Genomic DNA, 57,671 nt, shown 5'->3' with positions numbered 1-57,671 from the left:
GGATGCGGCTGCTGGGCTGGGACGTCGCCGAGAACCCGGCGTGCGTCGAACTCGGCATGACCTACGTCCCCAAGGAACAGCTCCTCGCCGAGTCCGACCTGGTCACCCTGCACGTCCCGCTGCTGCCGGACACCCGGCGGCTCATCGACGCCGACGCGCTGAAGGCGATGAAGGACGACGCGATCCTGATCAACTCCAGCCGAGGCGGCCTGATCGACACCGCGGCCCTCGTCGCCGAACTGCGCGAGGGCCGCTTCACGGGCGTGGGCCTGGACGTCTACGAGGCGGAGGCGGGCCTGTTCTTCCTCGACAAGTCCCTGGAGGCCGTCGACGACGACACCCTGGCCCGCCTGGTCACCTTCCCGAACGTCCTGGTCACCTCCCACCAGGCGTACTACACCGAGGACGCCGTCGGCCAGATCAGCGACGCGACCGTCCGCAACGTCCTCGACTACACGGCCGGCCGCCGCTCCGAGAACGTGCTCGTGCCCCGCAGCTGACCCATCAACTCCCGTACGACAGCAGCCCCGTCGAGCGTCAGCACCGACTCCGGGTGGAACTGGACGCCGGCGAACCCGGGCCCCCGTAGCGCATGCACTTCACCGCTCGCGCTACGGCTGACCTCCACACCGTGGGCACCCAGTTCGGCCGCGACCTCGTCGTCGCAGTGCGCCACGAAGCTGTTGTAGAAGCCGACGGTCTCCTGCCGCCCGAACAGATCGACCGCCGTCTGCGCCCCCTGGTACGGAACCTCCTTGCGGACGATCTCCAACCCCAGCTCCGCCGCGACCAGTTCGTGCCCGAGGCACACGCCGAGGACACCGTGCCGGTTCGCCCGGAGGACCTCGGCGGTCAGCGCCCGCAGGAACCGCATCTTCAGGTCGGCGGTGTCGGAGGGGTCACCGGGGCCAGGCCCCAGCACCACCGGCCCCTCGTGCGCGAGCACCGCCTCCCGCAGCCCCTCCTCGTCGTACCGCCGCACGGTCACATCGAGCCCGCTCGACCGCAGCACATGCGCGAGCATCGCCGTGAAGGTGTCCTCCCCGTCGACGACCAGCGCGTGCCCGGTCAGCTCCTCGGACCGCTCCTGCATCCGCAGCCAGAAGGGGGCCAGGGAGGTGCGGCGACCGTCGAGGGCGGCGCGCACCCGGGGGTCGTCGGCGAGCCGGGGCCGCGTGCTCTCCTCGCGCGGCCGGGACGGTCGTACGCCGAGAGCCGCCAGGACGCCCGCCGCCTTCGCGTGGGTCTCCGCGACCTCGCCCGCCGGGTCGGAGCCGCGCACCAGGGTGGCGCCGACCGGGACCCGCAGCCGGCCGGCCGGGTCGATGTCGGCGGTGCGGATGAGGATGGGGGAGTCGAGGGTCTGGGCACCGCCGGAGTCGTGGCCGACGAGGGCGAGGGCGCCGGCGTAGTAGCCCCTTCCGCCCACCTCGTGCCGCTCGATGACCCGGCAGGCGTTCTGCACCGGCGACCCGGTGACGGTCGCCGCGAACATGGTCTCCTTCAGGACCTCCCGAACGTCCAGCGAGGACTTGCCGCGCAACTCGTACTCGGTGTGCGCGAGATGGGCCATCTCCTTCAGCCGGGGTCCGATCACGACCCCGCCCATGTCGCCGACCGTGCACATCATCTTCAGTTCCTCGTCGACGACCATCGACAGTTCCTCGATCTCCTTGCCGTCGGCGAGGAAGTCCAACAGGTGCTCGGGCGTGGGCCCTTCCGCCGGATAGCGGTACGTCCCGCTGATCGGGTTCATGACGACCGTCCCGCCGGACATCCGCACGTGCACCTCGGGGCTCGCGCCCACGAGCGTGCGCTCACCCGTGTGCACGACGAACGTCCAGTACGCGCCCCGCTCACCCACCAGCAGCCGCCGGAACAGCGCGAGAGCGTCTCTGCGCGAGAACCCCGGGATCTCGCCCTCGTACGTCCGCCGGATGACGAAGTTGGCGCCCTCGCCGCGCCCGATCTCCTCCCGCAGCACCCGTCCGACGATCTCCCCGTACGCCTCGTCGCCGACGTCGAAGCCACCGCCCTCGACCCGTACGTCGTGCGCGGGCAGCTGGTCCAGGGCGTCGGCGAGCGGGATGCCGTACGACTCCTCGGGGGTGAGGAAGGCCAGCGGGGTGCCGTCGTCGCGGACGTCGAAGCCGCGCTCGCGGATCTGGCGGAAGGGGATCAGGGCCAGGCCCTCGGCGGGGAGGTCGGCGAGGCGGTCGTGGGTGGAGACCGGGCCGAGAAAGACCTCGACCGTGTTCTCGTCGTGGCCCGGCGTGCGGCGGCGCAGCAGGGCGAACGGTCGGTCGTCGGTCAGCAGCTGTGTCAGGTCCATGGTTCCTCTGCCATCTGGCGATCTGTCGATCTGTCGGTGAGGAACGACCCCGGAAACGCCGAAGGCCGCCCTCGGGCGGCCTTCGCGAAGTACTGTTGAGTACGCGCAGTCAGTGGGCCGCCGGATGAGCGGTCCACCACCAGTTCTGAGTCGAAAGCGCGAACATGCGAGGCACCATACCCCACGCCCAGCTGAGCGTGTGGGCATCTCACCTGTCGAGCCGCGCGAAAACAGCTCGACACGACCCCGTAATGTTGAGGCCGTGACCGTGAACGCTAAGACCAGCGCCAGCGCTGGCAACACCTGGCGAGACCTGCCCGCGGCGCAGCAGCCCGAGTACCCCGACACCGAGGCTCTGCGCGCAGTGATCGCGGACCTCGCGTCGTATCCGCCGCTCGTCTTCGCGGGCGAGTGCGACCAGCTGCGTGCCCGGTTGGCGGCCGTCGCCAAGGGAGAGGCGTTCCTCCTCCAGGGCGGCGACTGTGCCGAGGCCTTCGACGCGGTGTCCGCCGACCACATCCGCAACAAGCTGAAGACCCTCCTCCAGATGGGCGCCGTACTGACGTACGCCGCCTCGGTGCCGGTGGTCAAGGTCGGGCGCATCGCCGGCCAGTACTCCAAGCCGCGCTCCAAGTCGACCGAGACCCGCGACGGGGTGACGCTCCCGACCTACCGGGGCGACTCCGTCAACGGCTTCGCCTTCACCGAAGAGGCCCGCATCCCGGACCCCGAGCGCCTGAAGCGGATGTACAACGCGTCCGCCTCCACGCTCAACCTGGTGCGCGCCTTCACCACCGGCGGCTACGCCGACCTGCGCCAGGTGCACGCCTGGAACCAGGACTTCGTGAAGTCGTCCCCCTCCGGCCAGCGCTACGAGCAGCTCGCGCGTGAGATCGACAACGCGCTGAACTTCATGCGGGCCTGCGGGACCGACCCGGAGGAGTTCAAGACCGTCGAGTTCTACTCCTCGCACGAGGCGCTGCTGCTGGACTACGAATCGGCCCTCACCCGGGTCGACTCCCGCACCGGCAGGCTCTACGACGTCTCCGGGCACATGGTGTGGATCGGCGAGCGCACCCGCCAACTGGACGGCGCGCACATCGAGTTCGCCTCCCAGATCCGCAACCCGATCGGCATCAAGCTCGGCCCGACCACCACCGCGGAGGAGGCGCTGCAGTACATCGAGCGCCTCGACCCGGACCGCGAGCCGGGCCGGCTCACCTTCATCGTGCGGATGGGCGCGGACAAGGTCCGCGACAAGCTGCCCGAGCTGGTCGAGAAGGTCACCGCGTCCGGCGCGACCGTCGCCTGGATCACCGACCCGATGCACGGCAACACGTACGAGGCGGCCTCCGGTCACAAGACCCGCCGCTTCGACGACGTGCTCGACGAGGTGAAGGGCTTCTTCGAGGTCCACAAGGGCCTCGGCACCCACCCGGGCGGCATCCACGTCGAGCTCACCGGTGACGATGTCACCGAGTGCGTGGGCGGCGGCGACGAGATCTTCGTCGACGACCTGCATCAGCGCTACGAGACGGCCTGCGACCCGCGTCTCAACCGCAGCCAGTCCCTTGACCTGGCCTTCCTCGTCGCCGAGATGTACAGGGACCAGTAACCGTTTCACCTGTTACAGCAGAGTGCCGTGGGGCGGGGATCACATACGATCCCCGCCCCACGGCACTTTTACAGGACCTGCGGGCCGGGTAAGGTTAGGTTGGCCTTATCAAGTTCCGGCGGGAGGTGAATCCGCGTGTACGTCTGCAGTTGCTTCCAGGTGACCGAGGCACAGGTCCAGGAGCACGCGGGTGGGGGTGCCTGTACGCCCCGCCAGATCGCCTCCGCCTGCAAGGCCGGTACCGACTGCGGTTCGTGTGTTCGCCGGATCCAGGCCATCCTCGGCCGCGGCAACTGCCCGCGCCGCGATCTCGTGGAAGAGGGCGCGTCGGTCTTCGCCGAACTGGACGAAGCCGCTTAGGGGTGGACCCTAGCTGGGCTGCTCGATCTGCTGCGCGATGTACAGCGCCTCGCCGAGCTGCTCGATCAGCTGCAGCTGCGTGTCGAGGTAGTCGATGTGGTGCTCCTCGTCCTCGAGGATGTCCTCGAAGATGTTCGCCGACGTGATGTCGCCCTTCGTGCGCATCACCTCGATACCGCGCTTGAGGCGGTCGATCGCCTCGACCTCGACCTGCCGGTCCGCCTGGAACATCTCGGTCACCGTCTGGCCGACCCGGACATGGAACAGCCGCTGGTAGTTCGGCAGACCGTCGAGCATCAGGATGCGCTCGGTGATCTTGTCCGCGTGCTTCATCTCGTCGATGGATTCTTCACGCGTGTACTTGGCGAGCTTGGTCCAGCCGTTGTTGTCCTGGATGCGGTAGTGCAGCCAGTACTGGTTGATCGCGGTCAGCTCACCGGTGAGCTGCTCGTTCAGGAATTCAAGGACCTCGGGGTCGCCCTGCATCGCAGAGGCTCCTTCCAAAACAAGGGAACTGGCGGGTTGCGCCGCATGATTGCACCGGCGCGAAGACGTCGTCCAGTAAGTGCATGCTTAGTAGGAGTTGCCCGAATCCGCCCAGAGCCGGTCATGTGCACCGGCCCCCGTCTGTCAGGATGGAGCCATGGGTCAGAGAGGGGTCGAACAGTCCGAGCTGCCGCCCGGCCAGCGACTTCAGCGCGGCTGGCCGGTCACCCACTACGGCCCGGTCCCCAAGTTCCGCCCCGAGCGCTGGGAGTTCAGGGTCTTCGGCGCCACCGCCGACGGCGACAAGCACTGCTGGAACCACGACGAGTTCACGGCCCTGCCCTACGACTCGGTCGTGGCCGATCTGCACTGCGTCACGAAGTTCAGCATGCTGGGCGCCGAATGGGGCGGCATCCCCGCCCGCACGATCCTGGAGACGGCCCCGCCGTCACCCGCCGTCACCCATGTCATGGTCTGGGCCGAGTACGGCTTCAGCGCCAACCTCCGGCTCGCCGACTTCGCCGCCGAGGGCACGATTTTCGCCACCCACAAGGACGGCGAACTCCTCACCGCGGAACACGGTTTCCCGCTCCGCCTGGTCGTCCCCCACCTGTACGCGTGGAAGGGCCCGAAGTGGGTCCGGGGCGTCGAGTACATGACGGCGGACCGGCGCGGCTTCTGGGAGGAACGCGGCTATCACAACGTCGGGGACCCGTGGAAGGAACAGCGGTACTCGTACCAGGAGGGGCCCGGCGAGGGTCCCGAGCTGTAAGCCCCAGGGGCGTTGCGAGCCCTTCGAGGCTATGAGTCCCTGAGCTTCTTCAGCCGCTCCACGTCCGCCGCGTGCCCCTCCTTGCCGCCGGGCGTCTCGATGATCAGCGGTACGCCCTCGGTCGCCGGGTGGGTCATCAGCGCGCGGAACGGATCCTCGCCGATATGCCCGGAGCCGATGTTCTCGTGCCGGTCCTTGTGGGCGCCGACGACGTCCTTGGAGTCGTTGGCATGGATCAGTTTCAGCCGCCCCTCGCCGACCGTGTCCACCAGCAGATCGAGCGTCTGGTGCATGCCGGACGGGCCGGTCAAGTCGTGGCCCGCGGCGAAGATGTGGCACGTGTCCAGACACACACCCAGCTTCGGATGGGCGTCCAGCGCCTCGAAGTACGGCCCGAAGTCCCAGGTCCGCGAGCACAGCGACGAACCCTGACCGGCCGTCGACTCGAGCAGCAGGAACGGATCGTCCTCGTGCGTCAACTCGTCCAGCAGCGGCAGCAGATGCTCCCGCACCTGGGCCAGCGCCACGGCCCGCTCCCGCCCGCCCGTCGCACTCCCGGTGTGCACGACCACACCGAGCGCGCCGATCTCCCGTCCCCGCCGCAGCGAGTGCCGTAGCGACTCCACGGACTTCTCCACGGTCGCCTCGGTGTGCGAGCCGAAGTTGATCAGGTACGGGGCGTGCACGTACGCCGGGATGGACTCGGCCTCGCAGACCGCGCGGAACTCCTCGTCCTGGCGCGGGTTCCCGGCCGGTGTCGCCCAGCCGCGCGGGTTCGCGACGAAGACCTGCACGGTCTCGGCGGCCAGCTCACGGGCGTAGGACAGCCCCACGGAGTGCAGGCCGCCGGCCACCGGGACATGGCCGCCGACGGGGTTGCGGGAAGGGAACTCAGGCGTACTGGAGGGGAACTCGCTGCTCACCCGACCAGGGTGTCACGCGCGCGTGCCGCCCCCGTCACCGGATGGTGATCGTGATCGTCGACCCCTTGGGGGCCTGCTCGCCCGCGTCCACGGACTGGCTCTTCACGGTGTCGCCGAACAGGCCGAGCAGCCCGCGGTCCTCCTTGACCTTGAAACCGGACTCCTCGAGGAGCTTCGTCGCCGCGTCGACACTCGCGCCGACCACGCTCGGGACCTCGACCATCTCCGGGCCCTTGGACAGCGTCAGCGTCACGGTGTCGCCCTTGGCGGCCTGGCTGTCGCCGGCCGGGGTCTGCTGGGCGACCTGGCCCGCGTCGTACTCCGAGGTGACCTCGGTGTCCGACACCTTCACCGTGAGACCGGCATCCTGGAGGTCCGACTTCGCCTCGTCCAGATCCTCACCGGTGACATCGGGCACGTCGACCGCACTGCCCTTGCTGACGGTCAGGGCTATCGCGGAGCCCGCGTGGCGCTCGGTGCCCGCCCCGGGGTCCGTGCTGATCACGAAGCCCTTGGGGACGTCGTCGCTGAACTCCCTGGTGACCATGCCGGCCGCCAGCCCGTCCGTCTTGAGGAGGGCCTGCGCCTTGTCCAGGGCGTAGCCCGTCAGATCGGGCACCTTCACGGTCTCCGGCCCGTCCGAGACGGTCAGGGCCACCGAGTCGTTGTCCCGGATACGGGCGCCGGCCACCGGGTCGGTGCTGATGACCGTGCCCCGCTTCACGGTGTCGCTGTAGGCGTGCTTGACCGACTTGACGTCGAGACCGGCCTCTTTCAGCCGCTCCTTCGCCTGCGCCTCGGTCTTCGCCAGCAGCGGCGGGACCTTGGTGAACTGGCCGGAGTTGATGTACCAGACGCCCGTCCCGACGCCGATGATCAGCAGGACGGCCGCGATGATCGCCAGCAGCCCGCGCCGGGGCCGCCGCGCGTCGCGCCGCCGGGGCGGCAGCGGCGGCCCGCTCTCGAACCGGCTGGTCCGGTTGAACGGGTCACCGGGCTCGTCGTCCTCGTTGACCGGCAGCGGACGCGGCACGGTCAGCGAGCGCGGGATCACACTCGTACGGTTCTCGGAGTCGGGATGTTCCGAGGTCAGCGCCTGCGGCGGCACCACGTCCAACTGCTCGTCGCTCAGCCCCGCCCGCGCCTCGCGGACCAGACCGAACAGCGCGACCGCGTCGTACGGCCGGATCTCCGGGGTACGCGCGGTGGCCGTGGCGACCAGCTCGTCCAGCTCGTACGCCAGCCCGGGCACGACGGCGGAGGGCGGCGGGACGTCCTCGTGCAGGTGCTTGTAGAGCACGATCGCGGGGGAGTCCCCGTCGTGCGGCTTCTGGCCGGTGAGCATCTCGTACAGGACGACACCGCACGCGTACACGTCGACCCGGGGGGACGCCGTGCCGCCCTCGATCTGCTCCGGCGCGAGATACGAGACCGTACCGAGCACGTTCTCCGTGGTGCTGGTGACCGTGTCCACGGACCGGACCAGCCCGAAGTCGGCGACCTTGACCCGGCCGTCGTCCCCTATGAGCACGTTCTCCGGCTTCATGTCCCGGTGCACGAACCCGGCCCGGTGCGCGGCACCGAGCGCGGCCAGCACCGGCTCCAGGATGTCCAGCGCGGCCCGCGGCTGGAGCGCCCCGCGCTCGCGCAGCACGTCCCGCAGGGTGCAGCCGGCGACGTACTCCATCGCCAGATAGACGTACGCCCCCTGGGCGCCCTGGTCGAAGACCTGCACCACGTTCGGATGCGCCAGCCGCGCCACCGACTTGGCCTCGCGGATGAACCGGTCGACGAAGGAGGCGTCGGCCGCCAGCGTCGGGTGCATCACCTTGAGCGCGAGAACCCGGTCCAGGCGGGTGTCCACGGCCCGGTAGACCGTGGCCATCCCGCCGACGGCGATCCGCGCGTCGACGCGATAGCGGCCGTCGAGCAACTGCCCGACGAGAGGGTCATGAAGGGTCGCATCCACGCAGGTGAGTGTACGAGCCGAGGCTGACAGCGCCCCCTTTTCGGCCAGTTTCGGGGCGGTACTGCAGCGGACCTGTGACGCATCGCACGCGCGGTCGGCCGCCGACGGCGAGGAACCTCCACAGGTGAGGTCCACTTTTCAACGGATGGCACGCACGGGCGGCCGCCGACGGCGAGGCACCCCCGCAGGAGAGGTCCACTTTTCAGCCGACCGTAAACGGGCGGTGCGCGGGTGGGAGATCAAAAGGCCGGACGCTCAGGGTCCAGCCGTGCCAGGCCCTCCGCGGGAGAAGACGCCTCGGCGAAGTGCCTACGGGGGATACGCCCCGCCCGGAACGCCAACCTCCCTGCCTCCACCGCCGCCCGCATGCCGGAGGCCATCAGCACCGGCTCCTGCGCCCGCGTCACCGCCGAGGCGAGCATCACCCCCGCGCACCCCAGTTCCATCGCGAACGCCGCGTCGGACGCCGTACCCGCCCCCGCGTCCAGAATCACCGGCACGCGCGCGTGCTCGGTGATCAGCTGGAAGTTGTGCGGGTTGCGGATGCCGAGCCCGGAGCCGATCGGCGACCCCAGGGGCATGATCGCCGCGCACCCGACGTCCTCCAGTTTCCGCGCGAGCACGGGATCGTCGTTCGTGTACGGCAGCACCGTGAACCCGTCGTCGACCAGGGTCTCGGCCGCGTCGAGCAGCTCGATGGGATCGGGGAGCAGCGTGCGCTCGTCCGCGATCACCTCGAGTTTGACCAGCGCCGTCCCGAGCGCCTCCCGCGCCAGCCGGGCCGTCAGCACCGCCTCGCCCGCCGTGAAACAGCCGGCCGTGTTGGGCAGCACCCGGATGCCGAGCCGCTCCAGGACGGACAGCACCGAGCCGTGCACGGAAGCGTTCACGCGCCGCATCGCGACCGTGGTGAGTTCCGTCCCGGAGGCCACCAGCGCGCGCTCCAGGACGTCGAGGCTGGGCGCGCCTCCGGTGCCCATGATCAGCCGGGACGTGAAGGACGTACCACCGAGGACGAAGGGGTCGTCGGCCATGGGTCAGCCTCCTTGGACGGCGGTGAGGACCTCGACGCGGTCTCCCTCGGAGAGGGAGGTCGAGGGCCACTCCGCGCGCGGGACGACGGTTTCGTTGAGGGCGGCGGCAACACCGGAGGGCGAAGGGGCCAGGGTGCGGACGAGGGTGTCGAGGGCCGTGCCGGGAGCGATCACCCGGGGCTCCCCGTTGACGGAGACGTTCATGCGGGCTGCTCCAGGAGTGCCGCGCGGGCGAACCGCTTCGGGGTGAACGGGCGTGCCTCGTCCGGGAGTTCGCCGGTGGCCAGCGCGTGCGCGAGGGCGTCGCCGGTGACCGGCGTGAGCAGTACGCCGTTGCGGTAGTGCCCGGTGGCCAGCAGCAGCCCGGGGAGTGCGGTCGGGCCGAGCAGCGGCGCGTTGTCGGGGGAGCCGGGGCGCAGTCCGGCCCGGGTCTCGGTGAGCGGCAGTTCGGTGATCCCGGGGACCAACTCGTGGGCGTCGCGCAGCAGTTCGTAGACCCCGCCGGCGGTCACCGTCGTGTCCCAGCCCAGCTCCTCGCTGGTGGCGCCGACGACCAGCTCGCCGTTCTCGCGCGGCACCAGATAGACATGGCTGCCGCGCACCACGGCCCGCACGGTCCGGCTCAGGAACGGCGCGTACCGCTCCGGCACGGTCAGCCGGAGCACCTGCCCCTTCACGGGCCGTACGGGCGGCAGAACGTCCTCGGGGACCCCCTTCAGCTGCCCGCTGAGGCTGCCGCCCGCGAGCACCACCTGGTCCGCGCCCAGCACGTCACCCTCGCGCGTGACGACCCCCGTGGCGCGGTCCTGCCCGACCGTGAGCCGCTCGGCCCACGTCCGGTGGAAGACGACCCCGGCGCGCTCGCACGCGGCCACCAGCGCCCGCGCCAGCCGCCGCGGGTCGACCTGGTGGTCCCCGTCGACCCGGAGCCCCCCGCGCACGCCCGGCGCGAGCATCGGCTCCAGGCGCCGGCACTCGCGCCCGGACAGCCACTCGGAGTCCAGGCCCGACCGGTGCTGCAGGGCGTGCAGTTCACGGAGGTGGGCGCGGTCGTCGGCGTCCAGAGCGACGGCGAGGGTGCCGCAGCGCCGGTAGCCGAGGTCCAGGCCGGTGAGGTCGGTCAGCTCGGCCGCGAAGTCCGGGTAGCGGTGCGCCGAGGCCAGGTTGAGGGCGAGCAGGGTCTGTTCGCCGTAGTGCAGTTCCGTGACGGCGGCCAGCATCCCGGCGGCCACCTGCGCGGCCCCGCCGCCCGGCTCGGGGTCCACCACGGCGGTCGCGAACCCGCGTTGGGCCGCCCGCCAGGCCGTGACCAGGCCGATGATCCCGCCCCCGACGACGAGGACGTCTGACGTACGTGTAGGCATGGGCGTCCAGCCCCTCCCTTCGCCGGCATGACCCGGATCAGGTTCGTACGGTCGGAGGCCGCCAGCCTCCCTCTCAGCCCGGTGCGTCCGGACTCCCGCGAGTGCTTGTACGTTGGCCACCCTAGCCCGTACCCCATGTCCCAGTAAGGGAGCCTCCGTCCATGGCCCGCTCGCTCGACGGTCTCGTCCTCGCCCCGGTCGCGGACCAGGCACCGGGGCAGGTCGGCACTCGCACCCGGTTCGCCTACCACGAGAAGGACGGCGAGATCTGGGCCGAGTACGCGGGCGGCGACGTCGTCCGCGGGCATCTCGTCGGCACGCGCGCAGGGGACCGGCTCGACTTCCGGTACGTACAGCTGAAGGCGGACGGGACGACGTCCTCTGGGCACTGTGTGTCCGAAGTGGTCGAGTTGTCCGACGGTCGCATCCGGCTCGACGAGACCTGGGAGTGGGAGTCGCAGCAGGGCAGCGGGACGAGTGTTGTGGAACAGGTCACTGAACGCGCCCCCTGACTGACGATTTGTCAGGTGTCTATGGTGATCGGATGAGCGAGCAGACACCGGGACAGGGCGCGGGCGCGGAACGGCGCGTGGTCGTCGTCGGCGCGGGCATGGCCGGGGTGCAGACCGCGGTCGCCCTGCGCGAACAGGGCTTCACCGGCACCGTCACCCTTCTCGGCGCCGAACCCCATCAGCCCTACGACCGGCCCCCGCTGTCGAAGGCGGTCCTGCTCGGCAAGGCCGAGGGCTCCGCCTTCGACGTCGACTTCGAGGCGCTCGGCATCGAACTCCGGCTCGGGCGCGAGGTGGTGGGCCTGCGCCCCGGAGACCACGAACTGGACACCGCCGAGGGCCCGGTGCCGTACGACGTCCTCGTCCTGGCCACCGGCGCCGAACCGATCCGACTCCCGGGTGCCGACGGCATCCCCGGGGTGCATCTGCTGCGCACCCTGGACGACGCCGAGCGGCTGCGGCCGGTGCTCGCGCGGCAGCACGACATCGTGGTCGTCGGCGCGGGCTGGATCGGCGCGGAGTTCGCCACGGCCGCGCGCGAGGCGGGCTGCGCGGTGACCGTCGTGGAAGCCGCCGACCGGCCGCTCGCGGGCGCGCTGCCCGCCGAGGTGGCCGCGCCGATGGCCGCCTGGTACGCGGACGCCGGAGCCGTGCTGCGCACGCACACGCGCGTGGAGCGCGTCGAGCCCGGCGCGGTGGTCCTCGACGACGGGACCCGGCTGCCCGCGGGAGCCGTCGTGGTCGGCATCGGCGCCCGCCCCGCCACCGGCTGGCTCGCGGACTCCGGCATCGAGCTTGGCGCCCACCGCGAGGTTGTGGCCGACGACCGGCTGCGCACCTCGGTGCCGGACGTGTACGCGGTCGGCGACTGCGCCTCCTTCCCTTCGGGGAGGTACGGCGAGCGACTTCTCGTCCACCACTGGGACAACGCCCTCCAGGGCCCGCGCACGGTCGCCGCGAACATCGTCGGCCAGAGCCCGGCGGTCTACGACCCGGTGCCGTACTTCTGGTCCGAGCAGTTCGGCCGCTTCGTCCAGTACGTCGGCCACCACGCGTCCGCCGACACGACCCTGTGGCGCGGCGACCCGGCCACCCCGGCCTGGACCGTCTGCTGGCTGCGCGGGGACCGCCTGGTGGCCCTTCTCGCGGTCGGCCGCCCCCGCGACCTGGCCCAGGGCCGCCGCCTGATCGAGTCGGGCACCCCGATGAATCCCGGACCGCTGGCCGACCCTTCTCTCCCGATGAAGGCCGCTATCGCCTAGTTCGTGACCCCGGGTCGGACCGGCCCGGCTTCCGACTGTCAGTCCGGGATGGCACGCTGTTTACGTGACCGAGATTGACGCAAAGATCGATGCTCTCGTCCCCGCCTGGCTCACGCTGCCCGACATCGCAGAGATGCTCGATGTCGAGGTGACACGCGTGCGGCAGCTGGTCAAGGACGGCCAAGTCATCGCCGTACGGCGTGGCGAGAACCGCGCACTGCACGTCCCCGCCGCCTTCATCGACGGGGCCGAGCAGAAGGTCGTCAAGGGCCTCACGGGGACCCTGACGCTCCTGCGGGACGACGGCTTCTCCGACGAAGAGATGCTGGAATGGCTCTTCACCCCCGACCCCAGCCTGCCCGGCACCCCCGCGCAGGCCCTGAGCGAGAATCGCGGCACGGAGGTGAAGCGCCGCGCCCAGGCGCTCGCCGTCTGATCCGGACGGCCGACCGGTGTACGGGCCGCGGCGCGCCCGCCCGTGGCCCGTACACGGCACCACCGCGCAACGACGACGAAAGACAGACGAAGGACAACGGGGGACCCAGCCATGCCCGACACCGCAGCCGCCGTCCGCGCGGAACTCGCCGACGCCCGGGTCTACCTCTGCACGGACGCCCGCAGACGGCAGGGCGACCTCGCGGAGTTCCTGGACGCGGTCCTGGCCGGCGGGGTCGACATCGTGCAGCTGCGCGACAAGGGCATGGAGGCCGCCGAGGAGCTGGAACACCTCCAGGTGTTCGCCGACGCCTGCGCCCGGCACGGCAGACTCCTCGCGGTCAACGACCGCGCGGACGTCGCCCACGCCGCCGGCGCCGACGTACTGCACCTGGGACAGGGCGACCTCCCGGTCCCCGCGGCCCGCGCGATCCTGGGCGACGACATCCTGATCGGCCGCTCCACGCACGCGGAGGCGGAGGCCGCCGCGGCCGCCGTCCAGGAGGGCGTGGACTACTTCTGCACGGGCCCGTGCTGGCCGACCCCCACCAAGCCCGGCCGCCACGCCCCCGGCCTCGACCTGGTCCGGTACACGGCCGCGCTGGGCACCGACCGCCCCTGGTTCGCCATCGGCGGCATCGACCTCGGCAACCTGGACGAGGTGCTCGAAGCGGGCGCCCGCCGGGTCGTCGTCGTACGGGCCATCACGGAGGCCGACGACCCGGGCGCGGCGGCGGCCGAGTTCGCGAAGCGGCTGCGGCAGCTCTGAGCGCCGTCCGGGTGTCGCGCTGTTGTCCGGTGGGTGGACAACGGGGCGACAAATCAGGCAAATTTCCGGTTCCGGTTGGGTCACCGCCGTCCCCTGACTAACCTGCGGGTATGGCCTTCGGAATCGCATCGACCAGGACGGATCGCGCACGGACGGTGCGCGACATGCTCGCGACCGGCAAGAACACGTACTCGTTCGAGTTCTCCGCGCCGAAGACCCCCAAGGGCGAGCGAAGCCTGTGGAGTGCGCTGCGGAGGGTCGAGGCGGTCGCCCCCGACTTCGTCTCCGTGACCTACGGCGCCGGCGGTTCGACCCGCGCGGGCACCGTCAAGGAGACCGAGCAGATCGTCGCCGACACCACGCTCACCCCGGTCGCCCACCTCACCGCGGTCGACCACTCCGTCGCCGAACTGCGCAACATCATCGGCCAGTACGCCGACGCCGGGATCCGCAACATCCTCGCGGTGCGCGGCGACCCGCCCGGCGACCCCATGGCCGACTGGGTGGCGCACCCGCAGGGCCTGACGTACGCGGCCGAACTGGTCCGGCTCATCAAGGAGTCGGGCGATTTCTGCGTCGGTGTCGCCGCCTTCCCGGAGCTGCACCCGCGCTCCCCGGACTGGGACACGGACGTGCGGCACTTCGTCGACAAGTGCCGGGCAGGCGCCGACTACGCCATCACCCAGATGTTCTTCCGCCCGGAGTCCTATCTTCGCCTGCGCGACCGGGTCGAGGCGGCAGGCTGTGCCACGCCGGTCATCCCCGAGGTCATGCCGGTGACCAGCGTGCGGATGCTGGAGCGGTTGCCGCAGCTCAGCAACGCCGTCATCCCGGACGCTCTGAAAGAGCGAATCCTCACAGCCAAAGACGATCCGGCGGCTGTACGCTCGATCGGAATCGACTTCGCCACGGAGTTCTGCGCCCGGCTGCTGGCCGAGGGAGTGCCCGGACTGCACTTCATCACGCTCAACAACTCCACGGCGACGCTGGAAATCTACGAGAACCTGGGCCTGCACCACCCACCGCGGGCCTAGACCGGCCGCCCGGACATACGACACACTGCGTAGCGGCCACTGGGAGAGGGGCGTACATGGGCTGGACGGTCCTCTACATCGCGTTCGGCATCGTCGCACTGTGGTTGCTCGGTGAGGTGCTGCTGCAGTACAAGGCGCGGCTGCGCTGGCGACTGCTGGCCTTCGTCGGCTTCCTGGGCGTCGTGCTCGGCGTACTGATGCCCTCTGTCGTCGTGATCGGACTGGGCGCGGTGGCCTTCGCCATCGGCCAGACCTACGTCACGCTGTCGTTCCGCCGCGGCTTCGAAGCGGGCTGGGCGGTCTCCGGCCGGCCGGGCGTCGGCGGCTTCAAGCGCCGCGGCGAACCGGACGAGCAGGACCCGGGCGCGGACGCCTCCGGCCTCGACTCGACGGGCTCGCAGCCCGCCTTCCAGGACTACGGCCGCAACGCCGACTTCGGCCAGGACGACGACTTCGACCGCGACGACGTCTTTACCCCGAACCGCCCGCTCGACCCCACGGCCGCCGAGACCACCTCGGTCTACGAGCCGCAGCCCCTGCCGGACGACACCGGCTCCTACGGCGTCTACAGCGCCACCGCCTACGCGAACGCCGCCGACCCGAACTACGCGGGCACGGACCAGGCCTACGCGGCAGCGGCGGCCGGCCAGACCCAGGACCAGGCCTACGCGGCGGCCGACCAGCAGCAGTACGGCTACGACACCTACGCGGGCTACGACCAGCAGCAGTACGGCTACGACACGACCGGCCAGCAGCAGTACGCGGCCTACTCCGACCCGTACATCGGCACCCAGACCTACGGCGGCGCCACGTACGACACGGGCTACGACGGCCAGCAGCAGTATCCCCAACAGGGCTACACGCAGGACCAGTACGGCAACGGCGGCTATGTCGGCGAGACCCCGGCCGGCGGGGTCTGGGTCCCGCAGCAGCGCAACGACGAGACCTACGGCGGCGAGGTCCCGGGGGACCAGCAGTACTACCAGGGCGACGGCCAGCAACAGCAGCAGCCGCAGTCGGGCCCCGGCTACGACGAGCAGTACCGTTTCTGAAGCCTACTGAGACCCTCTGAACTGCGGTCCCTCCACGATCAGTCCGGCCACCAGCGCCCCCGACATTCCGGCGTGCGGGAGCCCGCCGCCGGGGTGCGACCAGCCGCCGACCCGGTAGAGCCCGGGCAGGCGCGTGGTGTTCGCGGGGTGCAGGAAACGGCCCCCGCCGGCGGCGAGCGACGGGGCGGGCACACCACCGAAGCGGGCACCCGTCTCGTCCTCCGTGTGCTCGGGGGTGCGCACCTCGTGCCAGAGCAGGCGCTCCCGCAGATCCGGTACGGCGGACTCGGCGGCCTTGAGGAGGAAGTCGGTGCAACGCGCGACCGTGCCCTCCTCTCCCCAGCCGGCCTCGCTCGACAGCACGCCGGACACCACCGCCGACTCGTGCTCGCCGTCCGGCCGCAGCGCGGGGTCGTCCGGGCGCAGCACCGTCACCGTGGGGCAGCGGGGCTCGTCGCCGCCCGGGGCGGCCAGGAAGTCCAACTCGGCCTCCCGGTCCGGCGCGTGGACCACCGTCCGGTGGACGGCTCCGGCCTCGCGCGGGCCGCGCAGGGCCAGCAGCAGCGTCAGGCGGGCCGGCCTGGGCGAGACCCGGTCGGCGCGCACGTCACCGTCCTCGTCCAGTGGATGTTCCGTCAGGGCCCACAGGCGCACCGGGTCCACGTCCGCCACGACATGATCCGCCTCGACCACGGTCCCGTCGCCCAGCTCAACCCCCGCCGCCCGTCCGTCCTTCTCCAGGACCCGGGTGACCTCGGCCCCGAAGACGAACTCGACCTTCCGCGCCATACACCGCTCGTACACCGTGCGCGCCAACTCCCGTATGCCACCCCGCACATACCAGGTACCGAAGGCGTGCTCCATGTACGGCAGCACGGCCGCGCTCGCCGGAGCGGACCGGGGGTGGAGGCCGTACGCGAGGGCGTGGCTCTCCAGGAGGGCCGTCAGACGGTCGTCGCGCAGTTCCCAGGCGCCGATCTCGGCGAGGGTGCTCGCCCGGCGGGTGCGCAGCAGCTTCTTGTGCGGGACCGCCGGATAGGGCTCCTGGTCCGCCAGTACCGACCAGTTGGGCCACAACGGCTCCTCCAGGAGGGGCCTGCGGGTGCGGTCCCAGGCCTCGCGGGCCCGGATCAGGAAGTCGCCCCAGCGCTGCCCCGCGCCGCCGCCCAGCGCCTCGTCCAGGGCCGTGACGACGCCCGCGCGGGAGGCGTTCGGCAACGACACCTCCGTGCCGTCCGCGAAGACGTGCCGCGAGGACGGGTCGACCTGGACCAGCTCGACCAGGTCCTCCAGCGGCTCCTTGCCGGTCTTGATGAACAGATCGCGGTAGACCGCGGGCACGGTCAGCAGCCCGGGGCCGGTGTCGAAGGAGAAACCGTCCCGCTCGAAGCGGCGCACCGCGCCGCCGTACGTCTCCGTACGCTCGTACACCGCCACCCGGTGGCCCGCGACGGCCAGCCGGGCAGCGGCCGCCATCGCGCCCATGCCGGCGCCGATCACCGCAATCCGTGCCATGCCTGCGACTTTATCGGCCGCCACTGACAGTCCGGTCACGGGCCGTCACCAGGGCGGCCGGTCCGGTGGCCCTCCCACCTGCGAGGCCAGCCGTTTCTCCTCGCGGAGCTGGGCCCGGCGGCGCAGGAACCTACGGATCCGCGAGACCAGGAAGAACAGGACCGTCAGCCCGGCCGCCAGCAGCACGGCCGCGATGATCGCCGCCGCCTGCGGATGGAACATCGCGAACGAGACGATCCCGCCGACCCCGAGATCCTCCGCGAGGCTCACCACGATGTTGCTGAACGGCTCCGGCGAGGTGTTGATCGCCATCCGTGTCCCGGCCTTGACCGTGTGGCTGGCCAGCGCGGTCGAACCGCCGATCAGCCCCGCCGCCACATCGTTCAACGATCCGCTGTGTCCGGCGAGCACCGCGCCGACCCACGCCCCGGCGGCCGGCCGGATCAGGGTGTGCACGGAGTCCCACGCGGAGTCGACGTAGGGGATCTTGTCGGCGACCGCCTCGCACAGGAACAGCACGGCCGCTGTGACGAGGACCTCAGGGCGTTGCAGCGACTCGGGGACGGCGTCGCTCACCCCGGTCGCGCCGAAGACACCGAGCAGCAGCACCACCGCGTAGGCGTTGATGCCGCTGGCCCAGCCGCTGGTGAAGACCAGGGGGAGTACGGACACGGAGGTGATGGTAACCACTCGGCAACAGCGCGTCCTGGGCCTGAGTGCGTACGGCTGAGTATGCGTACCTAGGGAGTGAGATGAGTACGCGCGCGGATGGGGCGCGACCTGCGCGAACGAGAGAGTGGAGACACGGAAAGGGGCGCGGCTCCGGTACCGCCGACACGGGGCGGCGGAACGGGGCGCGCGCCCTTGGCCGCTCCTTCCGCCGGAACGTCGGCGGAAGCGAGGCACGGGGGAGCCCAGGGGGACTGACCAACGGGGGTTCCAACGGGGGAAACGTACGGGGGAGCACAAGGGAGCGCCGGTTCGGGGCGGCCCGCGGGGGACGCGGCCACAACGGACCGGCGCTTCTGTGCGTGCGCTCAGTGCCCCCCGCTGACCCGGCCCTGGAGCAGCCGGGACAGCGCCGAGTGGACGTCGTCCAGGGAGCGCTCCGGCTGGAACGACTGCCAGTCCAGGGCGGCCACCAGGACCATCCCGACCAGTGCGGCGGCCGTCAGCCGGACATCGATCTCGGGGCTGAACTCGCCGTTGGCCACGCCCGCGTGCAGCACGTCCTCGATGGCCGCGTTCACCTGCTGGCGCACCACCATGAGCGTGGACTGCCAGGCGCGGTTGGTGCGGTAGAGCTCGGCCACGTAGAGCTGGGTGAAGGACGGGTAGTGGGCGATGAAGCCGAGGCCCGCGCGGATCATCGCGTCCAGGGCGTCCACTTTGCTGCCGCCGTCCCGCGCGGTCTGCTCGGCGGCCTCTCTCAGAGAGGCGGTGAGGAGGCCCACGCCGTGTCGCAACAGCTCCTCGAAGAGGACGGACTTGCTCGCGAAGTTGTAGTAGACGGTGCCCTTCGCGACCCCGGCACGCTCGGCGATCTCGTCCACCGTGGTGGCCGAGAAGCCCTGTTCGGCGATGAGCGTGACGGCCGCCTCGTAGAGCTTCTGCCGGGTGGCCTCGCGGCGCGTGCTGCCGCCCGACGGGGTGCTGCTGCTTTCCATGGGCCTGATTGTCACAGGCCCGGCCGCGGCGCCGGGCACGGGTGCCGAGCTCCTGGGCGGGGTCGTCACAGGCTCAGCTCCGGATGCAGCCGGTCCAGGGTCCACACCTGGCGGCGGCGCGCGGACAGCGCGGTCAGCGCGAGCGCGCCCGCGGTGAAGGCGACGAGCACCACGCACGCGTGCCACACGGGTTCCAGACCGCCGCCCGTGATGAGCCTCCGTAGGGCCTCGACGACGTAACTCATCGGCAGGAAGGGGTGGATCGCGTTGAAGAAGCCGGGGCTGGTCTGCACCGGATAGGTGCCGCCCGCCGACGTCAACTGGAGCATCAGCAGGGCGAGTACGAGGATCCGGCCCGCCGCCCCGAAGCGCGCGTTCAGCCACTGCACGATCGCCGCGAAGCACGCCGTCACCAGGAACAGGAAGCCGACCGTGCCGGCCGCGTGCGTCATCTGCAGACCGATCGCCCAGTGCAGTACGGCCATCAGGGCCACCGTCTGGAGCACCCCGACCGCGACCACCGGCAGCCAGCCCGCGAGTGCGATCCGTAGGGCCGGGGCACCTGCGGCGAGCGCGCGCCGGTTCATGGGCGTGATCAGCATGTAGGCCACCATCGCGCCCACCCACAGGGACAGCGGGATGAAGTACGGGGCGAATCCGGTGCCGTAGTTGGGCGCCTTGTGCAGGTCCTGGGAGGCCAGTTGGACCGGGTCGGCCATGACGCCGGTGCGCTGGTCGCGGTCCTGCTTGTCGTAGTCGGGGATCTGGGCGGCGCCGTCGTGCAGTCCGCCGGCGAGCTTCCCGGAGCCGTCCACGAGCTTGTACAGGCCGCCGCTGAGGTCCACAGCGCCGGTCTTCAGCCTGCCGACCCCGGTGTCCAGGGCGGTCGCGCCGGTCTTGGCCGTACCGAGCCCGGTGTGCAGGGTCCTGGCGCCCGCGGCGACCTTCCCGGCGCCGTCGTTCAGCTTGTTGATCCTGGCCACCGCGTCGTCGAGATCCTCGGAGAGGTGCGGTGCGCGGTCGGCGAGTGCCTGGGCCTGTGTCTGGAGGGTGCGCAGGTTCGTGTCGAGCTGCTTCAGGTCGCCGTTCTGGTCGGCCACCAGGCTGTCGACGTCGTCGGCGACCTTCGCCACGTCGGAGGCGGCCTGGGCGGCCTTCTTGAGGTCGGGGCAGGCGGCGTCGTCGAGGACGGCGGTTTCGCAGCGCGCCCTGTAGACGTCGTCCAGGGTGTCCGAGGCCGCGTGCGCGCCCTTGGCGGCGACCGGGGCCGTCTTCACGAGGACGCCGAGATTGGCGCGGATCGTCCTCGCCGAGTCGGCGACCAGCTGGGCCGTGTCCCCGATGGTCTTCTCGTTGTCCTTCAGGAAGGGCCCCACCTTGTCGGCGACCCCGTTGACCGTGTCGGCGAGGGTCTGCGTCCCGGCCGCGACCTGCTTCGAACCGTCCTCCAGGCCGCCCGCGCCCGTGTCGAGCTTCTTCAGGCCCTTGGAGAGCTTCCCACTGCCCTTCTTGGCGTCCTTCAGGCCGTCGGCGAGATCCTTGGAGCCCGCCTCGGCCGTGCCGATCCCGCCCTTGAGCTGGTCGGCGCCGTCGGCCGCCTTCACGGTCTGCCCGTGGATGTCGGAGAACGACACGAAGATCCGGTCCAGGAAGGTCCGCGAGGCCTTGGTGGACGCGGCCGAGCGCACCTCGCTGAACACCGTCCGGGAGATCTGCCCGACGATGTAGTTGTTCGCGTCGTTCGTGCGCACCTGGAGCGCGCCCGTCTCGGGAGAGTCGCCCGCACTGGAGGCGATGCGCGAGCTGAAGTCGGCCGGCATGGTCAACGACAAGTAGTACGTGCCGTCCTCGACGCCCTTCCGCGCGGTGGCCGCACTCACCTCGTGCCACTCGAAGGTCTTGCTGTCGAGCAGCCCTTCGGTGATGGAGTCGCCGGCGGCGAGCTTCTTCCCGTCGGCGGTGACGCCCTTGTCGTCGTTGACGAGCGCCACGGGGATGCGGTCCAAGCGGCCGTACGGGTCCCAGAAGGACCACAGGTACAGGGCGCCGTACAGCAGCGGCAGCAGCAGGAGGGCGACGAGCGCGGCGCGCGGCAGCTTGCCCCTGCCGAAGCGCCTGAGCTCAAGCGCGGCCAGTCGTGGCGCGTGCATCGGCCTTCTCCGTTCCTTCGGTTCCTTCGGCGGACACCGCCACGACAGTCGTTCCGGAATCCGCGAGGGACCTCAACAGGTCCCAGATCTCCGCCCGTTCGGCGTCCGAGAGCTTGAGATCGACGTCGTCCACGCCGAGCAGGGCGGGCCGCCCGATCAGCGCCAGCGCGATGGACAGCCGCAACTCCTGCGGCCGTTCCAGATCCCGTACGGCGGTCCGGGCGCCCTTGGGCAGGGCGTCGAGGTCGAGACCGGCCGCGGTCAGCGCCCCCTCGATCCGCAGCCGCGCCTAGGCCGCCCGCTCGGACCGCGGCCGCAGCAGCGCGCGCACGGAGTCCCCGAACCGCCGTTGCAGCGCGGCCCGTTCGCGCAGATGCTCGCCGACGGTCAGTGCCGGGTCGAGGTCGGTGACCCCGGCGACATTGGCCAGCGCGCCGACCCGCCGTACGGCCGCCGACTGCTTCGGCAGCGCCAACTCGCCCACGCGGGCGGTCCCTTCGGACGCCTTCATCCGCCCGGTGAGCGCGAGCAGCAGGCTCGTACGCCCGGACCCCGACGGCCCTTCGACGGCGATCAGCGAGCCCGGCCCGGCGTCCAGGGAGATCCCCCGGAACGCCCAGCCGCGCGGCCCCTTGACCCCGAAGTCCTCGGCCGTGACACCGACCCCACCCACGGTTCCCCATCCCCTGATGCCGAACTCTTTTGAACTGACTGGTCAGTGCAAAAACTAACGCGAACCTTCGATCGAAGCAAAAGCGCAGGTCAGAACGGATTGTCAGTGCCATACCTCACGATGGGCACATACGGCACTACCTGACAGGGCGTGCCGTCACACGACGACAGGAGGTTCGTCATGGCCAACTCGTCCGCAGCCGCCGCCCGTCGGCGCCGCGCCTCCGGCCCTGCCCCCTCACTGACCGGCCCGGCGAGCGACGTACACCCCGTGCTCCGCCGGGCCACGGCCCCGCCCGCCGCCCTCGACCTGCTCGCCCAGGCCCGCGCCGGACTGGACGAGGCAGCCGTCCTCGAAACGCCGAACGAGCGTTACGCGACGGCCCACCTCGCCGCCCTGCGCACCGCCGCCGCGGTCCTCGCCGCACGAGCCCAGCCGGAGACCGGCGCCCGGCGCCGGGCCCGCATCCGCAGCGCCTGGGAAGTACTCCCCGAGATAGTCCCCGAACTCACCGAGTGGAGCGCCCTGTTCGCCTCCGGTGCCCGGCGCCGCGCCCGGGCCGAGGCGGGCATCCAGGGCGCGGCGACCCGCCGGGACGCCGACGACCTCATACGCGACGTGGCGATGTTCCTGCGCCTGGTGGAGCGGATGCTCGTCCTCCAGCCGGTCCTGCCCCAGCCACGCCAGGACCCGGAGCGGCCGGGGGACCGAGCGGGATGAACTTCGGTGAGGTGGAGCGCCCAAAGGGGCGCGGGGAACGGCGCGACCAGCCCCCACTGGCCCCTGGTTCATCACTGCTCCTACCAGCGGAGCGCTTCCGCGCGAGACACATGACCAGGTACGGCACCGGAGGCAATAGGGTGGAGGGCGCCTGAAGCCTTCCCTCCACCCCTGCCGGTGCGGAGGAGGCAGCCCGTTCGCTCCGCCGTGCTCAGGCGGTGCCGCGCCGAGGAGTCAACTGCCGTGTCGGACCCGAGCCGCCCCCGCGCCTCCCTCCGTACCGCCGTGGTCTGGGACGTCCTTCAGGACGCCCTCGACCGCCGGGTCAAGGCCACGGGTCGGGACGCGCTGGACGTCCTCGACACCGGAGGCGGCAGCGGCAACTTCGCGGTGCCCGTCGCCCGCCTCGGCCACCGCGTCACCGTCGTCGACCCCAGCCCAAACGCGCTGTTCGCGCTGGAGCGCCGCGCTGCCGAGGCCGGTGTCGCCGACCGCGTGCGGGGCGTCCAGGGCGACGCGCACGGCCTCTTCGACGTGGTCGAGCGCGGCGGCTACGACGCGGTGCTGTGCCACGGCGTCCTGGAGTACGTCGACGACCCCGCCGAGGGCGTCCGTACCGTGGTGGCCGCGCTGCGCCCCGAGGGCGTCCTCAGCCTGCTCGCCGCCGGACTCGGCGGTGCCGTCCTCGCGCGCGCCCTCGCCGGCCACTTCACGGAGGCCCGCCAGGCCCTCACCGACCCGAACGGCCGCTGGGGCGCCGCCGACCCCGTCCCGCACCGCTTCACCGCCGAGCAGCTCACCGCGTTCGTCCAGGGCGCGGGCCTCGACGTCGGCGCCGTGCACGGGGTGCGGGTCTTCGCCGACCTGGTCCCCGGAGTGCTCGTGGACACCGAGCCCGGCGCCCTGGACGCGCTGCTGAAGCTGGAGGCCGCGGCGGCCGAGCTCCCGGCGTACCACTCCGTGGCCACGCAGCTTCATGTGCTCGGCGAGACGCGGGGTGCCGGCGAGGCCTGAGTGGCCTCCCGTGGCGGAGCCCTGATCAGGGGCTCGGCCGCACATGGAGTACGCCACAGGCCCCCCGATCGCGGGCCCGGCGCCGTATGATCGAGGGAGACCGCCCGGCATGACAGGACGGCCGCTGGGGAATGGAAGCTTCAGCGAGTCGGAACAGCCATGACGGGTTCCGGTTGGCCAATTGGCGTAGAGGGGCGGGTTTCACGGGGGCGATTCCCTGCCTATCCTGAAGGGACCCCCCGGGTCGCCCCGGCGACTGCACGATGAGGAGGACTCCGTGCCGCTCTCGGAGCACGAGCAGCGAATGCTTGAGCAGATGGAGCGAGCGCTGTACGCCGAAGACCCCAAGTTCGCGACAGCGCTCGAAGGAAGCGGCCTGCGCACGTACACCCGGCGACGGGTCTACCAGGCGGTGGCCGGCTTTCTCGTAGGTATCGCGCTCCTCATCGCCGGCATGGTCACGCTGCAGATTTGGGTCAGCGTGGTGGGATTCCTCGTCATGCTGGGCTGCGCGGTACTCGCCGTGACCGGCTGGCGCAAGGCTCCGAAGCCCGGCGAACAGCCCGCAGCGGGCGCCGCGCCCGCCGGCCGTCAGGCACGGCAGCGGCGCTCGGTCATGGACCGTATCGAGCAGCGCTGGCAGCGGCGCCGCGACGAGCAGCAGGGCCAGTAACGACGGCCCGGCTCCGCACGAAGCGAGACGCCCCGGAACACGAGTGAGGGGGTGACCACCGAACCGGTGGTCACCCCCTCCCGTATGCCCGGCCCCTCGGCCCCTCGGTCCTCGACCCCTCAGCCGCTTCCGCGGAGGAGGGGCCGGGGCCTCAGCCCTGCTGTCCCGACGGCTTGCGCAGGGTCGGCCGGATCGCCGCCACCCGCGTCGTCACGGATGCCCACCAGGCCGACAGCGCCCACACCACCCGGACGGTCGAGCGCGGGGCGACCAGTGCGCGCAGCCGCGTGGAGCGGCCCGCCGTGTCCTGGAAACCGACGATCACCCGGCGCACGTCCTGGGTGAGCCCCGCCGCCAGTTGCGGCCTGGGGGCGTAGAGGACCTGCTCCACGGCGTCCGCCACCCGGTGCACCGAGGCGGCGGTCGGCGGATCGAGATGCCCGAGCCGCACGATCCGGGCGGCGGCCTTGCGCGGGGTCAGCGAATCGTCCGGCGAGATCCCGAAGTCCCAGGCCGTATCGGTCAGTTCCTCCCAGACCGCCAGGGTGTGGAGGGCCGCGTCCGTCGCCGTACGACCGTGTGCGCCCAGCCGTACCGAGCGCGCACGGGCCCGCCACAGCATCGGCGAGAACGGGATCGTCAGCAGCAGCAGTGCTCCCAGGCCCAGCAGCGACATCTTCAGGTACCACCACGGGCCCCTGCCGTCGTCGCCCGCCGCGAGCGCCGGGGCCTGGCTCGTGCAGCCGTCCAGCTTCCGCAGCTGGGCCGTGCAGCTCTCGCTCGCCGAGGGGGCGGCCGAGGGGGCCGTGCTCGTCGAGGCCGAGGGCTTGGCCGGGTCCGGGATGTCACTGCCGGGGGTGGTCGACTGGGTGTACGACGGCACCGAGCCCCGATTGGGGGTCGGCTCGAAGCGGGTCCAGCCGATGCCCTCGAAGTACAGCTCGGGCCAGGCGTGCGCGTCCTTCAGGCCCACCGACACCGACTGGTCGGCCTCCGGGGTGCCGGGTGCGAAGCCCACCGCGACCCGGGCCGGGATGCCCAGGGTGCGGGCCATCGCCGCCATCGCGAAGGAGAAGTGGACGCAGAAACCCTGCTTGTCCTTGAGGAACTTCGCTATCGCGTTGCGGCCGGTACCGACGTCCACCTGGGTGTCGTACTGGAAGCCGCCGGTCACCGCGAAGTAGTCCTGGAGCTTGACCGCCTGCTCGTAGGCGTTCGCCGAGCCCGCGGTGACCCGGCGGGCGGTCTGGGCCACCACCGCGGGCAGCGAGTTCGGCACCTTGGTGTACTGGTCCTTCAGGGCCTTCGACGGCGCCGGCGCGGTGGCCAGCTGCTCCGCGGTCGGCTCCACGTCCAGGCTGGTGACCGTGTAGGTCACCCCCCGCGTGTTCTGGCCGTGGTCCCCCACGACCGTCATGCCCACGGGCTCGTAGCGCCAGCTGCCGTCGATGCTCACATGGCTGGGCGGGTACGGCATCGGCAGCCAGTCCTGGGCGTACCAGTCCGCGGCCGAGATCCGGGTCTTGATCTCCGCGCGCTTGACGTCGGCGCCGAGACCGGTCGGGGTGGGGAACGTGTTGGGCACGCTTTCGATGTGCCGCTGCGACGGCTTCCAGGTGATGCCGTCGAAGTCGTCCAGGGACACGATCCGCAGATACATGTCCGAGATGTCGTTCGTGGTGGTGCGCAGGGACAGGACCTGGCGGTTCTCGTCCACGTTCAGGCTGTCGCGCAGCGAGACCAGCGGGTTGACCGCGGAGATCGTGCCGCCGCTCCCGGTGCCTGCGCCCACACCGGTCCCGGCGGCGTCCAGCAGACCGCCCGAGATCGTGGGCAGCGGCAGCAGGGCGATGGCCAGCGCGACCGCGCCGATCCGTCGCCCGGTGCGGACCGGGGCGAGTGGTCCGGAGGAGTCCGAACCAGGGGTGGTGCGTGGCGCCCCGCCGAAGACCCGGCCCCACTGGGCGAGCCGGTCCCGGCCCTCGGACAGGAGCAGCATCAGATAGCCCGCCGCCGCGAGCAGGAACCACAGCCAGTCGGCACTGCTGTCGGAGAGTCCGGCGGCGACCGAGTAGAGGGCGAGCAGTGGCAGCCCGGCCGGAGCCGCGCTGCGGAAGGTGACCGCGAGCGTGTCCACCGCGAGGCCGATCACCAGCACACCGCCGATGATCATCAGCCGGATGCCGTCGTGCAGCGGGGCCGGGATCGCGTACCGGGAGACGTCGTCGGAACCCTGCTGCAGCAGGTCGGCGAAGTGCTGGAAGGCCTGGGGGCCCGGGACGATCCCGGCGAAGGCCTGCTCACGGGCGAAGACCAGGGTCAGCATCAGCAGCGTGACCAGGGCCTGCACGGCGACGGTCAGCGGCCGGGCCAGCGGGACCCGCCGGGTTGCCGCGCCCACCCCGGCCTGGATCGCCAGCATGAAGCCGGCCTGGAAGATCCAGATCGCCGGGGAGACCAAGGGGGTCAGTGCGGTGGACGCCAGCATGGTCGCCACCCAGGCGCAGAACGCCAGTCGTGCCCGCCCGCTCATCCCCATCCCTCCCCGAGACCGGCCGCGGTGATGCCGTTGCGCTCCTGGTCGGCGCGCTGCCACAGCTCGGTCAGGGACGCGCCGCGCGGCACGCCCACGGCGGTCCAGCCCGCGTCGCGCAGCATCCGCAGCCGCTCCTCCTGCTCGTTCTCCGCGTCGGGTACGTCGGTCGACTCGCGCACCCAGCCGCTGCTGTCGAGCACGAAGGCGAGGGCGCCACCGCTGCGCTGCCGCATCCGGGCGACGATCGCCGCCTGTTCCTCGTCGAGGTCGCCGAAGAAGGCCACCAGCAACCCTTCGTTTCCGCCGCGCAGCAGGTCGTAGGCACGGGACAGGCCCTCGCCGTCCGAGTGGTCGATCACCGCGAGGGTGTCCATCATCAGCCCGGCCGCGTCCGCCGACTCCTGGCTCGCGCCCGCGAACCCGTCGGCGCCCTCGCCGGGCACCGAGTTGCCGGTGTCGGTCGACAGCCGTACGGAGAAGCCCCGTTCCAGCATGTGCACCAGGACGGAGGCGGCGCCCGACACGGCCCACTCGAAGGCCGAGTCCGGGCCCTGGCCCGCGAAGGCGATGCCACGGGTGTCGAGGAGCACCGTGCAGCGGGCGCGCTGTGGCTGCTCCTCGCGGCGCACCATCAGCTCGCCGTAGCGGGCGGTGGAGCGCCAGTGCACGCGGCGCAGGTCGTCGCCGTAGCGGTAGCCGCGCGGGATCACGTCGTCCTCGCCGGCCAGGGCCAGCGAGCGGTTGCGTCCGTCGCCGTAGCCCTTGGCCTCGCCGCTGAGGCGGACCGGGGGCAGGGCCTCCACGCGCGGGATCACGGTCAGGGTGTCGAACGTCGAGAAGGAGCGGGTCAGTTCGCACATCCCGAACGGGTCCGTCAGGCGCAGCTGCAGCGGGCCCAGGGGGTAGCGTCCGCGCAGGTCGGAGCGGACCCGGTAGGACACCTCGCGCCGGCCGCCCGCCTCGACCCGGTCCAGGACGAACCGGGGGCGCGGGCCGAGCACGTAGGGCACCCGGTCCTGGAGCATCAGCAGGCCCGTGGGCAGCCGCGAGACGTTGTCCATCCGCAGATGGACGCGGGCCTCGCTGCCGGCGGGCACGCGCGCGGGGGTGAGCCGGCGGCTGCCGGCGACCCGGTACCGGGTGCGGTAGAGCACGGTCGCGCAGACCAGGGGGAGCACGGCCAGCAGCAGCCCGACCCGGAGCAGGTCGCCCTGTCCCAGGACGTACGCGCAGACGGCCGCCGCGATACCGGCGGCCAGGAACGAGCGACCGCGGGTGGTCAGCCCCGCCAGGGCCGTACGGACACCACCCTTCTCGTCCCGCTCGGGCTCCGGGACCCCCGGCCCCCCGGCGGCCATCACAGCCTCCGGGGCGGCTGCTCGCCGTAGGACGCCGGGCCGCGGCCCATGCCGAAGCTGCTCTGCTGCGGCGGCGCCGCGGGCACGGGGGTGCGCTGCAGGATCTCCTGGACGACCTGCTCCGCCGTACGGCGGTTCAGCTGGGCCTGGGCGGTGGGCAGCAGGCGGTGGGCCAGGACCGCGACCGCGAGCGCCTGGATGTCGTCCGGCAGCGCGTACTCACGGCCGCTCAGGGCGGCGGACGCCTTCGCCGCGCGCAGCAGATGCAGCGTCGCGCGCGGTGAGGCGCCGAGTCTGAGGTCGGGGTGGGTGCGGGTGGCGGAGACCAGGTCCACCGCGTATCTGCGCACCGGCTCGGCGACATGGACGCCGCGGACCGCCTCGACCAGCTTGACGATGTCGTGCGCGTGGGCCACGGGCTGGAGGTCGTCCAGCGGGCTCACCCCGCCGTGGATGTCCAGCATCTGCAGCTCGGCCTCCGCGCTGGGATAGCCGATGGAGACCCGGGCCATGAAACGGTCGCGCTGCGCCTCGGGCAGCGGATAGGTGCCCTCCATCTCGACCGGGTTCTGCGTGGCCACCACCATGAAGGGGCTGGGCAGCTCGTAGGTCTGGCCGTCGCTGGTGACCTGCCGCTCCTCCATCGACTCCAGGAGCGCGGACTGCGTCTTCGGCGAGGCGCGGTTGATCTCGTCGCCGATCACGATCTGGGCGAAGATGGCGCCCGGTTTGAACTCGAAGTCCTGCCGCTGCTGGTCCCAGATGGACACACCGGTGATGTCCGAGGGCAGCAGGTCCGGCGTGAACTGGATTCGCCGCACCGAACAGTCGATCGACCGTGCCAGCGCCTTGGCCAGCATTGTCTTGCCCACGCCCGGAACGTCCTCGATCAGAAGATGTCCCTCGGCGAGCAGCACGGTCAGCGAAAGCCGTACGACCTCGGGCTTGCCCTCGATCACTCCTTCCACCGAACTGCGGACTCGCTCCACAGTGGCGGTCAGATCTGTAAGGCTCGCTCGATCGTCATAGGTCGTCACCCGGCCCTCCTCGGCCCGTTCTTTCCATGGGCCGACGCGCGCGCTGCGGATCGGCCCACCCCGAAACACGGACGGCACGCGGGAAAAGTTCCGCGTGACGCCACACCCGCATTCTTGTTGCCGTTACCGGTTCGTGTCACTCGCCTGTGGACAACTGCCTTCGCTTTGTCGGGTCTTACGACCTTTTGGGCGGTCCCAGTGCTGAGCTTTTCGAAATTTTCGGGGCGGGCGGGCGCGTCAGGCGGGGTCGATCTCGCGCAGCAGACCCGACTTCACGTCGAACACGAAGCCGCGCACATCATCAGTGTGCAGCAGGAACGGCGAGGTGCGCACACGCTGCATGGACTGCCGTACGTCCTGTTCCACGTCCCGGAAGGCCTCCACCGCCCAGGCGGGGCGCTGGCCGACCTCCATCTCCAGGTCGTGCCGGAACTCCTCGGTGAGGGACTCCAGGCCGCAGCCGGTGTGGTGGATGAGCACGACACTGCGGGTGCCGAGCGCCCGCTGGCTGATGGTGAGGGAGCGGATGACGTCGTCGGTGACGACACCCCCCGCGTTGCGAATGGTGTGGCAGTCGCCGAGCTGGAGGCCGAGCGCCTTGTGCAGGTCGAGACGGGCGTCCATGCAGGCCACGACCGCCACCTGGAGGACGGGGTGGGCGTCCATTCCGGGATCGGTGAATTCGGCAGCGTACTGGGCGTTGGCGTCGACAAGGCGGTCCGTCACGGTCCCGCCGTGGGCTATGGCGCCTTCGGACTCTGTGGGTACGGATGCGGAGGTCGTCATACCTATGACGGTACTGGTCACCGGCGGTGCGGTCTTGGTGTGAGATGGGAAAAAGGGCGTCATCGTGTCCTCTTGTGAGGTAACCCACACGGGTGGCGGGGGTGCGCCCGCGTGGGTGATTCTTCCCGGTTTGAGGCTTCGCACGCACCCCGGCCCGCGACGCGCAGGCCGGTTGATTGACCGTGAGACAGCGTGGACTAAAGTTGCGCGAAGCGGGAGGCGAGGCCTCCCTGCTGGACTTTTCCCGGAGGCTCCGGCGACTTTCCGGATTCTCCCCACGTGCGCGGCGCGTACGTACGGCTCGGCCTCCTCCCGCTCCCGGTCGGCTGACGCTTCCGGCGCCGGCAGGCCTCCCCTTCGTGAGCGGGCGGGGACCCGGCGGTGCGTACGGGCCCGCCGGACCTGAGAGGGCCCCTTGAGCAACAGTCGACACGTCCCGGTGATGCTCCAGCGGTGCCTGGACCTGTTGGCACCCGCCCTGGAGCGGCCGGGAGCGGTGGTCGTCGACTGCACGCTCGGCCTCGGCGGCCACAGCGAGGCACTGCTCACCCGCTTCCCGGAGGCCCGCCTGGTCGCCCTGGACCGCGACAAGGAGGCCCTGCGCCTCTCCGGCGAGCGCCTCGCCCCCTTCGGGGAGCGCGCCACCCTCGTGCACGCCGTCTACGACGAACTGCCCGACGTACTGGAGCGACTCGGCCTCGCGCGCGTGGAGGGCGTCCTGTTCGACCTCGGCGTCTCCTCCATGCAGCTGGACGAGGCCGACCGCGGCTTCGCCTACGCCCAGGACGCGCCCCTCGACATGCGCATGGACCAGACGACCGGCATCAGCGCCGCCGAGGTCCTCAACACCTATGCGCCCGGTGAACTCGTCCGCATCCTGCGGGCGTACGGCGAGGAGAAGCAGGCCAAGCGGATCGTGTCCGCGGTCGTACGGGAACGCGACAAGGAGCCGTTCAGCAACAGCGCGCGGCTCGTCGAGCTGATCCGCGACTCGCTGCCCCAGGCCGCCAAGCGCACCGGCGGCAACCCGGCCAAGCGCACCTTCCAGGCGCTGCGCATCGAGGTCAACGGCGAACTGTCCGTCCTGGAGCGGGCGATCCCCGCCGCCGTGAAGTCCCTTGCCGTGGGCGGCCGGATCGCCGTCCTGTCGTACCACTCGCTCGAAGACCGCCTGGTGAAGCAGGTGTTCGCGGCCGGCGCCGCCAATACCGCGCCTCCTGGGCTGCCTGTTGTGCCCGAGCAGTACCAGCCCCGGCTCAAGCTCCTGACGCGCGGTGCCGAACTTCCCACCGAGGAAGAGGTCGCCGAGAACCGGCGGGCGGCACCCGCGCGGCTGCGGGGGGCCGAGCGCATCAGGGAGGACATCGGGTGAGTACGTACCAAGTCGGTGCGGGGTGTTGGGGTGCGGGGTGCGTGAGTGAGTAGGAAACCCGAACTGAGGGGCAGGGCCGCCCGGCTGGCGCGGCTCTTCCCGACCGGGCCCGCGCAGTCGGGCGGGATCCAGGCGGCCCGGACCCCGTTCGTCCTCCTTGTCGTGCTTCTCCTCGGCGGCGGTCTGATCGCGCTGCTCGTGCTGAACTCCGCGCTCAGCGAAGGGCAGTTCAAGCTGGACGACCTCCAGAAGCAGACGAAGAGCCTCACCGACGAGGAGCAGGCTCTCCAGCGGGACGTGGACGCCTACTCCGCCCCCGACGCCCTCCAGCGCCGCGCACATGAACTGGGCATGGTGCCCGGGGGAGACCCCGCCTTCCTCGACCCGAACGGCACCGTGAAGGGTGTCCCGGAGCAGGCCACCGCCGAGAAGACCGTGAGCACCCCCGCGGTGCTCGCCCCCGAGGCGCTCATCAGCAGGCCGAGCCCGAGCCCCACCCCCGCGGCCGGCGCGGCGGCACCCGTGATCACCCCCACGCCCACTCCGGCCCGGTCCGTGCCGCCCGTAAAGCCCGCGCAGTCCACGACAGTTCAGTCCTCCACCCCGACTACACCCGGCAGGTGACGGAAGTGTCCGACAGGGAACCGCCGCGCCGCCGAGTGCCCGGACCGGCCAGGCCCGAACGGCCCGATGCCCGGCGCCGCCCCGGGCCCGGCGCCCGCCCGGCCCGCCGCCCGGCACCGGCCGCTCCTGCCGCCCGCCCGGGAGGCCCGCGCTCCCTCCGGCTCGGCAGCCCCCGCCCCCGGCTGCGCATGATCAGCCTCGCGCTGACCCTCGTCCTGATCGCGTTCGTCGTACGACTGCTCCAGGTGCAGGCCGTCGACGCGAGCGCGTACGCCGCCAAGGCCGCGCAGAACCGGTACGTCGACTACGTGCTGGCCGCCGAGCGCGGTGAGATCACCGACCGTTCCGGAGTGGCCCTCGCGACCAGCGTGGACGCGTACACGATCACCGCCGACCCGACGCTCTTCACCCGCAAGCAGCTCAAGATCGACGACGGGCCCGAACAGGCGGCCGCGCTCCTCGCCCCGATCCTCGGCGTGGACCAGGCCTCGATCGTCAAGAAGCTCAGGCCCGCGAACAAGAACCTGCGCTACGTGGTGCTCGCCAACCGGCAGACCCCGCAGGTGTGGAAGCAGATCAAGGATCTGAAGAGCGCGCTCACCACCAAGTCCGGAACCGATCCGACCACCGTCAACGTCCTTGCCGGTGTCCTCGCCGTCCCCACCACCAAGCGCGTGTACCCGAACGGCGATCTCGCCGCCGGGATACTGGGCTGGGTCAACGCCGACGGCAAGGGCGGCGGCGGGGTCGAGCAGCAGCTGAACAAGGATCTGACCGGCAAGGACGGCAAGGTCCGCTACGCCCAGTCCGGCGGCCTCCAGGTGCCCACGGCGGGCTCCACGGAGACGCCCGCGGTGCCTGGTTCCGACGTCGAGCTGACCATCGACCGCGACATCCAGTGGGCCGCGCAGAACGCCATCACGGAGCAGGTGAAGAAGTCCAAGGCGGACCGCGGGTACGTGATAGTGCAGGACACCCGCACCGGAGAGATCCTCGCCATGGCCAACGCGCCCGGCTTCGACCCGAACGACCTCGCCCAGGCCAACGCGGCCTCCCTGGGCAACGCGGCCCTCCAGGACGCCTACGAGCCCGGTTCCACCGCCAAGGTCATGACGATGGCCGCCGTGCTCCAGGAGAACGTGGCCACCCCGCTGACGCATGTCGTCGTGCCGAACCGGCTGCACCGCGGCGACCGCCTCTTCCAGGACGACGTCGACCACGCGACCTGGAACCTCACGCTGAACGGCGTCCTCGCCAAGTCCAGCAACATCGGAACCATCGAGGCGGCCGGCCAGCTCGGCAAGACCCAGCCCGAGGCCAACGAGGTCCTGTACTCGTATCTGCGCAAGTTCGGCATCGGCAGCTACAGCGGGCTCGACTTCCCCGGCGAGACCAAGGGCATCCTCGCGCCCGCCTCCAAGTGGTCGACCTCGCAGCAGTACACGATTCCTTTCGGCCAGGGCATGTCCCTCAACGCGCTCCAGGCGGCCTCCGTCTACTCGACGGTCGCCAACGGCGGAGTCCGCGTCGAACCCACCCTGGTGCGCGGCACGAAGGGGCCCGACGGCCGTTTCACACCGGCCGCCACGCCCAAGAAGACCCGGGTCATCAGTGCGAAGACGGCGAAGACCCTCGCCCAGATGCTGGAGTCCGTGGTGGACGACGAGCAGGGCACCGGCGGTAAGGCCGCGATTCCGGGGTACCGGGTCGCGGGGAAGACCGGCACCGCCAACCGCGTGGATCCGGCCACCGGCAAGTACAAGGGCTACACCTCGTCGTTCGCCGGGTTCGCGCCCGCCGACAACCCCCGCATCACCGTCTACTGCGCGATCCAGAACGCCACCAGCGGAAGCTACTTCGGCGGTCAGATCTGCGGTCCGATCTACAAGCAGGTGATGGAGTTCGCCCTCAAGACCCTCCAGGTCCCGCCCACCGGGGCGAAGGCCGCGAACCTGCCCGTGACCTTCACTCCCTGATCAGCGCAACAGCCAGGAACCGATCCGTGACCATGATCACTTCCCATTCCGGGAACCAGGGCGAGCCCCGCCCCTCGCTTCGCCCCTCGGCCGGTGCGCCCGGTACGCTCACCGCCGTGCCAACCGCCGATCAGTCCCAACCACCCCAGAAGGGCGCATCCGTGACATACCCGGGGCCGCCCAGGCCGGCGCAGCTCTCCGCCACACCCCTCGCGGAACTCGCCGACCAACTGGCCGCCGCCGAGCCGCCGACCACGACAGCGGAGATCACGGGCATCACCCATGACTCGCGCGCGGTCCGCCCCGGCGACCTGTACGCCGCGCTGCCCGGCGCCCGTCTGCACGGCGCCGACTTCGTCACCCAGGCGGCCGGCCTCGGCGCCGTCGCCGTCCTCACGGACCCGGCCGGCGCCGACCGCGCGGCGGCAACGGGCCTGCCGGTGCTGGTCGTTGCCGATCCGCGCGGGCAGATGGGCGAGCTGGCGGCCACGATCTACGGCCACCCCGGCCGTGATCTGCTCCAGATCGGCATCACCGGCACCTCCGGGAAGACGACCACCGCCTACCTCGTGGAGGGCGGGCTGAAAACGGTCCGGTCCACCGGTCTGATCGGCACGGTCGAGACGCGCATCGGCGACGAACGCATCAAGTCGGAGCGCACGACCCCCGAAGCCACCGATCTCCAGGCCCTGTTCGCGGTCATGCGCGAGCGCGGGGTCGACGCGGTGGCCATGGAGGTCTCCAGCCACGCGCTGGTCCTCGGCCGGGTCGACGCCTGCGTCTTCGACATCGCGGTCTTCACCAACCTCAGCCCGGAGCACATGGAGTTCCACTCCGGCATGGAGGACTACTTCCAGGCCAAGGCGCAGCTGTTCACACCGCTGCGCAGTCGGCAGGCAGTGGTCAACCTCGACGACGAGTACGGCCGCAGGCTCGCGCGCGAGGCCACGGTTCCCGTGACCACCTACTCCGCCGAGGGCGACCCGGACGCCGACTGGCGCGCCGAGGACGTCGAAGTCGGCCCAATGGACTCGACGTTCACCGCGGTCGGCCCCAAGGGCGAGCTGATCACCGCGAGATCGCCGCTGGCCGGCTCCTTCAACGTGGCCAACACCCTCGCCGCGATCGCCGCCCTGGCCACCGCGGGCCTCGACCCGCAGCTCGCCGCCGACGGCATCGCCGCCGTGCCGGGCGTGCCGGGGCGGCTGGAGCGCGTGGACGCCGGGCAGCCGTATCTCGCGGTCGTCGACTACGCCCACAAGACGGACGCCGTCGAATCGGTTCTGCGCGCGCTGCGCAAGGTCACCGAGGGCAAGGTGCACGTCGTGCTCGGCTGCGGCGGGGACCGGGACAAGACCAAGCGCGAGCCCATGGGTGCCGCCGTGGCGCGGCTCGCCGACACCGCCGTACTGACATCGGACAACCCCCGCTCCGAGGACCCCCTCGCGATCCTCGCGGCCATGCTCCGGGGGGCGGCGTCCGTGCCCGCGCACGAGCGCGGCGAGGTCCAGGTCTTCGAGGACCGGGCCGCCGCCATCGCCGCCGCCGTCGCCCGCGCACGGCCGGGGGACACCGTGCTGGTCGCGGGCAAGGGCCATGAGCAGGGCCAGGACATCGCCGGAGTGGTCCGTCCCTTCGACGACCGCCAGGTGCTTCGCGAAGCTATCCAGAAGACCCAGGGATGAACTTGTGATCGCCCTCTCCCTCGCCGAGATCGCAGCAGTCGTCGGCGGGCAGACGCACGACATACCGGATCCGTCCGTCCAGGTCACCGGCCCGGTGGTCCGCGACTCCAGGGAAGTGGAACCCGGCAGCCTCTTTGTCGCCTTCGTCGGCGAGCACGTCGACGGCCACGACTTCGCGGACGCGGTCGTCGAGGCGGGCGCGGTGGCCCTCCTGGCGTCCCGCCCGGTCGGCGTGCCCGCGATCGTCGTGGACGACGTCCAGAGCGCCCTGGGCGCCCTCGCCCGTCATGTCGTACGACGGCTCGGCGCGACCCTCGTGGCCCTCACCGGCTCGGCGGGCAAGACCAGCACCAAGGACCTCATCGCCCAGGTGCTCGCCCGCAAGGCGCCCACAGTGTTCACGCCGGGATCGTTGAACAATGAGATCGGGCTGCCGCTGACCGCGCTGAGCGCCACCGCCGAGACGCGGTTCCTCGTCCTGGAGATGGGCGCCCGCGGAATCGGTCACATCCGCTATCTCACGGATCTGACGCCCCCGCAGATCGGCCTCGTCCTCAACGTCGGCACCGCCCACATCGGGGAGTTCGGCGGCCGGGAGCAGATCGCGCAGGCAAAGGGTGAACTCGTAGAGGCGCTCCCTTCAGTAGAAGAAGGCGGCGTCGCGGTCCTCAACGCGGACGATCCGCTCGTACGGGCCATGGCGTCCCGTACGAAGGCGAAGGTGATCCTTTTCGGAGAGTCCGGCGAAGCGGACGTACGGGCCGAGAACGTCAGACTCACGGACAGCGGACAGCCCGCCTTCAGCCTTCACACACCCTCCGGGTGCAGCGAAGTGACCATGCGCCTGTACGGTGAGCACCACGTGTCGAACGCGCTCGCCGCGGCCGCCGTCGCCCATGAGCTGGGCATGTCCGCAGACGAGATCGCCACCGCGCTCTCCGAAGCGGGCTCCCTCTCCCGCTGGCGGATGGAGGTCACCGAGCGTTCGGACGGCGTGACCATCGTCAACGACGCCTACAACGCGAACCCCGAGTCCATGCGAGCCGCCTTGCGCGCGCTCGCGGCCATGGGCAGGGGGCGGCGGACCTGGGCGGTGCTCGGCAAGATGGCCGAGCTCGGGGACGAGGCGCTCGCCGAGCACGACGCGGTCGGACGGCTGGCCGTCCGGCTCAATGTCGGCAAGCTCGTCGCGGTCGGGGGCAGGGAAGCGTCCTGGCTGCAACTGGGCGCATATAACGAGGGTTCGTGGGGTGAGGAGTCGGTGCACGTGTCCGACGCACAGGCGGCGGTCGACCTGTTGCGCAGCGAGTTGCGCCCGGGAGACGTCGTTCTCGTGAAGGCGTCCCGGTCGGTCGGTCTGGAGAGCGTGGCGCAGGCGCTCGTCGAGGCCGGTACCGAGGGTGGGGTTGCCGTCCGATGATGAAGCAGATCCTGTTCTCAGGAGTCATCGGTCTGTTCCTGACCCTGGTGGGTACCCCGCTGCTGATCAAGCTGCTGGCCCGCAAGGGCTACGGCCAGTACATCCGGGACGACGGCCCGCGCACGCACGGCAGCAAGCGCGGTACGCCGACGATGGGCGGTATCGCCTTCATCTTCGCGACGGTCGCCGCGTACTTCCTGTCCAAGGTCATCACCGGTTACACGCCGACCTATTCGGGTCTGCTGGTGCTCGGTCTGATGGTCGGCATGGGCCTGGTCGGCTTCCTCGACGACTACATCAAGATCGTCAAGCGGCGTTCGCTGGGTCTGCGGGCCAAGGCGAAGATGGCCGGTCAGCTGATCGTGGGCATCAGCTTCGCGGTGCTGTCGTTGCAGTTCGCGGACGCCCGCGGCAACACCCCGGCCTCCACGAAACTGTCGTTCATCACGGACTTCGGCTGGAAGATCGGCCCGATCCTGTTCGTGATCTGGGCGCTGTTCATGATCCTCGCGATGTCGAACGGCGTGAACCTGACGGACGGTCTGGACGGCCTGGCCACCGGTGCCTCGGTGCTGGTCTTCGGCGCCTACACCTTCATCGGTGTCTGGCAGTTCCAGGAGTCCTGCGCCAACGCGACGACCCTGACCAACCCGAACGCCTGCTACGAAGTGCGCGATCCGCTCGACCTCGCGGTCATCGCCTCCGCGCTGATGGGGGCCTGCCTGGGCTTCCTGTGGTGGAACACCTCGCCGGCCAAGATCTTCATGGGGGACACCGGTTCGCTGGCCCTCGGCGGTGTCCTCACCGGTCTGGCGATCCTCTCCCGCACCGAGCTGCTGGTCGCCATCATGGGTGGCCTCTTCGTCCTCATCACCATGTCGGTGGTCATCCAGGTCGGCTCCTTCAAGCTCACCGGCAAGCGGGTCTTCCGTATGGCCCCGCTCCAGCACCACTTCGAACTCAAGGGCTGGTCCGAAGTGCTCGTGGTGGTCCGTTTCTGGATCATCCAGGGCATCTGCGTGATCGTCGGCCTGGGCCTCTTCTACGCGGGATGGGCAGCGGAAAAGTGACCGACGGTCAGGGGCTCTCCTGGGAGGGCAAGCACGTCACCGTCGCCGGACTCGGTGTCTCCGGGATCCCGGCGGCCAAGGTCCTGCACGGTCTCGGCGCGCTCGTCACGGTCGTCAACGACGGCGACGACGAGCGCTCCCGGGCCCAGGCCGCCGACCTGGAGGCGCTCGGCATCACCGTGCGCCTCGGCGACGGTGCGACCCTGCCCGAAGGCACCGAACTGATCGTCACCGCCCCCGGCTGGCAGCCCGACAAGCCGCTGTTCACGGCGGCCCGTGAGGCGGGCGTCGAGGTGTGGGGGGACGTGGAGCTGGCCTGGCGCCTGCGCGGCCCCGAGGCGGCTCCTTGGCTCGCCGTCACCGGCACCAACGGCAAGACCACCACCGTCCAGATGCTCGCCTCGATCCTGAAGGCGGGCGGCCTGCGCACGGCGGCCGTCGGCAACATCGGCGTCTCGGTCCTGGACGCCGTACTCGGGGACGAGCAGTACGACGTCCTCGCCGTCGAACTGTCGAGCTATCAGCTCCACTGGGCGCCTTCGGTGCGCGCCCACTCCGCCGCCGTGCTCAACCTGGCGCCCGATCACCTCGACTGGCACGGCTCGATGGAGGCGTACGCCGCCGACAAGGGCCGTATCTACGAAGGCAATCGGGTCGCCTGCGTCTACAACGTCGCCGACAAGGCCACCGAGGACCTGGTCCGCGAGGCCGACGTCGAGGAGGGCTGCCGGGCGATCGGGTTCACGCTGGGCAGTCCCGGGCCGTCCCAACTCGGCGTCGTGGACGGCATCCTGGTCGACCGTGCCTTCGTCGAGGACCGGCAGCGCAACGCGCAGGAACTCGCCGAGGTCTCGGACGTCGACCCGCCCGCCCCGCACAACATCGCCAACGCCCTTGCCGCCGCTGCCCTCGCGCGCGCCTTCGGGGTGCCCGCCAAGGCCGTACGGGACGGGCTGCGGGCCTTCACGCCCGACGCGCACCGCATCGCGCACGTGGCCGATGTGGACGGGGTCGCGTACATCGACGACTCCAAGGCCACCAACACCCATGCGGCGGAAGCCTCGTTGGCGGCCTACGAGTCGATCGTGTGGATCGCCGGCGGACTCGCCAAGGGCGCCACCTTCGACGAACTCGTCGCCAAGTCGGCAAAGCGACTTCGGGGCGTGGTGCTGATCGGCGCCGATCGTGCGCTCATCCGGGAAGCCCTCGCGCGACACGCCCCGGAAGTACCCGTCGTCGACCTCGACCGGACCGACACTGGGGCGATGCTCGCGGCTGTCCAGGAGGCACAGCGGCTCGCCGCCGCCGGCGACACGGTGCTGCTCGCCCCGGCCTGCGCCTCCATGGACATGTTCGCCAACTACAACAAGCGCGGTGACGCGTTCGCCCAGGCGGTTCGCGAACTCGGCGCCTGACCGACGTGAGCGGAGGCGCTGATGCCCAGTAGCCGTACCGGCCGGCCGCCCGTGCAGCAGCGGCCCCCCAGACGTCCCGCCGCCGCACGGACCGTACGGGACAACCCCGTACGACGGCTGTACGCCAACGCGCGCAAGGCCTGGGACCGGCCGCTGACCGCCTACTACCTGATCGCCGGCGGCAGCGTGCTGATCACCGTGCTGGGTCTGGTGATGGTCTACTCGGCCTCCCAGATCACCGCGCTCCAACTCTCGCTGCCCGGCTCGTATTTCTTCCGCAAACAGTTTCTCGCCGCCTGTATCGGCGGGGTGCTGGCGCTGGCCGCCTCGCGGATGCCGGTCAAGTTGCACCGGGCGCTGGCCTATCCGATCCTCGCGGGCGCCGTCTTCATGATGGCGCTGGTGCAGTTGCCGGGGATAGGGATGTCGGTCAACGGCAACCGCAACTGGATCTCGCTCGGCGGCTCCTTCCAGATCCAGCCCAGCGAGTTCGGCAAGCTGGCGCTCGTCCTGTGGGGCGCCGACCTGCTCGCCCGCAAGCAGGACAAGGCGATGCTGTCCCAGTGGAAGCACATGCTGGTGCCGCTGGTGCCCGTCGCGTTCATGCTGCTCGGACTGATCATGCTCGGCGGCGACATGGGTACGGCGATCATCCTCACCGCGATCCTGTTCGGCCTGCTCTGGCTGGCCGGAGCACCGACCCGGCTCTTCGCCGGCGTGCTGTCGATCGCGGGCGTGATCGGTGTGATCCTCATCAAGACCAGCCCCAACCGGATGGCCCGGCTCGCCTGCATCGGCGCCACCGAGCCCAAGACCGGGGTCGCCGACTGCTGGCAGGCCGTGCACGGGATCTACGCGCTCGCATCGGGCGGGATCTTCGGCTCCGGGCTCGGGGCGAGTGTGGAGAAATGGGGTCAACTCCCCGAGGCCCACACGGACTTCATCTTCGCCGTCACCGGTGAGGAACTGGGCCTGGCGGGCACGCTGTCGGTCCTCGCCCTCTTCGCGGCTCTAGGCTATGCGGGTATCCGCGTGGCCGGACGCACGGAGGACCCCTTCGTGAGGTATGCCGCGGGAGGCGTGACCACCTGGATCACCGCTCAGGCGGTGATCAACATCGGTGCGGTGCTCGGCCTGCTGCCGATCGCCGGCGTCCCGCTCCCGCTGTTCTCCTACGGGGGTTCCGCCCTGCTGCCGACCATGTTCGCCATCGGGTTGCTGATCGCCTTCGCGCGCGACGACCCCGCTGCGCGGGCGGCGCTTGCGATGCGGCAACCCCGCTTTGGTAGAAAGCGGGGGGCCAGGGGACCCGGTTCCGGCCGGAGTCCCCGCAGATGGAACACGATGAGACGGCGTGCCTCGGCGGCGCGTTCGTCCGGAGAGCGGTGAATTTCGGTGCATGTCGTACTCGCCGGTGGGGGGACCGCCGGCCACATCGAGCCCGCGCTCGCCCTCGCGGACGCCCTGCGCAGGCAGGACCCCACCGTGGGGATCACGGCGCTGGGCACGGAACGCGGCCTTGAGACCCGCCTCGTACCCGAGCGGGGCTACGAACTCGCGCTGATCCCCGCCGTACCGCTGCCCCGCAAGCCCACCCCGGAACTGATCACCGTGCCGGGCCGGTTGCGCGGCACGATCAAGGCCGCCGAGCAGATCCTGGAGCGCACCAAGGCGGACGCGGTCGTCGGCTTCGGCGGCTATGTGGCGCTGCCCGGCTATCTCGCGGCCAAGCGCCTCGGGGTGCCGATCGTGATCCATGAGGCCAACGCCAGGCCCGGGTTGGCCAACAAGATCGGCTCGCGCTACGCGGCCCAGGTCGCCGTCTCCACCCCGGACAGCAAGCTGCGGGGCGCCCGTTACATCGGCATCCCGCTGCGCCGCTCCATCGCCCTCCTGGACCGCGCGGCCGTACGCCCGCAGGCCCGGGCCGCGTTCGGGCTCGACCCGAACCTGCCGACGCTGCTGGTCTCCGGCGGCTCGCAGGGCGCCCGGCACCTCAACGAGGTGGTCGAGCGGGTCGCGCCGTACCTCCAACAGGCCGGGATCCAGATCCTGCACGCGGTCGGCCCGAAGAACGAACTGCCGCAGGTGCACCAGATGCCGGGGATGCCCCCCTACATCCCGGTACCGTACGTGGACCGGATGGACCTCGCGTACGCCGCGGCCGACATGATGCTCTGCCGCGCGGGCGCGATGACCGTCGCCGAACTCTCCGCCGTCGGACTCCCGGCCGCCTACGTCCCGCTGCCCATCGGCAACGGCGAACAGCGGCTGAACGCCCAGCCGGTGGTGAAGGCCGGCGGCGGACTCCTGGTCGACGACGCGGAACTGACGCCCGAGTGGGTCCAGGGCAACGTCCTGCCCGTGCTCGCCGATCCGCACCGGCTGTACGAGATGTCGCGCGCGGCAAGCGAGTTCGGCCGCCGGGACGCCGACGACCTGCTCGTCGGCATGGTGTACGAGGCGATCGCCTCGCGGCACCGCTAGCCATATGTGAGAGAGGCAGGGGATCGTGGCCGGACCGACGACCGCCGAACGCGGTGAACGCCAACAGGAGTCGTCCGGCCCGCCCCTTGTCCGGCGCCTGGGGCGTCGGCGTCTTCGTCTGATTGTCGTACTCGCCCTAGCCGCAGCCCTGTTGGGCACCGCGGCGGTCTGGCTGCTCTACGGCTCGCAGTGGCTGCGGGTGGAGAAGGTGTCGGTCTCCGGGACCAGGGTCCTGACGCCGGAGCAGGTGCGCGAAGCCGCCGGCGTACCGGTCGGCGGACCGCTCATTTCCGTCGACACCGATGCCATCGAAGCCCGACTCCGCAGGAAATTGCCCCGAATTGACACCGTTGACGTAGTCCGTTCCTGGCCTCATGGAATCGGGCTGAAAGTGACCGAACGCAGCCCGGTCCTGGTGGTGAAAAAGGGCGGAAACTTTGTCGAAGTGGACGACGAGGGCGTGCGATTCGCCACCGTTTCCACGCCACCGGAGTCCGTCCCCACCCTCGAATTGACGCTCTCTCCCACGGCTTCGTCCGCCGCCGGCCTGCGCCGCTTCGGCGAGGACCGACTCGTCCGCGAGGCGGTGCGCGTCGCAGGTGACATTCCGGCCGCCGTCGCGCGCGACACACAGGTCGTCAAGGTCCGTTCATACGACGACATCTCACTGGAGTTGAGCGGCGGCCGGACCGTCTCATGGGGAAGCGGCGACAAGGGCGCGGCGAAGGCGCGTACGCTCACCGCTCTCATGAAAGCAGCTTCCGGAGCCCGGCACTTCGACGTAAGTGTTCCCACCGCCCCTGCGTCAGCCGGGAGTTGACGCACATTCGCGCAGGCCAGCACCCTGGTTGGGCAGCGCTACGGCTGATCACATAGGGTGAAAAGAAAAACGGGAGGTTCGGCGTGTTCGTTGAACGTGCGCCACTTGTCGACTTAGTGTCCTGTTCAGAAGACTTCAAGGAACAGACACACTGGTAACCCTAAACTTCAACGTTAGGGTTCGGGTCGGCGCTACGGACCGTCCCATTCGGCATCTGCCGTCCCGCGCGGGAACCGCACGGAGACGGCGACGTAATTCGAGGCGAGAGGCCTTCGACGTGGCAGCACCGCAGAACTACCTCGCAGTCATCAAGGTCATCGGTGTCGGCGGCGGTGGTGTCAATGCCATCAACCGGATGATCGAGGTCGGCCTCAAGGGCGTCGAGTTCATCGCCATCAACACCGACGCGCAGGCGCTGTTGATGAGCGACGCCGACGTCAAACTCGACGTCGGACGCGAACTCACCCGCGGACTCGGCGCCGGCGCCAACCCGGCCGTCGGCCGCAAGGCCGCCGAGGATCACCGCGAGGAGATCGAGGAGGTCCTCAAGGGGGCCGACATGGTCTTCGTGACGGCCGGCGAAGGCGGCGGCACCGGCACCGGCGGCGCCCCCGTCGTGGCCAACATCGCCCGCTCCCTGGGCGCCCTCACCATCGGCGTGGTCACCCGCCCCTTCACCTTCGAAGGACGGCGCCGGGCCAACCAGGCGGAGGACGGCATCGCCGAACTCCGCGAAGAGGTCGACACCCTCATCGTCATCCCGAACGACCGGCTGCTGTCCATCTCGGACCGCCAGGTCTCCGTCCTCGACGCCTTCAAGTCGGCGGACCAGGTCCTGCTCTCCGGCGTCCAGGGCATCACCGACCTCATCACCACGCCCGGCCTGATCAACCTCGACTTCGCCGACGTCAAGTCCGTGATGTCCGAGGCCGGTTCGGCCCTCATGGGCATCGGCTCGGCCCGCGGCGACGACCGCGCGGTGGCGGCGGCCGAGATGGCGATCTCCTCGCCGCTCCTCGAAGCCTCCATCGACGGCGCCCGCGGCGTCCTGCTCTCCATCTCCGGCGGCTCCGACCTCGGCCTGTTCGAGATCAACGAAGCGGCCCAACTGGTCAGCGAGGCCGCGCACCCCGAGGCCAACATCATCTTCGGCGCGGTCATCGACGACGCGCTCGGCGACGAGGTCCGGGTCACGGTCATCGCGGCCGGCTTCGACGGCGGCCAGCCGCCGACCCGCCGCGAGAGCACCATGGGCTCGTCCTCGGCCCGCCGCGACGAGCCGACCCCGGTACGGCAGACCGAGAGCCGGCCGTCCTTCGGCTCGCTCGGCAGCGTCAAGCCGAAGGAGGAGCCGGAGCCCGCGTCGGCACCGGCCGCCGACCTCCCGGTCGCCCCGCCGGTCCCGCCGTCGCGGACCTACTCGGACAGCGCCGCCGAGGAGCTGGACGTACCGGACTTCCTGAAGTGATAGGACAGTTCGACACCGTGAGCGGCGCGCATTTCGCCTTCACCGACAGGTGGGGCGGGGTGAGCGCCGTTCCGTACGAGGAGCTCAACCTCGGCGGCGCGGTCGGCGACGACCCCGACGCGGTCCGTACCAATCGCGAACTGGCCGCCAAATCACTGGGCTTGGACCCGGCGCTGGTGGTCTGGATGAACCAGGTGCACGGCGCGGACGTGGCGGTCGTCGACGGGCCCTGGGGCGCCGCCGACATCCCCTCCGTGGACGCGCTCGTCACCGCCCGGCGCGGACTCGCCCTCGCGGTCCTGACCGCCGACTGCACCCCGGTCCTGCTCGCCGACCCGGTCGCCGGGATCGCGGGCGCGGCCCACGCCGGACGCCCGGGCATGGTGGCAGGGGTCGTACCCGCCGTCGTACGGGCCATGACGGAACTCGGCGCCGATCCCGCCCGGATCGTCGCCCGCACCGGACCCGCCGTCTGCGGCCGGTGCTACGAAGTGCCCGCGGAGATGCGCGCCGATGTCGCCGCCGTGGAACCCGCGGCGTACGCCGAGACGAGTTGGGGCACTCCCGCGGTCGACGTGACCGCCGGAGCGCACGCGCAGCTCGACCGGCTCGGGGTGCGCGACCGGGAGCGGTCGCCGGTGTGCACCCGTGAATCGGACGATCACTTCTCGTACCGCCGCGACCGCACCACCGGGCGGCTCGCGAGCTATGTGTGGCTGGACTGATGGTGCATGACGGACCGTAGGGACGAACTCGCCGCGAATCTGGCGAAAGTCGAGGAGCGCATCGCCGCCGCCTGTACGGCGGTCGGGCGGAAGCGCGAAGAAGTGACCCTGATCGTGGTCACCAAGACCTATCCGGCGAGCGACGTGAGAACGTTGGCCGAACTCGGTGTGCGTCATGTCGCCGAGAACCGGGACCAGGACGCGGCCCCGAAGGCGGCCGAATGCGCGGATCTGCCGCTGAGTTGGCACTTCGTCGGCCAGTTGCAGACCAACAAGGTGCGATCCGTGGCCGGTTACGCCGATGTCGTGCAGTCGGTCGACCGGGCCCGGCTCGTGACCGCGCTGTCGAAGGAGACCGAGCGCTCCGGGCGCGAACTGGGCTGTCTCATCCAGGTCGCGCTGGACGCGGGGGTGAGCGGGCGGGGCGAGCGCGGTGGCGTCGGACCGGGCGGCATCGCGGAGTTGGCCGACCTGGTGGCCGACTCCCCGGGGCTGCGGCTCGACGGTCTGATGACCGTCGCTCCGCTCACCGGGGAGTACGCGGGACGCCAACAGGAGGCGTTCGGGCGGTTGATGGATTTGTCGACTGACCTGCGCCGAGCCCATCCGGCTGCGAACATGGTGTCGGCAGGGATGAGTGCGGACCTCGAACAGGCCGTGGCAGCCGGAGCGACACATGTACGCGTCGGCACTGCGGTACTCGGCGTCCGCCCCAGGCTCGGGTAACGTCGCCAGGAAGTCGGACCACAGCAGAAAATATGGTCATTGCCGCCGCAGGCGGGCGTAACGACCTCGTGGATCGCGGGCACTTGGCAGTCGTCAGCCGATCCACCACAGAGCGGAGGACTCAGAGAATGGCCGGCGCGATGCGCAAGATGGCGGTCTACCTCGGCCTCGTGGAGGACGATGGGTACGACGGCCGGGGTTTCGACCCCGACGACGACTTCGAACCCGAACTGGACCCGGAGCCCGAGCGGGACCGTCGACGGCACGAGCCGTCGCACCAGGCGCACAGTTCACATCAGTCCCAAAGGGACGAACCGGTACGAGTGGTGCAGCCTCCGGCCCCTCGCGACCCGGTGTCCCATTCCGCTTCACTGGGTGCGGAATCAGGGCGTCCGGCGCGCATCGCGCCCGTGGCATCCATCACACAAGAACGCCAGTCCCTGGAGAAGAACGCACCGGTGATCATGCCCAAGGTCGTGTCGGAACGAGAGCCTTACCGGATCACCACACTTCACCCCCGGACCTACAACGAGGCCCGTACCATCGGGGAACACTTCCGTGAAGGCACCCCGGTGATCATGAATCTGACTGAGATGGATGACACAGACGCCAAGCGACTTGTCGACTTTGCGGCCGGTTTGGTGTTTGGTCTTCACGGCAGCATCGAGCGGGTGACGCAGAAGGTGTTCCTGTTGTCGCCTGCTAACGTCGATGTCACGGCGGAGGACAAGGCCCGCATCGCAGAGGGCGGGTTCTTCAATCAGAGCTGAGACAGACAGCCGCTAGGAAGCACGGAACAGGGGAGAGGGAAACACAGACCATGAGCGTGTTCGCGCAGGTGATCTACATCGCGCTGATGGTGTTCCTCATCGTGCTCATCTTCCGGTTGGTCATGGACTACGTCTTCCAGTTCGCCCGCTCATGGCAACCCGGCAAGGCGATGGTGGTCGTTCTGGAGGCCGCCTACACTGTCACCGATCCACCGTTGAAGCTTCTACGGCGGTTCATTCCGCCGTTGCGTCTCGGGGGCGTGGCGCTCGACCTGTCCTTCTTCGTCCTGATGATCATCGTCTACATCTTGATCTCTATCGTGGGCAAGCTCGCGGGGTGACAGTGGACGATACGGTCTTGCCGACTGCCGATGACTACGTTGAGGTGAAGAGATGCCGTTGACCCCCGAGGACGTGCGGAACAAGCAGTTCACGACCGTCCGCCTCCGAGAAGGCTATGACGAGGACGAGGTTGATGCCTTCCTCGACGAGGTCGAAGCCGAACTGACGCGCCTGCTCCGCGAGAACGAGGACCTGCGCGCCAAACTGGCCGCGGCCACGCGGGCCGCTGCCCAGAATCAGCAGAACATGCGCAAGCCCCCGGATCAGGACCAGCAGCAGGGCGGCATGCAGCAACAGGGGATGCCCCAGCAGGGCATGCCCCCGCAAGGCATGCCGCAGCAGGGCATGCGCGGTCCGGGCGCCCCGGTGCCCGCCGGCATATCGGGCCCGCCGCAGCAGCAGATGGGCGGCCCCATGGGCGGCCCGCCCCAGCTGCCGAGCGGTGCCCCGCAGCTGCCGCCCGGCCCCGGCCAGGGTGGCCCGCAGGGCCAGGGTCCGATGGGACAGGGCCCCATGGGCCAGGGTCCGATGCAGGGCCAGATGGGCCAGGGTCAGATGGGCCAGGGCCCGATGCAGGGCCAGATGCAGCAGATGGGCCAGGGCCCGATGCAGGGTCAGATGGGCCAGCCCCCCATGCAGCAGCAGATGGGCATGGGCGGACCGATGGGCGGCGGCATGCCGCAGCAGGGCCCCGGTGGCGACAGCGCCGCCCGTGTCCTCTCGCTGGCCCAGCAGACCGCCGACCAGGCGATCGCCGAGGCCCGTTCCGAGGCCAACAAGATCGTCGGCGAGGCCCGTTCGCGCGCCGAGGGTCTCGAGCGTGACGCCCGTGCCAAGGCCGACGCCCTGGAGCGGGACGCGCAGGAGAAGCACCGCGTCGCGATGGGCTCCCTGGAGTCCGCCCGCGCCACGCTGGAGCGCAAGGTCGAGGATCTGCGCGGCTTCGAGCGCGAGTACCGGACGCGTCTGAAGTCCTACCTGGAGTCCCAGCTGCGTCAGTTGGAGACCCAGGCCGACGACTCGCTCGCTCCGCCGCGTGCTCCGGCCGCCGCGTCGCTTCCGCCGTCCCCGGCGCCCTCGATGGCCCCGGCCGGCGCGAGCGCCCCGTCGTACGGCGGCCCGCAGGGTATGGGTGGCATGGGCGGCATGGGAGGTGGCCCGGCTCCGGCCGGTCCGTCCTACGGCGGCCAGCAGCAGATGTCCCCGGCGATGACCCAGCCGATGGCTCCGGTACGGCCGCAGGGCCCCTCCCCGATGGGCCAGGCTCCCTCGCCGATGCGCGGCTTCCTGATCGACGAGGACGACAACTGACCGGCCTCTAGTACGCCTTGGGCGTCGGCAGCGTTCAAAGGGCGGGGCCCCCGGAATTTTCCGGGGGCCCCGCCCTTTTGTGTGCGGGTTCTTCAGGGGCGCGGGGCTGTGTCGATCTGCGGCTCCGCCGCGTGGGCGCACGTCTCCGGGTCCCCCCCCCGAGCCAATGAGAAAGGGCCCAGCCTCCTCCACGGAGACCGGGCCCTTTCTCACACCAGCGGTGCCTACGCCTTACGCAGGCGGAACACCAGCGACAGCCCCTCGTCCGTGAACGGGTCGCCGTACGCGTCGTCCGCCTCGCCCTGGGCGAAGTCCGTCGCCAACACCTCGTCGGCGATCAGCGCAGCGTGCTCGGCCAGCGCCGAGATGACCTCAGGGTCCGTCGACGTCCAGCGCAGCGCGATCCGGTCGGCCACGTCCAGGCCGCTGTTCTTGCGGGCCTCCTGGATCAGCCGGATCGCGTCACGGGCCAGGCCCGCCTGCCGCAGCTCCTCCGTGATCTCCAGGTCGAGCGCGACCGTCGCCCCCGAGTCGGAGGCCACGGACCAGCCCTCGCGCGGGGTCTCTGTGATGATCACCTCATCCGGAGCCAGCGTGATGGTCTCGCCGTCCACCTCGACGGTCGCCGTGCCCTCGCGCAGGGCGAGGGACAGGGCAGCCGCGTCGGCGTTCGCGACGGCCTTCGCGACGTCCTGGACGCGCTTGCCGAACCGCTTGCCCAGGGCGCGGAAGTTGGCCTTGGCCGTGGTGTCGACCAGCGAGCCGCCGACCTCGCTCAGCGAGGCGAGCCCCTCGACGTTCAGCTCCTCCGTGATCTGCGCGTGCAGTTCGCGGTCCAGGGCGGCGAAGCCCGTCGCCGCGATCAGCGCGCGGGACAGCGGCTGGCGCGTCTTGACGCCCGACTCCGCGCGCGTGGCCCGGCCCAGCTCCACCAGGCGCCGTACGAGCACCATCTGCTTCGACAGCTCCGGGTCGATGACGGACAGGTCCGCCTCCGGCCACGCGGACAGGTGGACCGACTCGGGGGCGCCCGGGGTCACCGGGACGACCAGGTCCTGCCAGACCCGCTCGGTGATGAACGGGGTCAGCGGGGCCATCAGCTTGGTGACCGTCTCGACGACCTCGTGCAGGGTGCGCAGCGCGGCCTTGTCGCCCTGCCAGAAGCGGCGACGGGAGCGGCGGACGTACCAGTTGGAGAGGTCGTCGACGAACGCCGACAGGAGCTTGCCGGCGCGCTGGGTGTCGTACGCCTCCAGAGCCTGTGTCACCTGGTCGGTGAGCGCGTGGAGTTCGGACAGCAGCCAGCGGTCCAGGACCGGGCGGTCGGCCGGGGCCGGGTCCGCCGCGCTCGGCGCCCAGTCGGACGTGCGGGCGTACAGGGCCTGGAAGGCGACCGTGTTCCAGTACGTCAGGAGCGTCTTGCGGACGACCTCCTGGATCGTGCCGTGGCCCACGCGGCGGGCCGCCCACGGGGAACCGCCGGCCGCCATGAACCACCGCACCGCGTCGGCCCCGTGCTGGTCCATCAGCGGGATCGGCTGCAGGATGTTCCCCAGGTGCTTGGACATCTTGCGGCCGTCCTCGGCGAGGATGTGGCCGAGGCACACCACGTTCTCGTACGACGACTTGTCGAAGACCAGGGTGCCGATCGCCATCAGCGTGTAGAACCAGCCGCGGGTCTGGTCGATCGCCTCGGAGATGAACTGCGCCGGGTAGCGGGACTCGAACATCTCCTTGTTCTTGTACGGGTAGCCCCACTGCGCGAACGGCATCGAACCCGAGTCGTACCAGGCGTCGATGACCTCGGGCACGCGCGTGGCGCTCTCGCCGCACTGGGGGCAGGCGAAGGTGACCGCGTCGATGAACGGGCGGTGCGGGTCCAGGTTCGACTGGTCGGTGCCGGTCAGCTCGGTCAGCTCCGCGCGGGAGCCGACGACCGTGAGGTGGTCGTCCGCGCAGCGCCAGATCGGCAGAGGGGTGCCCCAGTAGCGGCTGCGGGACAGTGCCCAGTCGATGTTGTTGTTCAGCCAGTCGCCGTACCGGCCGTGCTTGACGGTGTCCGGGAACCAGTTGGTGTTCTCGTTCTCCTGGAGCAGACGGTCCTTGACCGCGGTGGTGCGGATGTACCAGGAGGGCTGCGCGTAGTACAGCAGCGCGGTGTGGCAGCGCCAGCAGTGCGGGTAACTGTGCTCGTACGGCACGTGCTTGAAGAGCAGACCGCGGTCCTTCAGGTCCTCGGTGAGCTTTTCGTCGGCCTTCTTGAAGAAGATGCCGCCTACGAGCGGGACGTCCTCGGCGAAGGTGCCGTTGGGGCGGACCGGGTTCACGACCGGCAGGCCGTACGCGCGGCAGACCTTGAGGTCCTCCTCGCCGAAGGCGGGGGACTGGTGGACCAGACCCGTGCCGTCCTCGGTCGTCACGTACTCCGCGTTGACGACGTAATGCGCCGGCTCCGGGAACTCGACGAGCTCGAACGGACGTTGATAGGTCCAGCGCTCCATCTCGGTGCCGGTGAAGGTCTCACCGGTGGTCTCCCAGCCCTCGCCGAGGGCCTTGGCGAGCAGCGGCTCGGCGACGACGAGCTGCTCCTCGCCGTTCGTCGCGACGACGTAGGTGACCTCGGGGTGGGCGGCGACGGCGGTGTTGGACACCAGCGTCCAGGGCGTCGTCGTCCACACCAGGAGCGCGGCACGGCCGGCCAGCGGACCGGAGGTGAGCGGGAAACGGACGTACACGGAGGGGTCGACGACCGTCTCGTAGCCCTGCGCCAGCTCGTGGTCCGAGAGACCCGTCTGGTCGCGCGGGCACCAGGGGGCGACGCGGTAGTCCTGGACCAGCAGGCCCTTGTTGAAGATCTCCTTGAGCGACCACCAGACCGACTCGATGTACTCCGGGTCCATGGTCCGGTAGGCGTCGTCGAGGTCGACCCAGTACCCCATGCGGGTCGTCAGCTCGGTGAAGGCGTCGGTGTGCCGGGTCACGGACTCACGGCACTTGGCGTTGAACTCGGCGATGCCGAACGCCTCGATGTCCTGCTTGTCGGTGAAGCCCAGCTCCTTCTCGACCGCCAGCTCCACCGGGAGTCCGTGGCAGTCCCAGCCGGCCTTGCGGCCCACGTGGTAGCCGCGCATGGTCCGGAAGCGGGGGAAGACGTCCTTGAAGACGCGCGCCTCGATGTGGTGGGCGCCCGGCATGCCGTTGGCCGTGGGCGGGCCCTCGTAGAACACCCACTCGGGGCGCCCCTCGGACTGGTCCAGGGTCTTGGCGAAGATCTTCTGCTCGCGCCAGAAGTCGAGCACGGCGTGCTCCAGCGCGGGCAGGTCGACCTGGGCGGGCACCTGGCGGTACGTCGGCGTTGTCATCAGCGAGCTTCCTCCGGCGGACTTTCTGCCTTCCGTCCGGAGGGACGAGAGCTACGACTTTCCGTACGCCGTGTGCGGCGCGCTCCCGCGGTACCACCCTCCTTGGCTCCCCGGTGCACCCTGCGCACCAGTGAGCCCCCTCATTGGGGTCGCGATACCGGGTCTACTCGCCACGGCCGGTCGGCTGCGGCTTTCTTCCGGCGGCTCCGGGGTGATCTTCACGTCGCGCTCGCCCCCGGGCTTCCACCGTCCCCGGGTCGCTCTGGGCTGCGTACGCCGCTACTCGTCCCCATCCACGCTTCTCGCTCCGCCCAGTGTACGGGCCCGCGCCGACAGCGGCCGACCGGTTTTGCGGGGGCATCGGCGGGTGCTTCGCGCGGAGCCTTCCCGGCCTGCCGTATGACTCGAATGGCGCTGAACGCGCGTTCGAGGTCCAGGGTGCCGAGCGCGGCGGATTACCCGGCGGGGAGCTGGGCACAACGCTTGAAGGCTCGCCGCGCGGGGCCGGAAGGGTGGACGAATCGGGCGGCGTGCCCCGTTGCCGCGGGACTCAAGTCGATTTATCGTCCCAGCACGATTCGCGTGCGTGATCACAAAATGTGAAGGGGCCGCGGCCATGGTGGCGAAGAAGACCGCAACGAAGAAGACCGCGGCGAAGAAGGCGGTCGCTACGAAGGCGGCTTCTTCGGAGAAGACGACCGGTTCGAAGAAGACGACCGCCTCGGAGAAAGCGACCGCTTCGGAGAAGGCGACCGGTTCCGAGAAGACGACCAACTCGAAGAAGACGACGGTGAAGAGAACGGCCGCGAAGGCGACGGCTGTGGATGCGAAGAAGACGGCACCGAAGAAGACGGCACCGAAGAAGACGGCACCGAAGAAGACGGCTCCGAAGAAGGCGGCTGTGAAGAAGACGGCAGCTCCGAAGGCGGCCGTCGCCCTGAACGAGTCCCCGAAGGGCACCGCGACCAGGACGACAACGAAGTCGGCCGCGAGGACGACAACGAAGTCGGCCGCGAAGTCGACGGCCAAGTCGGCGGCGACCGCCAGGACGACGACGAACAGCGCGAAGCGCACGAAGAGTGCGGCCAAGAAGGCAACGGCGGGCGCGGCACGGGCCGCGGAGCAGACGGGAGCCACGACGGTGGTTGCGAAGAAGACTCCTGGTACGGCCACGGCGGCGAAGACACCCGTTCCCAAGGCGCGGCTCGCCGCGGCGGCCGGGCCGGGCGAGCTGGCGGTCCGCCCGGGCGAGGACCCCTGGACGCCTCAGGAGGTCGAGGAGGCCCGCACCGAGCTGCTGGCCGACGCCGAGCGGCTGAGCGAGGAGATCACGTCCACCGAGCGGGCGCTGGCCGGGCTGATGCGGGACTCCGGGGACGGTGCCGGCGACGACCAGGCCGACACCGGCACCAAGAACATCACGCGGGAGAGCGAGATGGCGCTGGCCGCCAACGCGCGCGAGATGCTGATCCAGACCGAGCGCGCCCTCGGGAAGCTGGACGCGGGCACCTACGGCCTGTGCGAGAACTGCGGCAACCCCATCGGCAAGGCGCGCATGCAGGCCTTCCCGCGAGCCACCCTGTGCGTCGAGTGCAAGCAGAAGCAGGAACGCCGGTACTGAGCGCCGCTGTCGATCGCCGGTACTGAACGCCGGTACAGAGGGTGCCGAGAGGTGTGCCGTACCCTCTTCCTCAGTCAGGTACCTAGGTTCGAGGGACTCACGTGGCAGAGGCGGAGCGCATCATCGGTACGCCGGATACCCCAGAGGCGGCGGGGGCGGAGCCGGAGCGGGGCGAGACCGTGCGCCCCAGGGGCAAACGACGGATCGCGGTGCTGTTCGCGGTGGCCGCGTTCGCGTACACCCTCGACCTGGTCAGCAAGCTGCTCGTGGTGGCCAAGCTGGAGCACCACGCGCCGATCGAGGTCTTCGGGGACTGGCTGGAGTTCCACGCGATCCGCAACCCCGGCGCGGCCTTCGGGTTCGGCGCGGCCTTCACGGTCATCTTCACGATGATCGCCGCCGCCGTGATCGTGGTGATCGCGCGGCTGGCCCGCAAGCTCTACAGCCTCCCCTGGGCGATCGCGCTGGGGCTGCTGCTGGGCGGCGCGCTCGGCAACCTCACCGACCGGATCTTCCGTTCGCCCGGCATCTTCCAGGGCGAGGTCGTCGACTTCATCGCGCCCAAGGGCTTCGCCGTCTTCAACCTCGCCGACTCGGCGATCGTCTGCGGCGGCATCCTGATCGTGCTGCTCTCCTTCCGCGGCCTCGACCCGGACGGCACGGTCCACAAGGACTGAACGCGGGTCCACGAGGGCTGAGCGCAGGTCTACGGGGGCTGCGCGCAAGGGCTCAGGTAAGGCGGTGTCGGACCCGTCCGGCATACTCGACCGAGTGAGCACAGTTCCCGAGATCCGAAACCTGCCCGTGCCCGACGGCCTGGAGGGCGAGCGTGTCGACGCCGCCATCTCCCGGATGTTCGGTTTCTCCCGTACGAAGGCCGCCGAGCTGGCCTCGGCGGGGAAGGTCACGGTCGACGGCTCGGTGGTCGGGAAGTCCGAGCGGGTGCACGGCGGGGCCTGGCTCGAGGTCGAGATGCCGCAGGCGCCCGCGCCCGTGCAGATCGTCGCCGAGCCGGTCGAGGGCATGGAGATCGTCTACGACGACGATGACGTGATCGTGATCGTGAAGCCGGTCGGCGTCGCCGCCCACCCCAGCCCCGGCTGGACCGGTACGACGGTCATCGGCGGTCTGGCCGCCGCCGGGTACCGCATCTCCACCTCGGGTGCCGCCGAGCGCCAGGGCATCGTGCACCGCCTCGACGTCGGCACGTCCGGCCTGATGGTGGTCGCGAAGTCGGAGCGCGCGTACACGTCGCTGAAGCGCCAGTTCAAGGAGCGCACGGTCGACAAGCGCTACCACACGCTGGTCCAGGGCCACCCCGATCCGACCAGCGGCACCATCGACGCCCCCATCGGCCGCCACCCGAACCACGACTACAAGTGGGCGGTCACCGCCGAGGGCAAGCCGTCGGTCACGCACTACGACCTCATCGAGGCGTTCCGCGCGGCCTCCCTGCTCGACGTGAAGCTGGAGACCGGCCGCACCCACCAGATCCGCGTGCACATGGCGGCCCACCGGCACCCGTGCGTGGGCGACCTGACGTACGGCGCCGACCCGACGCTCGCCAAGCGGCTGCGCCTGACCCGCCAGTGGCTGCACGCCGTCCGGCTCGGCTTCGAGCACCCCGCCGACGGCCAGTGGGTCGAGTTCGAGAGCGGCTACCCGGACGACCTCCAGCAGGCCCTGGACCTGGTGCGCGAGGAGACGTACGCATGAGTCCCACGCCATACGCGGTGCGCGTCGCCGAGGACCCGGCCGACCGTGAGGCCTGCTTCGCGGTGCGCAAGGAGGTCTTCGTCGTCGAGCAGGGCGTGCCCCAGGAGATCGAGTACGACGAGTACGACGCCGTAGCGACGCATGTGCTCGCGGTGCGGGAGGACGGGCTGCCGTTGGGCACCGGGCGGTTGCTGTACGGCGAGGTGGCCGCGGCGAAGACCGACGGTGATCTCACCGTGGGTTCCCTGGGGCGGTTGGCCGTCGCCAAGGAGGCGCGGGGGCTCGGGGTCGGGGTCGCGCTGGTGCGGGCCATCGAGGACGCGGCACGCGCGCGTGGGCTGGCCGCGGTCGACCTGCACGCCCAGACGCACGCGATGGGGTTCTACGAACGGCTCGGTTACGAGGCGTACGGCCCGGAGTTCGCCGACGCGGGCATCCCGCACCGGGCGATGCGGCGCGCACTTCACCAGCCGTAGGGCGTCGAAAAGGCTGATCCGGCGGGCGGCGTGGCAGGCTGGGGCGTCCGCTGTGTGAACGTCGAGATCCCGCCGGAGCCCTGACCGTGGATCAATTGGCCCTGCTTTTCGTCCTGTTGCTCGGGGCCGTGGTGAGCGTCCCGCTGGGGGACCGGTTCGGTCTGCCGTCGCCTGTGCTCATGACGCTCCTGGGGATAGTCCTCGCGGTGGCCGACTTCGTGCCGAACGTGAACGTCCCGCCCGAGCTGATCCTGCCCCTGCTGCTGCCTCCGCTGCTGTACGCGGCCGTACGGCGCACCTCCTGGCGGCAGTTCACGGCCAACATCCGGCCGATCTTCCTGCTCGCCGTCGCGCTGGTCTTCGTCACGACCCTCGCCGTGGCGTTCGTCGCGAGCGCGATCGTGCCGGGGCTGCCGATCGCCGCCGCCGTGGCGCTCGGCGCGCTGGTGGCGCCGCCCGACCCGGTCGCGGCGACCGCCGTCGCCGGACAACTCGGGCTGCCGCGGCGGCTGGTGTCGATCCTGGAGGGCGAGGGCCTCTTCAACGACGTCACGGCCATCGTGCTCTACCACGTGGCGATCGCCGCGGCCGTCAGCGGTTCCTTCCACTTCTGGCGCGCCGGACTCGACTTCGTGCTGTCCGCCGTCGTCGCCGTGGCGGTCGGGCTTGCCCTGGGCTGGGCCGCGAACAAGCTGATGTCGTTGCTCGACGACGCCACCCTGCAGATCGGGCTGACCCTCCTGGTGCCGTACGCCTCGTACGTCCTGGCCGACGAACTGCACGGCTCCGGTGTGCTCGCCGTGCTCACCACCGCGCTGTTCCTCGCCGAGTACTCGCTCGGTGCCGACGACGTGCTGACCCGGCTCGCCGGGGCGACCGTGTGGGACGTGGTGGACACGCTGGTCACCGGGGTCGCGTTCGGGCTCATCGGGCTGGAACTGCACAACGCGATCCGTACGGCGTCCGGGCGTTGGGGCGAGATGCTCGGCTGGGCCGCCGCGATCGTCGGTGTCGTCGTGGTCGTACGACTGGCGTGGCTGCTGCCGGCGACCTGGCTGACCAAACGGCTGCATGCCAAGCGGGACTACGACGAGGAGATCCCGACGTCCTGGCGGGAGACCGTGATCATGTGGTGGGCCGGGATGCGGGGCGTGGCGTCGGTCGCGTTGGCGCTGGCGATTCCGCTGACCATGGACGACGGATCGGCGTTCCCCGACCGGGACGAGATCGTGTTCATCGCGTTCGGGGTGATCATGGCGACGCTGGTGCTGCAGGGGCTCACGCTGCCGTGGCTGGTGAAGCGGCTCGGGGTGCGGGCCGACACCGACAGCGAGAAGGCGTTCGAGAAGGAGCTCGCGGTGCGGGCGGCGAAGGCCGCGAAGCGGCGGCTGCGGGAGATCGAGGACGTGGAGGAACTGCCCGAGGAGGTGTCCGAGCAGTTGCTGCGGCGGGCGTTCGACATCGGGGTGCGGATCTCTCCCGAGGTGGGGGACGGGGAGCGGCGGGAGGCGTACGAGAAGAGGGTGCAGCGGGTGAAGCGGATGCGGCGGATCCAGTCGGAGATGATGAGCGCGGCGCGGCACGAGGTGCTGGCGGCGCGGAGCGAACCCGGGGCGGATCCGGAGATCGTGGACCGGGTGCTTCGGCATCTCGATGTGCGCAGCCTGCGCTGACCCTCGTGTACACACATGGCAGTCGTGTAAACGCGGGAGAGGACTTCCCGGTTTCCTTTGTACGCTCGCACCATGGCTCGCAATGTCGTAATCAGTGGTGGTGGTACGGGAATTGGGCTCGCCGCGGCGCATGCCTTCGTGGCCGACGGGGATCAGGTGCTGCTGCTGGGGCGGCGGCGTGAGGTGCTGGAGAAGGCCGGGGTGCCGGGGGCGCTGACGTACGCCGGCGATCTCGGTGACCCCGAAGTGGTGCGCGGTGTCGCGCGGTTCGTCGCCGAGGAGTTCGGCACGGTGGACGTGCTGGTGCACAGCGCGGGTGGCAACGGGACCCTGGAACCGCGGAGCGCGGGCGGCGACGCGCTGGACGCCGTCGCGCACGACTGGACCGTCAACTTCCGCATCAACACCCTCAGCGCCGCGCTCCTCACCGAGGCCCTGAAGTCGAGGCTCGCGGAGCCGGGCGGGCGGGTGCTGTTCGTCAGTTCCCTCGCCGCGTACCGGGGGTCGGGGACCGGGGCGTACGGCGCTGCCAAGGCCGCGTTGCATCCGTACGCCCATGACCTG

At 70.6% G+C, this 57,671-nt stretch carries 51 protein-coding genes, 2 pseudogenes and 1 riboswitch (1 of these 54 running past the window's edge); of the genes and pseudogenes, 35 read left to right on the top strand and 18 right to left on the bottom strand.

The genetic code is table 11. The features are described 5' to 3' along the window. Positions 1-500, top strand: a pseudogene (locus JHN45_RS12105) (NAD(P)-dependent oxidoreductase) (its annotated part extends 214 nt beyond the left edge of the window); the annotation flags it as partial. Here the strand turns inward: JHN45_RS12105 and JHN45_RS12100 are convergent. Further along, entirely contained in the window at positions 452-2,332 is a 1,881-nt protein-coding gene (locus JHN45_RS12100; RefSeq protein ID WP_201049029.1) for an anthranilate synthase family protein, read from the bottom strand. The pseudogene JHN45_RS12105 and the gene JHN45_RS12100 overlap by 49 nt on opposite strands. 109 nt (positions 2,333-2,441) lie before the next feature. Further along, entirely contained in the window at positions 2,442-2,498 is a 57-nt protein-coding gene (locus tag JHN45_RS54690; protein WP_078912442.1) for a trp operon leader peptide, read from the bottom strand. 96 nt (positions 2,499-2,594) lie between these two features. Here JHN45_RS54690 and JHN45_RS12090 point away from each other — a divergent pair, with 96 nt between their 5' ends. Continuing rightward, complete coding sequence (locus JHN45_RS12090; RefSeq protein WP_200711583.1) at positions 2,595-3,947, top strand: class II 3-deoxy-7-phosphoheptulonate synthase; 1,353 nt, start codon at positions 2,595-2,597, stop codon at positions 3,945-3,947. Between the two features lie 135 nt (positions 3,948-4,082). Then, positions 4,083-4,307 carry a bacterioferritin-associated ferredoxin gene (locus JHN45_RS12085; protein ID WP_200711582.1) on the top strand — a complete coding sequence of 75 codons (225 nt, stop codon included), beginning with the start codon at positions 4,083-4,085 and terminating at the stop codon, positions 4,305-4,307. Between the two features lie 9 nt (positions 4,308-4,316). Here the strand turns inward: JHN45_RS12085 and bfr are convergent, their stop codons facing one another. Then, positions 4,317-4,793 carry a bacterioferritin gene (gene bfr, locus JHN45_RS12080; RefSeq protein WP_019062355.1) on the bottom strand — a complete coding sequence of 159 codons (477 nt, stop codon included), beginning with the start codon at positions 4,791-4,793 and terminating at the stop codon, positions 4,317-4,319. A 157-nt stretch (positions 4,794-4,950) separates the two neighbouring features. Between bfr and JHN45_RS12075 the strand changes: the two genes are divergently transcribed. Continuing rightward, entirely contained in the window at positions 4,951-5,565 is a 615-nt protein-coding gene (locus JHN45_RS12075; RefSeq protein WP_201049028.1) for a sulfite oxidase-like oxidoreductase, read from the top strand. A gap of 29 nt (positions 5,566-5,594) precedes the next feature. On the opposite strand, the gene JHN45_RS12070 is transcribed toward JHN45_RS12075, so the two are convergent. From JHN45_RS12070 to thiO, 5 genes are all read right to left on the bottom strand, one after another. Further along, positions 5,595-6,488 carry a deoxyribonuclease IV gene (locus JHN45_RS12070; protein WP_200711580.1) on the bottom strand — a complete coding sequence of 298 codons (894 nt, stop codon included), beginning with the start codon at positions 6,486-6,488 and terminating at the stop codon, positions 5,595-5,597. Positions 6,489-6,522: 34 nt separating this feature from the next. Then, positions 6,523-8,457 carry a Stk1 family PASTA domain-containing Ser/Thr kinase gene (pknB, locus tag JHN45_RS12065; protein ID WP_307783086.1) on the bottom strand — a complete coding sequence of 645 codons (1,935 nt, stop codon included), beginning with the start codon at positions 8,455-8,457 and terminating at the stop codon, positions 6,523-6,525. Positions 8,458-8,696: 239 nt separating this feature from the next. Further along, the gene (locus tag JHN45_RS12060; protein WP_201049027.1) at positions 8,697-9,491 is read right to left on the bottom strand and encodes a thiazole synthase; all 795 of its coding nucleotides are present in this window, start codon (positions 9,489-9,491) and stop codon (positions 8,697-8,699) included. Between the two features lie 3 nt (positions 9,492-9,494). Next, positions 9,495-9,695, bottom strand: a complete 201-nt coding sequence (gene thiS, locus JHN45_RS12055) for a sulfur carrier protein ThiS (RefSeq protein ID WP_201049026.1) — start codon at positions 9,693-9,695, stop codon at positions 9,495-9,497. Further along, positions 9,692-10,855, bottom strand: coding sequence for a glycine oxidase ThiO (gene thiO / locus JHN45_RS12050; RefSeq protein WP_201049025.1), 1,164 nt, complete (start codon positions 10,853-10,855; stop codon positions 9,692-9,694). Before thiO ends, thiS begins: the two co-directional genes overlap by 4 nt. Beyond that, positions 10,853-10,964, bottom strand: a riboswitch (TPP riboswitch). (Overlaps the previous gene by 3 nt.) A 52-nt stretch (positions 10,965-11,016) precedes the next feature. Between thiO and JHN45_RS12045 the strand changes: the two genes are divergently transcribed. From JHN45_RS12045 to JHN45_RS12020, 6 genes are all read left to right on the top strand, one after another. Beyond that, positions 11,017-11,367, top strand: coding sequence for a hypothetical protein (locus tag JHN45_RS12045; RefSeq protein ID WP_200711576.1), 351 nt, complete (start codon positions 11,017-11,019; stop codon positions 11,365-11,367). Positions 11,368-11,399: 32 nt separating this feature from the next. Beyond that, positions 11,400-12,629, top strand: a complete 1,230-nt coding sequence (locus JHN45_RS12040; protein ID WP_201049024.1) for an NAD(P)/FAD-dependent oxidoreductase — start codon at positions 11,400-11,402, stop codon at positions 12,627-12,629. 64 nt (positions 12,630-12,693) lie between these two features. Then, positions 12,694-13,065 carry an Rv2175c family DNA-binding protein gene (locus tag JHN45_RS12035; protein WP_043675439.1) on the top strand — a complete coding sequence of 124 codons (372 nt, stop codon included), beginning with the start codon at positions 12,694-12,696 and terminating at the stop codon, positions 13,063-13,065. A gap of 111 nt (positions 13,066-13,176) precedes the next feature. Next, positions 13,177-13,833, top strand: coding sequence for a thiamine phosphate synthase (gene thiE / locus JHN45_RS12030; protein ID WP_200711574.1), 657 nt, complete (start codon positions 13,177-13,179; stop codon positions 13,831-13,833). Between the two features lie 110 nt (positions 13,834-13,943). Further along, positions 13,944-14,867, top strand: a complete 924-nt coding sequence (gene metF, locus JHN45_RS12025) for a methylenetetrahydrofolate reductase [NAD(P)H] (RefSeq protein WP_200711573.1) — start codon at positions 13,944-13,946, stop codon at positions 14,865-14,867. Positions 14,868-14,923: 56 nt separating this feature from the next. After that, positions 14,924-15,919: a hypothetical protein gene (locus JHN45_RS12020; RefSeq protein WP_201049023.1), complete on the top strand. Its 996-nt coding sequence runs from the start codon at positions 14,924-14,926 to the stop codon at positions 15,917-15,919. 3 nt (positions 15,920-15,922) lie between these two features. Here JHN45_RS12020 and JHN45_RS12015 read toward each other — a convergent pair whose 3' ends face one another. The 5 genes and pseudogenes from JHN45_RS12015 to JHN45_RS11995 all read right to left on the bottom strand — a co-directional run bounded on the left by JHN45_RS12015 (position 15,923) and on the right by JHN45_RS11995 (position 21,924). Then, complete coding sequence (locus tag JHN45_RS12015) at positions 15,923-17,434, bottom strand: NAD(P)/FAD-dependent oxidoreductase (protein ID WP_201049022.1); 1,512 nt, start codon at positions 17,432-17,434, stop codon at positions 15,923-15,925. A 45-nt stretch (positions 17,435-17,479) separates the two neighbouring features. Beyond that, positions 17,480-18,106 carry a DUF4126 domain-containing protein gene (locus tag JHN45_RS12010; protein WP_200711569.1) on the bottom strand — a complete coding sequence of 209 codons (627 nt, stop codon included), beginning with the start codon at positions 18,104-18,106 and terminating at the stop codon, positions 17,480-17,482. A gap of 365 nt (positions 18,107-18,471) precedes the next feature. Continuing rightward, a complete protein-coding gene (locus tag JHN45_RS12005; RefSeq protein ID WP_200711568.1) occupies positions 18,472-19,101 on the bottom strand; it encodes a TetR/AcrR family transcriptional regulator in 630 nt (209 codons plus the stop codon). Positions 19,102-19,166: 65 nt separating this feature from the next. Further along, a complete protein-coding gene (locus JHN45_RS12000) occupies positions 19,167-21,251 on the bottom strand; it encodes a YhgE/Pip family protein (RefSeq protein WP_201049021.1) in 2,085 nt (694 codons plus the stop codon). After that, positions 21,223-21,924, bottom strand: a pseudogene (locus tag JHN45_RS11995) (ATP-binding cassette domain-containing protein). The gene JHN45_RS12000 and the pseudogene JHN45_RS11995 overlap by 29 nt, the downstream one beginning before the upstream one ends. A gap of 180 nt (positions 21,925-22,104) precedes the next feature. On the opposite strand from JHN45_RS11995, the gene JHN45_RS11990 reads away from it, so the two are divergent. The 3 genes from JHN45_RS11990 to JHN45_RS11980 all read left to right on the top strand — a co-directional run bounded on the left by JHN45_RS11990 (position 22,105) and on the right by JHN45_RS11980 (position 24,331). Then, on the top strand, positions 22,105-22,644 hold the full coding sequence (locus JHN45_RS11990) for an SAV_6107 family HEPN domain-containing protein (protein WP_200711565.1): 540 nt from the start codon (positions 22,105-22,107) through the stop codon (positions 22,642-22,644). Positions 22,645-22,887: 243 nt separating this feature from the next. Continuing rightward, the gene (locus tag JHN45_RS11985) at positions 22,888-23,658 is read left to right on the top strand and encodes a methyltransferase (RefSeq protein ID WP_200711564.1); all 771 of its coding nucleotides are present in this window, start codon (positions 22,888-22,890) and stop codon (positions 23,656-23,658) included. A 277-nt stretch (positions 23,659-23,935) separates the two neighbouring features. Next, on the top strand, positions 23,936-24,331 hold the full coding sequence (locus JHN45_RS11980) for a DUF3040 domain-containing protein (protein ID WP_200711563.1): 396 nt from the start codon (positions 23,936-23,938) through the stop codon (positions 24,329-24,331). A gap of 151 nt (positions 24,332-24,482) precedes the next feature. Here the strand turns inward: JHN45_RS11980 and JHN45_RS11975 are convergent, their stop codons facing one another. The 4 genes from JHN45_RS11975 to JHN45_RS11960 form a co-directional block, all read right to left on the bottom strand. Next, entirely contained in the window at positions 24,483-26,864 is a 2,382-nt protein-coding gene (locus JHN45_RS11975) for a DUF3488 and transglutaminase-like domain-containing protein (protein WP_201049020.1), read from the bottom strand. Continuing rightward, entirely contained in the window at positions 26,861-28,225 is a 1,365-nt protein-coding gene (locus JHN45_RS11970) for a DUF58 domain-containing protein (RefSeq protein WP_201049019.1), read from the bottom strand. Before JHN45_RS11970 ends, JHN45_RS11975 begins: the two co-directional genes overlap by 4 nt. Continuing rightward, positions 28,225-29,262, bottom strand: a complete 1,038-nt coding sequence (locus JHN45_RS11965) for a MoxR family ATPase (RefSeq protein ID WP_200711560.1) — start codon at positions 29,260-29,262, stop codon at positions 28,225-28,227. Before JHN45_RS11965 ends, JHN45_RS11970 begins: the two co-directional genes overlap by 1 nt. Positions 29,263-29,499: 237 nt before the next feature. Then, positions 29,500-30,048 (bottom strand): carbonic anhydrase, encoded by a 549-nt coding sequence (locus tag JHN45_RS11960; protein WP_200711559.1) that lies wholly within the window; start codon positions 30,046-30,048, stop codon positions 29,500-29,502. A 415-nt stretch (positions 30,049-30,463) separates the two neighbouring features. Here JHN45_RS11960 and rsmH point away from each other — a divergent pair, with 415 nt between their 5' ends. The 16 genes from rsmH (at position 30,464) to JHN45_RS11880 (ending at position 48,259) form a co-directional block, all read left to right on the top strand. Next, the gene (gene rsmH, locus JHN45_RS11955) at positions 30,464-31,420 is read left to right on the top strand and encodes a 16S rRNA (cytosine(1402)-N(4))-methyltransferase RsmH (protein WP_200711558.1); all 957 of its coding nucleotides are present in this window, start codon (positions 30,464-30,466) and stop codon (positions 31,418-31,420) included. A gap of 45 nt (positions 31,421-31,465) precedes the next feature. Continuing rightward, a complete protein-coding gene (locus tag JHN45_RS11950; RefSeq protein WP_201049018.1) occupies positions 31,466-32,044 on the top strand; it encodes a septum formation initiator family protein in 579 nt (192 codons plus the stop codon). Positions 32,045-32,049: 5 nt separating this feature from the next. After that, on the top strand, positions 32,050-34,020 hold the full coding sequence (locus tag JHN45_RS11945; RefSeq protein WP_307783085.1) for a penicillin-binding protein 2: 1,971 nt from the start codon (positions 32,050-32,052) through the stop codon (positions 34,018-34,020). A 161-nt stretch (positions 34,021-34,181) separates the two neighbouring features. Next, complete coding sequence (locus tag JHN45_RS11940) at positions 34,182-35,705, top strand: UDP-N-acetylmuramoyl-L-alanyl-D-glutamate--2,6-diaminopimelate ligase (protein WP_201049032.1); 1,524 nt, start codon at positions 34,182-34,184, stop codon at positions 35,703-35,705. 4 nt (positions 35,706-35,709) lie between these two features. Further along, entirely contained in the window at positions 35,710-37,125 is a 1,416-nt protein-coding gene (gene murF / locus JHN45_RS11935; RefSeq protein WP_201049016.1) for a UDP-N-acetylmuramoyl-tripeptide--D-alanyl-D-alanine ligase, read from the top strand. Then, entirely contained in the window at positions 37,125-38,195 is a 1,071-nt protein-coding gene (gene mraY / locus JHN45_RS11930) for a phospho-N-acetylmuramoyl-pentapeptide-transferase (protein WP_201049031.1), read from the top strand. Before murF ends, mraY begins: the two co-directional genes overlap by 1 nt. Continuing rightward, on the top strand, positions 38,177-39,610 hold the full coding sequence (gene murD / locus JHN45_RS11925; RefSeq protein ID WP_201049015.1) for a UDP-N-acetylmuramoyl-L-alanine--D-glutamate ligase: 1,434 nt from the start codon (positions 38,177-38,179) through the stop codon (positions 39,608-39,610). Before mraY ends, murD begins: the two co-directional genes overlap by 19 nt. A 21-nt stretch (positions 39,611-39,631) precedes the next feature. Continuing rightward, positions 39,632-40,999, top strand: coding sequence for a putative lipid II flippase FtsW (gene ftsW / locus JHN45_RS11920; protein WP_200712989.1), 1,368 nt, complete (start codon positions 39,632-39,634; stop codon positions 40,997-40,999). Positions 41,000-41,005: 6 nt separating this feature from the next. Continuing rightward, positions 41,006-42,097 (top strand): undecaprenyldiphospho-muramoylpentapeptide beta-N-acetylglucosaminyltransferase, encoded by a 1,092-nt coding sequence (gene murG / locus JHN45_RS11915; RefSeq protein WP_019067754.1) that lies wholly within the window; start codon positions 41,006-41,008, stop codon positions 42,095-42,097. Positions 42,098-42,122: 25 nt separating this feature from the next. Then, positions 42,123-42,917 (top strand): FtsQ-type POTRA domain-containing protein, encoded by a 795-nt coding sequence (locus JHN45_RS11910; protein ID WP_201049014.1) that lies wholly within the window; start codon positions 42,123-42,125, stop codon positions 42,915-42,917. A gap of 277 nt (positions 42,918-43,194) precedes the next feature. Beyond that, complete coding sequence (gene ftsZ / locus JHN45_RS11905) at positions 43,195-44,385, top strand: cell division protein FtsZ (RefSeq protein WP_201049013.1); 1,191 nt, start codon at positions 43,195-43,197, stop codon at positions 44,383-44,385. Further along, positions 44,382-45,110: a peptidoglycan editing factor PgeF gene (gene pgeF, locus JHN45_RS11900; protein ID WP_201049012.1), complete on the top strand. Its 729-nt coding sequence runs from the start codon at positions 44,382-44,384 to the stop codon at positions 45,108-45,110. Before ftsZ ends, pgeF begins: the two co-directional genes overlap by 4 nt. A gap of 6 nt (positions 45,111-45,116) precedes the next feature. Then, positions 45,117-45,836: a YggS family pyridoxal phosphate-dependent enzyme gene (locus tag JHN45_RS11895; RefSeq protein ID WP_201049011.1), complete on the top strand. Its 720-nt coding sequence runs from the start codon at positions 45,117-45,119 to the stop codon at positions 45,834-45,836. Between the two features lie 128 nt (positions 45,837-45,964). Continuing rightward, positions 45,965-46,606 carry a cell division protein SepF gene (locus tag JHN45_RS11890; protein ID WP_026178397.1) on the top strand — a complete coding sequence of 214 codons (642 nt, stop codon included), beginning with the start codon at positions 45,965-45,967 and terminating at the stop codon, positions 46,604-46,606. A 50-nt stretch (positions 46,607-46,656) separates the two neighbouring features. Beyond that, positions 46,657-46,947 (top strand): YggT family protein, encoded by a 291-nt coding sequence (locus JHN45_RS11885; RefSeq protein ID WP_200712994.1) that lies wholly within the window; start codon positions 46,657-46,659, stop codon positions 46,945-46,947. A 52-nt stretch (positions 46,948-46,999) separates the two neighbouring features. After that, complete coding sequence (locus tag JHN45_RS11880) at positions 47,000-48,259, top strand: DivIVA domain-containing protein (protein ID WP_200712995.1); 1,260 nt, start codon at positions 47,000-47,002, stop codon at positions 48,257-48,259. 224 nt (positions 48,260-48,483) lie between these two features. On the opposite strand, the gene ileS is transcribed toward JHN45_RS11880, so the two are convergent. Then, complete coding sequence (gene ileS, locus JHN45_RS11875) at positions 48,484-51,621, bottom strand: isoleucine--tRNA ligase (protein WP_201049010.1); 3,138 nt, start codon at positions 51,619-51,621, stop codon at positions 48,484-48,486. A gap of 616 nt (positions 51,622-52,237) precedes the next feature. Here ileS and JHN45_RS11870 point away from each other — a divergent pair. The 6 genes from JHN45_RS11870 to JHN45_RS11845 all read left to right on the top strand — a co-directional run. Continuing rightward, entirely contained in the window at positions 52,238-53,242 is a 1,005-nt protein-coding gene (locus JHN45_RS11870) for a TraR/DksA family transcriptional regulator (protein ID WP_201049009.1), read from the top strand. A gap of 101 nt (positions 53,243-53,343) precedes the next feature. Continuing rightward, entirely contained in the window at positions 53,344-53,919 is a 576-nt protein-coding gene (lspA, locus tag JHN45_RS11865; protein WP_200712998.1) for a signal peptidase II, read from the top strand. Positions 53,920-54,013: 94 nt separating this feature from the next. Further along, entirely contained in the window at positions 54,014-54,958 is a 945-nt protein-coding gene (locus JHN45_RS11860; RefSeq protein ID WP_026178396.1) for an RluA family pseudouridine synthase, read from the top strand. Continuing rightward, a complete protein-coding gene (locus JHN45_RS11855) occupies positions 54,955-55,434 on the top strand; it encodes a GNAT family N-acetyltransferase (protein WP_200712999.1) in 480 nt (159 codons plus the stop codon). Before JHN45_RS11860 ends, JHN45_RS11855 begins: the two co-directional genes overlap by 4 nt. Positions 55,435-55,520: 86 nt before the next feature. Next, positions 55,521-57,107: a Na+/H+ antiporter gene (locus JHN45_RS11850; RefSeq protein ID WP_200713000.1), complete on the top strand. Its 1,587-nt coding sequence runs from the start codon at positions 55,521-55,523 to the stop codon at positions 57,105-57,107. Positions 57,108-57,179: 72 nt separating this feature from the next. Continuing rightward, positions 57,180-57,671, top strand: a 492-nt coding sequence (locus JHN45_RS11845) for an SDR family oxidoreductase (protein ID WP_201049008.1), incomplete at its 3' end; no start/stop codon positions are given.

It is taken from the genome of Streptomyces sp. MBT53, assembly GCF_016654115.1.
In the GTDB taxonomy this organism is placed as follows: Bacteria; Actinomycetota; Actinomycetes; order Streptomycetales; family Streptomycetaceae; genus Streptomyces.
Note: the sequence above shows the minus strand (reverse complement) of the source record. Positions and strands in the feature narration are given on the sequence as shown.

Excerpts from the sequence above, each read along its gene's own strand:
- JHN45_RS12100 (WP_201049029.1), bottom strand. The coding sequence starts at position 2,332 with ATGGACCTGACACAGCTGCTGACCGACGACCGACCGTTCGCCCTGCTG.
- bfr (WP_019062355.1), bottom strand. The coding sequence starts at position 4,793 with ATGCAGGGCGACCCCGAGGTCCTTGAATTCCTGAACGAGCAGCTCACC.
- JHN45_RS12075 (WP_201049028.1), top strand. The coding sequence starts at position 4,951 with ATGGGTCAGAGAGGGGTCGAACAGTCCGAGCTGCCGCCCGGCCAGCGA.
- JHN45_RS12060 (WP_201049027.1), bottom strand. The coding sequence starts at position 9,491 with ATGGCCGACGACCCCTTCGTCCTCGGTGGTACGTCCTTCACGTCCCGG.
- thiS (WP_201049026.1), bottom strand. The coding sequence starts at position 9,695 with ATGAACGTCTCCGTCAACGGGGAGCCCCGGGTGATCGCTCCCGGCACG.
- thiO (WP_201049025.1), bottom strand. The coding sequence starts at position 10,855 with ATGCCTACACGTACGTCAGACGTCCTCGTCGTCGGGGGCGGGATCATC.
- JHN45_RS12045 (WP_200711576.1), top strand. The coding sequence starts at position 11,017 with ATGGCCCGCTCGCTCGACGGTCTCGTCCTCGCCCCGGTCGCGGACCAG.
- JHN45_RS12040 (WP_201049024.1), top strand. The coding sequence starts at position 11,400 with ATGAGCGAGCAGACACCGGGACAGGGCGCGGGCGCGGAACGGCGCGTG.
- thiE (WP_200711574.1), top strand. The coding sequence starts at position 13,177 with ATGCCCGACACCGCAGCCGCCGTCCGCGCGGAACTCGCCGACGCCCGG.
- metF (WP_200711573.1), top strand. The coding sequence starts at position 13,944 with ATGGCCTTCGGAATCGCATCGACCAGGACGGATCGCGCACGGACGGTG.
- JHN45_RS12020 (WP_201049023.1), top strand. The coding sequence starts at position 14,924 with ATGGGCTGGACGGTCCTCTACATCGCGTTCGGCATCGTCGCACTGTGG.
- JHN45_RS12015 (WP_201049022.1), bottom strand. The coding sequence starts at position 17,434 with ATGGCACGGATTGCGGTGATCGGCGCCGGCATGGGCGCGATGGCGGCC.
- JHN45_RS12005 (WP_200711568.1), bottom strand. The coding sequence starts at position 19,101 with ATGGAAAGCAGCAGCACCCCGTCGGGCGGCAGCACGCGCCGCGAGGCC.
- JHN45_RS12000 (WP_201049021.1), bottom strand. The coding sequence starts at position 21,251 with ATGCACGCGCCACGACTGGCCGCGCTTGAGCTCAGGCGCTTCGGCAGG.
- JHN45_RS11990 (WP_200711565.1), top strand. The coding sequence starts at position 22,105 with ATGGCCAACTCGTCCGCAGCCGCCGCCCGTCGGCGCCGCGCCTCCGGC.
- JHN45_RS11975 (WP_201049020.1), bottom strand. The coding sequence starts at position 26,864 with ATGAGCGGGCGGGCACGACTGGCGTTCTGCGCCTGGGTGGCGACCATG.
- JHN45_RS11970 (WP_201049019.1), bottom strand. The coding sequence starts at position 28,225 with ATGGCCGCCGGGGGGCCGGGGGTCCCGGAGCCCGAGCGGGACGAGAAG.
- JHN45_RS11960 (WP_200711559.1), bottom strand. The coding sequence starts at position 30,048 with ATGACGACCTCCGCATCCGTACCCACAGAGTCCGAAGGCGCCATAGCC.
- mraY (WP_201049031.1), top strand. The coding sequence starts at position 37,125 with ATGAAGCAGATCCTGTTCTCAGGAGTCATCGGTCTGTTCCTGACCCTG.
- murD (WP_201049015.1), top strand. The coding sequence starts at position 38,177 with ATGGGCAGCGGAAAAGTGACCGACGGTCAGGGGCTCTCCTGGGAGGGC.
- ftsW (WP_200712989.1), top strand. The coding sequence starts at position 39,632 with ATGCCCAGTAGCCGTACCGGCCGGCCGCCCGTGCAGCAGCGGCCCCCC.
- JHN45_RS11895 (WP_201049011.1), top strand. The coding sequence starts at position 45,117 with ATGACGGACCGTAGGGACGAACTCGCCGCGAATCTGGCGAAAGTCGAG.
- JHN45_RS11890 (WP_026178397.1), top strand. The coding sequence starts at position 45,965 with ATGGCCGGCGCGATGCGCAAGATGGCGGTCTACCTCGGCCTCGTGGAG.
- JHN45_RS11885 (WP_200712994.1), top strand. The coding sequence starts at position 46,657 with ATGAGCGTGTTCGCGCAGGTGATCTACATCGCGCTGATGGTGTTCCTC.
- JHN45_RS11880 (WP_200712995.1), top strand. The coding sequence starts at position 47,000 with ATGCCGTTGACCCCCGAGGACGTGCGGAACAAGCAGTTCACGACCGTC.
- ileS (WP_201049010.1), bottom strand. The coding sequence starts at position 51,621 with ATGACAACGCCGACGTACCGCCAGGTGCCCGCCCAGGTCGACCTGCCC.
- JHN45_RS11870 (WP_201049009.1), top strand. The coding sequence starts at position 52,238 with ATGGTGGCGAAGAAGACCGCAACGAAGAAGACCGCGGCGAAGAAGGCG.
- JHN45_RS11855 (WP_200712999.1), top strand. The coding sequence starts at position 54,955 with ATGAGTCCCACGCCATACGCGGTGCGCGTCGCCGAGGACCCGGCCGAC.